This is a genomic window from Lyngbya confervoides BDU141951, assembly GCF_000817775.3.
GTDB lineage: Bacteria > Cyanobacteriota > Cyanobacteriia > Thermosynechococcales > Thermosynechococcaceae > Lyngbya > Lyngbya confervoides.
In genome coordinates this window covers 56,423-113,358 of sequence record NZ_JTHE03000088.1, presented here as the reverse complement: position 1 = coordinate 113,358, position 56,936 = coordinate 56,423, and the positions used below count along the sequence as shown (strand labels likewise).

General features: G+C 54.8%; 55 protein-coding genes (2 of these 55 running past the window's edge). 21 read left to right on the top strand and 34 right to left on the bottom strand.

Annotated features, from left to right (window positions below):
* Window positions 1-179 carry the final stretch of a phosphoribulokinase gene (locus QQ91_RS15255; RefSeq protein ID WP_166275854.1) on the top strand. It extends 730 nt beyond the left edge of the window, so 179 of the gene's 909 nt are visible here — the last part of the coding sequence; the start codon falls outside the window, past its left edge; it ends in the stop codon at window positions 177-179.
* Window positions 180-370: 191 nt separating this feature from the next.
* Here QQ91_RS15255 and QQ91_RS15250 read toward each other — a convergent pair whose 3' ends face one another.
* From QQ91_RS15250 to chlP, 3 genes are all read right to left on the bottom strand, one after another.
* Window positions 371-2,638 (bottom strand): peroxidase family protein, encoded by a 2,268-nt coding sequence (locus QQ91_RS15250; protein ID WP_166275852.1) that lies wholly within the window; start codon window positions 2,636-2,638, stop codon window positions 371-373.
* 236 nt (window positions 2,639-2,874) lie between these two features.
* Entirely contained in the window at window positions 2,875-3,243 is a 369-nt protein-coding gene (locus QQ91_RS15245; RefSeq protein WP_201277129.1) for a DUF4870 domain-containing protein, read from the bottom strand.
* Window positions 3,244-3,466: 223 nt separating this feature from the next.
* Window positions 3,467-4,690 (bottom strand): geranylgeranyl reductase, encoded by a 1,224-nt coding sequence (gene chlP, locus QQ91_RS15240; RefSeq protein WP_166275850.1) that lies wholly within the window; start codon window positions 4,688-4,690, stop codon window positions 3,467-3,469.
* A gap of 303 nt (window positions 4,691-4,993) precedes the next feature.
* Here chlP and cpcD/petH point away from each other — a divergent pair, with 303 nt between their 5' ends.
* Window positions 4,994-6,169, top strand: coding sequence for a bifunctional rod-capping linker CpcD/ferredoxin--NADP reductase PetH (gene cpcD/petH / locus QQ91_RS15235; protein WP_166275848.1), 1,176 nt, complete (start codon window positions 4,994-4,996; stop codon window positions 6,167-6,169).
* A 168-nt stretch (window positions 6,170-6,337) separates the two neighbouring features.
* Here the strand turns inward: cpcD/petH and opcA are convergent, their stop codons facing one another.
* The 4 genes from opcA to fbp form a co-directional block, all read right to left on the bottom strand.
* Window positions 6,338-7,714 carry a glucose-6-phosphate dehydrogenase assembly protein OpcA gene (opcA, locus tag QQ91_RS15230; protein WP_166275846.1) on the bottom strand — a complete coding sequence of 459 codons (1,377 nt, stop codon included), beginning with the start codon at window positions 7,712-7,714 and terminating at the stop codon, window positions 6,338-6,340.
* 136 nt (window positions 7,715-7,850) lie between these two features.
* A complete protein-coding gene (zwf, locus tag QQ91_RS15225) occupies window positions 7,851-9,380 on the bottom strand; it encodes a glucose-6-phosphate dehydrogenase (RefSeq protein WP_166275844.1) in 1,530 nt (509 codons plus the stop codon).
* A 143-nt stretch (window positions 9,381-9,523) separates the two neighbouring features.
* Window positions 9,524-10,672, bottom strand: a complete 1,149-nt coding sequence (tal, locus tag QQ91_RS15220) for a transaldolase (RefSeq protein WP_166275842.1) — start codon at window positions 10,670-10,672, stop codon at window positions 9,524-9,526.
* Between the two features lie 83 nt (window positions 10,673-10,755).
* On the bottom strand, window positions 10,756-11,826 hold the full coding sequence (gene fbp, locus QQ91_RS15215; RefSeq protein WP_166275840.1) for a class 1 fructose-bisphosphatase: 1,071 nt from the start codon (window positions 11,824-11,826) through the stop codon (window positions 10,756-10,758).
* A gap of 132 nt (window positions 11,827-11,958) precedes the next feature.
* Here fbp and QQ91_RS15210 point away from each other — a divergent pair, with 132 nt between their 5' ends.
* A complete protein-coding gene (locus QQ91_RS15210; protein ID WP_166275838.1) occupies window positions 11,959-12,831 on the top strand; it encodes an MBL fold metallo-hydrolase in 873 nt (290 codons plus the stop codon).
* 62 nt (window positions 12,832-12,893) lie between these two features.
* On the opposite strand, the gene QQ91_RS15205 is transcribed toward QQ91_RS15210, so the two are convergent.
* From QQ91_RS15205 to QQ91_RS15175, 7 genes are all read right to left on the bottom strand, one after another.
* Window positions 12,894-13,805 (bottom strand): histone deacetylase family protein, encoded by a 912-nt coding sequence (locus QQ91_RS15205; RefSeq protein ID WP_250833372.1) that lies wholly within the window; start codon window positions 13,803-13,805, stop codon window positions 12,894-12,896.
* Window positions 13,805-15,103 (bottom strand): FHA domain-containing protein, encoded by a 1,299-nt coding sequence (locus QQ91_RS15200; RefSeq protein ID WP_250833371.1) that lies wholly within the window; start codon window positions 15,101-15,103, stop codon window positions 13,805-13,807. Before QQ91_RS15200 ends, QQ91_RS15205 begins: the two co-directional genes overlap by 1 nt.
* A gap of 4 nt (window positions 15,104-15,107) precedes the next feature.
* Entirely contained in the window at window positions 15,108-15,800 is a 693-nt protein-coding gene (locus QQ91_RS15195; protein WP_166275834.1) for an FHA domain-containing protein, read from the bottom strand.
* 200 nt (window positions 15,801-16,000) lie between these two features.
* The gene (pgl, locus tag QQ91_RS15190) at window positions 16,001-16,741 is read right to left on the bottom strand and encodes a 6-phosphogluconolactonase (RefSeq protein WP_166275832.1); all 741 of its coding nucleotides are present in this window, start codon (window positions 16,739-16,741) and stop codon (window positions 16,001-16,003) included.
* Between the two features lie 32 nt (window positions 16,742-16,773).
* Window positions 16,774-18,606 carry a DUF3370 domain-containing protein gene (locus QQ91_RS15185; RefSeq protein WP_236095905.1) on the bottom strand — a complete coding sequence of 611 codons (1,833 nt, stop codon included), beginning with the start codon at window positions 18,604-18,606 and terminating at the stop codon, window positions 16,774-16,776.
* 73 nt (window positions 18,607-18,679) lie between these two features.
* Window positions 18,680-19,285, bottom strand: a complete 606-nt coding sequence (cbiT, locus tag QQ91_RS15180) for a precorrin-6Y C5,15-methyltransferase subunit CbiT (RefSeq protein WP_166275957.1) — start codon at window positions 19,283-19,285, stop codon at window positions 18,680-18,682.
* 68 nt (window positions 19,286-19,353) lie between these two features.
* Window positions 19,354-20,877, bottom strand: a complete 1,524-nt coding sequence (locus QQ91_RS15175; RefSeq protein WP_166275830.1) for an aminotransferase class I/II-fold pyridoxal phosphate-dependent enzyme — start codon at window positions 20,875-20,877, stop codon at window positions 19,354-19,356.
* Between the two features lie 134 nt (window positions 20,878-21,011).
* Here QQ91_RS15175 and ychF point away from each other — a divergent pair, with 134 nt between their 5' ends.
* Window positions 21,012-22,103 (top strand): redox-regulated ATPase YchF, encoded by a 1,092-nt coding sequence (gene ychF, locus QQ91_RS15170; RefSeq protein WP_166275828.1) that lies wholly within the window; start codon window positions 21,012-21,014, stop codon window positions 22,101-22,103.
* A gap of 29 nt (window positions 22,104-22,132) precedes the next feature.
* On the opposite strand, the gene QQ91_RS15165 is transcribed toward ychF, so the two are convergent.
* Window positions 22,133-22,549, bottom strand: coding sequence for a hypothetical protein (locus tag QQ91_RS15165; RefSeq protein ID WP_166275826.1), 417 nt, complete (start codon window positions 22,547-22,549; stop codon window positions 22,133-22,135).
* Window positions 22,550-22,755: 206 nt separating this feature from the next.
* Here QQ91_RS15165 and QQ91_RS15160 point away from each other — a divergent pair, with 206 nt between their 5' ends.
* The 4 genes from QQ91_RS15160 (at window position 22,756) to QQ91_RS15145 (ending at window position 26,582) form a co-directional block, all read left to right on the top strand.
* On the top strand, window positions 22,756-23,436 hold the full coding sequence (locus QQ91_RS15160; protein ID WP_166275824.1) for a response regulator transcription factor: 681 nt from the start codon (window positions 22,756-22,758) through the stop codon (window positions 23,434-23,436).
* Between the two features lie 111 nt (window positions 23,437-23,547).
* On the top strand, window positions 23,548-24,969 hold the full coding sequence (locus tag QQ91_RS15155; RefSeq protein WP_166275822.1) for an IctB family putative bicarbonate transporter: 1,422 nt from the start codon (window positions 23,548-23,550) through the stop codon (window positions 24,967-24,969).
* Between the two features lie 111 nt (window positions 24,970-25,080).
* Window positions 25,081-26,070: a metallophosphoesterase family protein gene (locus QQ91_RS15150; RefSeq protein ID WP_201277127.1), complete on the top strand. Its 990-nt coding sequence runs from the start codon at window positions 25,081-25,083 to the stop codon at window positions 26,068-26,070.
* Window positions 26,071-26,306: 236 nt separating this feature from the next.
* A complete protein-coding gene (locus QQ91_RS15145) occupies window positions 26,307-26,582 on the top strand; it encodes an HU family DNA-binding protein (RefSeq protein ID WP_166275820.1) in 276 nt (91 codons plus the stop codon).
* 36 nt (window positions 26,583-26,618) lie between these two features.
* On the opposite strand, the gene larE is transcribed toward QQ91_RS15145, so the two are convergent.
* Together larE and QQ91_RS15135 are read right to left on the bottom strand one after the other, a co-directional pair.
* On the bottom strand, window positions 26,619-27,425 hold the full coding sequence (gene larE / locus QQ91_RS15140) for an ATP-dependent sacrificial sulfur transferase LarE (RefSeq protein WP_166275818.1): 807 nt from the start codon (window positions 27,423-27,425) through the stop codon (window positions 26,619-26,621).
* A 139-nt stretch (window positions 27,426-27,564) separates the two neighbouring features.
* Complete coding sequence (locus QQ91_RS15135) at window positions 27,565-28,236, bottom strand: Fe2+-dependent dioxygenase (protein ID WP_166275816.1); 672 nt, start codon at window positions 28,234-28,236, stop codon at window positions 27,565-27,567.
* Between the two features lie 160 nt (window positions 28,237-28,396).
* On the opposite strand from QQ91_RS15135, the gene QQ91_RS15130 reads away from it, so the two are divergent.
* A complete protein-coding gene (locus QQ91_RS15130) occupies window positions 28,397-28,633 on the top strand; it encodes a hypothetical protein (RefSeq protein ID WP_166275814.1) in 237 nt (78 codons plus the stop codon).
* Window positions 28,634-28,928: 295 nt separating this feature from the next.
* Here the strand turns inward: QQ91_RS15130 and QQ91_RS15125 are convergent, their stop codons facing one another.
* From QQ91_RS15125 to QQ91_RS15090, 8 genes are all read right to left on the bottom strand, one after another.
* Window positions 28,929-29,795 carry a fructosamine kinase family protein gene (locus tag QQ91_RS15125; RefSeq protein ID WP_166275812.1) on the bottom strand — a complete coding sequence of 289 codons (867 nt, stop codon included), beginning with the start codon at window positions 29,793-29,795 and terminating at the stop codon, window positions 28,929-28,931.
* Between the two features lie 120 nt (window positions 29,796-29,915).
* On the bottom strand, window positions 29,916-31,148 hold the full coding sequence (purT, locus tag QQ91_RS15120; RefSeq protein ID WP_166275810.1) for a formate-dependent phosphoribosylglycinamide formyltransferase: 1,233 nt from the start codon (window positions 31,146-31,148) through the stop codon (window positions 29,916-29,918).
* A gap of 106 nt (window positions 31,149-31,254) precedes the next feature.
* Entirely contained in the window at window positions 31,255-31,815 is a 561-nt protein-coding gene (locus QQ91_RS15115) for an Npun_F5749 family FMN-dependent PPOX-type flavoprotein (RefSeq protein ID WP_166275808.1), read from the bottom strand.
* Window positions 31,812-32,216, bottom strand: a complete 405-nt coding sequence (locus QQ91_RS15110) for a pre-16S rRNA-processing nuclease YqgF (protein ID WP_166275953.1) — start codon at window positions 32,214-32,216, stop codon at window positions 31,812-31,814. Before QQ91_RS15110 ends, QQ91_RS15115 begins: the two co-directional genes overlap by 4 nt.
* A gap of 150 nt (window positions 32,217-32,366) precedes the next feature.
* Window positions 32,367-33,731, bottom strand: coding sequence for a cobyrinic acid a,c-diamide synthase CobB (locus QQ91_RS15105; RefSeq protein ID WP_166275806.1), 1,365 nt, complete (start codon window positions 33,729-33,731; stop codon window positions 32,367-32,369).
* On the bottom strand, window positions 33,728-34,384 hold the full coding sequence (locus tag QQ91_RS15100; RefSeq protein ID WP_166275951.1) for a DUF2834 domain-containing protein: 657 nt from the start codon (window positions 34,382-34,384) through the stop codon (window positions 33,728-33,730). Before QQ91_RS15100 ends, QQ91_RS15105 begins: the two co-directional genes overlap by 4 nt.
* Window positions 34,385-34,501: 117 nt before the next feature.
* Entirely contained in the window at window positions 34,502-35,368 is an 867-nt protein-coding gene (locus QQ91_RS15095; RefSeq protein ID WP_166275804.1) for an ion transporter, read from the bottom strand.
* Between the two features lie 81 nt (window positions 35,369-35,449).
* Complete coding sequence (locus tag QQ91_RS15090) at window positions 35,450-36,511, bottom strand: phytoene/squalene synthase family protein (RefSeq protein WP_166275802.1); 1,062 nt, start codon at window positions 36,509-36,511, stop codon at window positions 35,450-35,452.
* A 202-nt stretch (window positions 36,512-36,713) separates the two neighbouring features.
* On the opposite strand from QQ91_RS15090, the gene QQ91_RS15085 reads away from it, so the two are divergent.
* Complete coding sequence (locus tag QQ91_RS15085) at window positions 36,714-37,457, top strand: 5'-methylthioadenosine/S-adenosylhomocysteine nucleosidase family protein (RefSeq protein ID WP_166275800.1); 744 nt, start codon at window positions 36,714-36,716, stop codon at window positions 37,455-37,457.
* 111 nt (window positions 37,458-37,568) lie between these two features.
* Here QQ91_RS15085 and QQ91_RS15080 read toward each other — a convergent pair whose 3' ends face one another.
* Window positions 37,569-37,802: a hypothetical protein gene (locus QQ91_RS15080; protein WP_166275798.1), complete on the bottom strand. Its 234-nt coding sequence runs from the start codon at window positions 37,800-37,802 to the stop codon at window positions 37,569-37,571.
* 184 nt (window positions 37,803-37,986) lie between these two features.
* Between QQ91_RS15080 and QQ91_RS15075 the strand changes: the two genes are divergently transcribed.
* The 5 genes from QQ91_RS15075 (at window position 37,987) to QQ91_RS15055 (ending at window position 42,961) form a co-directional block, all read left to right on the top strand.
* The gene (locus QQ91_RS15075) at window positions 37,987-38,982 is read left to right on the top strand and encodes a zinc-dependent alcohol dehydrogenase family protein (RefSeq protein WP_166275796.1); all 996 of its coding nucleotides are present in this window, start codon (window positions 37,987-37,989) and stop codon (window positions 38,980-38,982) included.
* A 71-nt stretch (window positions 38,983-39,053) separates the two neighbouring features.
* Window positions 39,054-40,571 carry a Ycf46 family AAA ATPase gene (locus QQ91_RS15070; RefSeq protein WP_166275794.1) on the top strand — a complete coding sequence of 506 codons (1,518 nt, stop codon included), beginning with the start codon at window positions 39,054-39,056 and terminating at the stop codon, window positions 40,569-40,571.
* Between the two features lie 8 nt (window positions 40,572-40,579).
* Window positions 40,580-40,987, top strand: a complete 408-nt coding sequence (locus QQ91_RS15065; protein ID WP_166275792.1) for an SH3 domain-containing protein — start codon at window positions 40,580-40,582, stop codon at window positions 40,985-40,987.
* 110 nt (window positions 40,988-41,097) lie between these two features.
* Window positions 41,098-41,769, top strand: a complete 672-nt coding sequence (locus tag QQ91_RS15060) for a PHP domain-containing protein (RefSeq protein ID WP_166275790.1) — start codon at window positions 41,098-41,100, stop codon at window positions 41,767-41,769.
* Between the two features lie 109 nt (window positions 41,770-41,878).
* On the top strand, window positions 41,879-42,961 hold the full coding sequence (locus tag QQ91_RS15055) for a nucleotidyltransferase domain-containing protein (RefSeq protein WP_166275788.1): 1,083 nt from the start codon (window positions 41,879-41,881) through the stop codon (window positions 42,959-42,961).
* 34 nt (window positions 42,962-42,995) lie between these two features.
* On the opposite strand, the gene QQ91_RS15050 is transcribed toward QQ91_RS15055, so the two are convergent.
* Window positions 42,996-43,541, bottom strand: a complete 546-nt coding sequence (locus QQ91_RS15050) for a shikimate kinase (protein WP_236095903.1) — start codon at window positions 43,539-43,541, stop codon at window positions 42,996-42,998.
* Between the two features lie 245 nt (window positions 43,542-43,786).
* Here QQ91_RS15050 and QQ91_RS15045 point away from each other — a divergent pair, with 245 nt between their 5' ends.
* The 4 genes from QQ91_RS15045 to cutA all read left to right on the top strand — a co-directional run bounded on the left by QQ91_RS15045 (window position 43,787) and on the right by cutA (window position 47,262).
* Window positions 43,787-44,959, top strand: a complete 1,173-nt coding sequence (locus QQ91_RS15045; RefSeq protein ID WP_166275786.1) for an efflux RND transporter periplasmic adaptor subunit — start codon at window positions 43,787-43,789, stop codon at window positions 44,957-44,959.
* A gap of 6 nt (window positions 44,960-44,965) precedes the next feature.
* Window positions 44,966-46,120: an ABC transporter permease DevC gene (gene devC, locus QQ91_RS15040; protein ID WP_166275784.1), complete on the top strand. Its 1,155-nt coding sequence runs from the start codon at window positions 44,966-44,968 to the stop codon at window positions 46,118-46,120.
* A gap of 88 nt (window positions 46,121-46,208) precedes the next feature.
* A complete protein-coding gene (locus tag QQ91_RS15035; protein WP_166275782.1) occupies window positions 46,209-46,901 on the top strand; it encodes a DevA family ABC transporter ATP-binding protein in 693 nt (230 codons plus the stop codon).
* 13 nt (window positions 46,902-46,914) lie between these two features.
* A complete protein-coding gene (cutA, locus tag QQ91_RS15030; protein WP_166275780.1) occupies window positions 46,915-47,262 on the top strand; it encodes a divalent-cation tolerance protein CutA in 348 nt (115 codons plus the stop codon).
* Window positions 47,263-47,271: 9 nt separating this feature from the next.
* On the opposite strand, the gene QQ91_RS15025 is transcribed toward cutA, so the two are convergent.
* A complete protein-coding gene (locus QQ91_RS15025) occupies window positions 47,272-49,038 on the bottom strand; it encodes an S-layer homology domain-containing protein (protein ID WP_166275778.1) in 1,767 nt (588 codons plus the stop codon).
* A gap of 217 nt (window positions 49,039-49,255) precedes the next feature.
* On the opposite strand from QQ91_RS15025, the gene QQ91_RS15020 reads away from it, so the two are divergent.
* Window positions 49,256-49,687, top strand: a complete 432-nt coding sequence (locus QQ91_RS15020) for a DUF6918 family protein (RefSeq protein ID WP_166275776.1) — start codon at window positions 49,256-49,258, stop codon at window positions 49,685-49,687.
* A 129-nt stretch (window positions 49,688-49,816) separates the two neighbouring features.
* Here the strand turns inward: QQ91_RS15020 and QQ91_RS15015 are convergent, their stop codons facing one another.
* From QQ91_RS15015 to QQ91_RS15000, 4 genes are all read right to left on the bottom strand, one after another.
* Window positions 49,817-50,428, bottom strand: a complete 612-nt coding sequence (locus tag QQ91_RS15015) for a hypothetical protein (RefSeq protein ID WP_166275774.1) — start codon at window positions 50,426-50,428, stop codon at window positions 49,817-49,819.
* Window positions 50,429-50,604: 176 nt separating this feature from the next.
* Window positions 50,605-51,843: a DUF790 family protein gene (locus tag QQ91_RS15010; RefSeq protein ID WP_166275772.1), complete on the bottom strand. Its 1,239-nt coding sequence runs from the start codon at window positions 51,841-51,843 to the stop codon at window positions 50,605-50,607.
* A 12-nt stretch (window positions 51,844-51,855) separates the two neighbouring features.
* Window positions 51,856-52,752, bottom strand: coding sequence for a S66 peptidase family protein (locus QQ91_RS15005; protein ID WP_166275770.1), 897 nt, complete (start codon window positions 52,750-52,752; stop codon window positions 51,856-51,858).
* A gap of 77 nt (window positions 52,753-52,829) precedes the next feature.
* Window positions 52,830-54,521, bottom strand: coding sequence for an iron uptake porin (locus tag QQ91_RS15000; RefSeq protein WP_166275768.1), 1,692 nt, complete (start codon window positions 54,519-54,521; stop codon window positions 52,830-52,832).
* Window positions 54,522-54,815: 294 nt separating this feature from the next.
* Here QQ91_RS15000 and QQ91_RS14995 point away from each other — a divergent pair, with 294 nt between their 5' ends.
* Window positions 54,816-55,103 (top strand): 4a-hydroxytetrahydrobiopterin dehydratase, encoded by a 288-nt coding sequence (locus QQ91_RS14995; protein ID WP_166275766.1) that lies wholly within the window; start codon window positions 54,816-54,818, stop codon window positions 55,101-55,103.
* Between the two features lie 6 nt (window positions 55,104-55,109).
* Here the strand turns inward: QQ91_RS14995 and prmA are convergent, their stop codons facing one another.
* The gene (prmA, locus tag QQ91_RS14990; RefSeq protein ID WP_166275764.1) at window positions 55,110-56,042 is read right to left on the bottom strand and encodes a 50S ribosomal protein L11 methyltransferase; all 933 of its coding nucleotides are present in this window, start codon (window positions 56,040-56,042) and stop codon (window positions 55,110-55,112) included.
* Window positions 56,043-56,206: 164 nt separating this feature from the next.
* On the bottom strand, window positions 56,207-56,936 hold the final stretch of the coding sequence (serA, locus tag QQ91_RS14985) for a phosphoglycerate dehydrogenase (RefSeq protein WP_166275762.1). It continues 851 nt past the right edge of the window; only the last 730 of its 1,581 coding nucleotides appear in the window; its start codon lies beyond the right edge, outside the window; it ends in the stop codon at window positions 56,207-56,209.

The following is a 56,936-nucleotide window of genomic DNA, read 5'->3' as shown; positions in this document are numbered from 1 at the left end:
TTCGAGATCGCTTTCATATCGACTTTCCCTACCTGCTTAGTATGATTTCAGGGTCCTTCATGTCCCGTCACACAACGCTGGTTGTTCCGGGCGGCAAGATGGGGTTTGCCATGGAAATTATCCTCTCGCCCCTGATTGAGCAGATGGTGGAGGAAGCGAGGAATCTCAAGTCGGCCTGATCAGTTGCGATTTTCTGAGCAGCATCCTTTCTCTTTTGGGGCAGCAGGGATGCTGCGACCTGCTACCCCTGAAGGCCAGAGGGAAAGAACCTGGGGCAGGGGCATGCATGGCACAGGATTTGAGATGAGGGCCGTGCTGCCCGAATCTCTGGGGTTTGAGGATGCACCGTGATCGGGGCTGCGGGGGTGCCCTAGCGAAACAGGGCAGTGGTGCTGTTAATGGAGATCCCCGTATTCACCATGGCGATCAACTCCGATTGTCCCCTGTGTTCCCAGTAAATCAGTGTGGTGGTGGAGTCCTGTTCCGTCCGATAGTCTGCTGCTGTTCCATGGAGCACAAGCTTATCTTCGCCGACCTGAAAATCTAAGATGGCGGCAAAATCCTGAGGACCATTGGCGGCGTAGAAGGCGGTGTGGGGATTACCTAACATAAATTTGTCCTTGCCGCCCTGACCAATGAGAACATCGTGCTCAAAGCGGCCGGCTTTGGAGTGGCTGGTCCCCAGAATCCTATCGTTTCCGCCGCCGCCGTTGAGCCAATCATCGTCGGCACCTCCCACGAGTTGATCGTTCCCCGCTTGCCCCATCAGTGAATCTCTGCCCATGCCCCCCTTCAAGATATCGTTTCCAGATCCCGCCACGAGGCTATCGTTGCCTTGATTTCCCGCCAGGTAGTCATTGCCTGAACCTCCTATTAAGCGGTCGTTTCCGGGGCCACCCATGAGAGTGTCGTCGCCTTCCTCTCCTTTAATTAGATCAGATCCACCATGGCCGTAGAGCCTATCGTTGCCAAAATATCCCCGCAGGCTATCATCGCCTTGATAGCCGAGGATTACGTCATCCCCAAGGCCACCGCGCAGCTCGTCATTGCTCTGGGTTCCCGACTGTTGCAGGGTAAACACATTCTCCTGCACAATGGGGGAGTTGGTATTCCGGCGGATAATATCCGCAAAACTTGTGCCCTCAATGACTTTAATTTCTGCTGGAGTGAGACTATTTTTGTAGTAGAAGCGATCGCCATTGCGCAGTCGCGTAAACTGATCTTGCAAAACCGTGGCAATGGTTTCTCCCACACTGCCTCCTGGCACTGGATCTTCGGCAAATAGACCGACAACGGCATCGATGTTGTCCACGCTTCCGTAGATCTGTGCTAATTTTTCCTGTTGATTGAGGTCTTGGGTCATTTGCGCAAAGTTTGCGACTCGATTCAGGCCAAAGGCCGCGCGCACCGAGTTGTAGTCCGCAAGGCCATGATCACGCCCCCGCTGAATATTGAGTGCCATTAAGTCCTGGGCCGCGAGTTGGCCGCCAAAGCTAAAGAGTAAGTTACGCAGCTCATGGATGACCTGATTGTCTACCGCCTGGGCCAGGGTGGAAACGCTACCCCGTAAGACGGGTTCAATTCCAGTGGTTTGTAAGACCTCCGCGTTGGGAAAGAAGGCCGCTGCCAGGTTGACATTGCCTTCGGGAATGACGGCCCCTTGGCCATCTAGGCGGGCAATCTCTGGACTGACCATGGTGTGACCAAAGCGAAAAGCGGCGGTGGAAAAGGTGCGGCTAATTCCGGGATGAACGCTGGGATCGTAACCCCGATACTCCGGTAAGGGACGTCCTAGGAGCAGAGGAATATAGTCGTCAAAGACAATCTTTTGCAGCTGTGCAATGTTGATCTGCCGAGCCCGCTGAAAAAGCTGTTCCTCGGACCAGTCGCTGTGGATGTCCTGGAGCTCAGCGGCAAGGCGATTGTGCTCTCTCACCAGCAGCGTATGCATAGAGGAGAGCACTATGTTCTCATTGGCTCGCACATCCCCCGCTAAAAACAATTGGGTGGAGGGACCGGGGTTATCGTTATTCTGGCCTAGATCAAGGGGGAGCAAATTCCCGGCGCTGACCTTCATCTGGCCATCGCGGAAACTGCGCAGGAGGGCCAAACGCTCTGGCGATGAACCGTAGATGTTTGAGCCGTCTATCCAGGCCGTGACTCGATTCGGGATCTGGCGAGGATTGCCTAGGTCGGTGCTGGTGCCGGCCAAAAACTCGGAGCGATGGAAGCGAATCCATTGGTTGCCCTGCCCCTGGGGGTCGAGGTAAGGATCTCCCACGGGCACCCTGATATCAAAGGTTTCAGCCCCGCCTTCTGCGTTACTTTGCCCTGGCGTCAGGTCCAGGTCGTGGTCTAGAAACTGCCCCATAGCCCACACCAGATTGGTGAGGCCCCGCGGGTCGGGACGCGGCTGGTCTTGCTGCGCGACCTGGTTGCTAATGTCCCTGGCTCCAGGGCGATCGCTGCCGGCTGGCGTCGCAATGCCATCCCCATAGTCGAGAGGCGCAAGATTGAGGATCTGGCTATCTCGACTGCCCCATTGCGGCTGTTCAAGATTATTGTTCTGGCCATCGAGGGAATGGCTGAGCAGGGGGCCTTCCGCGAAGGGGTCGAAGGCTAGCAAACGATTAGGCATACTTGTGACCGGGTCCTTGATATCTAACGATGCTTCCCCCGCATCTGTTGAGATATCAGCAGGCAACCCTTCCCCGCGAACCTATCGGGTAGGCGTGATCTCCTGCATAGAAAAATCTCGCATCAGTAAACCAAGCATAGCCTGCCTCCTGATTCCAATGGCAAGCCTCTGAAACAGTTTTTTATTTTAGAACAAGCCAGTCGCAAAAGAATAGATTGCGACAGCTGGGCGCAGGCTTACAAAAACCTGAAAATATATCGATAGCGGTAGCTTTGATCGGGATGGGTAATGCAGCTCACAATGGCAAAGAGAGGAAATACCCAGGTCAGAATGAAGACAAAGGCAGCTAAAGCCCAGATTAACGGCAGCAAAATGAGGGTAAACCAGAAGAAGCTGATAAACCCTGCGATTGCTCCGTAAATCCAAACGTTGATGTGAAAATTAATCGCCTCCTTTGCATTGTCTCGAATGACGGGGTCATCAGACACGGTGAGCAACACGATGGGAATGCCAACGGTCAGCAGCAGGGGACTAAAAAAAATGGAGCCGTGACTCACTGCTGAAAGGAGCTTCCGCTTATCGGTATCAAACACTTTACTCGTCATGGTTCTATCGTGTCCCGTTAAAAACAGCAGGGATTTGTCTCCTGGACATCCCCCCAGCTAGATGCCATCTATTGTGGCCACACCTATCTGGTTGATTCAAGTACGGCTACCTTCCCAGACCAAAAGCAGCGAACCTTGGCTCGCTGCTTGCTTGGATTTAAAGACGGATGGGCTTAGAATTCATCACTCTGCGCAGGTCTGCGCAGGATGACGCTCAAGGGACCTAGGGGGCCAGGGCATGCCCTCGCATTAAGCTGCCCAGGGTTTTGGCCGTAATCTTGAGCTGGGTAATGGGATTAGCCGGTACGACGGTCTTGTAAAGGTAGCTATCGAAGGTGAGCTTTTGCACATCGATATCAGCGCACATTTCCACAAAGGCCTCGCGGGTGGCATCGGATCGATAAAACACGCGCTGAAGTAGATCTAGAACCTTATAGGTCATGCCGTACTTCCTATCCCAGCGCTTCAAGTAGAGCTTGAGATCTGCTTCCGTAGGAATGCGTTGCCCCTGATTGGAGGTTTCCACGATGGTTTCTGCGCACATCCGAGCGGATTTTGCGGCAAAGTAAATGCCTTCTCCTGAGGATTTGGTCACGGTGCCGGCGGCATCCCCTACCAGGGCAACCCGACCCACTACTCGGCGAGGACGGGGATGCTCAGGAATTGGATGGGCCTCAATTTTAATGATTTCGCCCCCTTCCAGGCGGTGGGCCGCTCGCTTGCGAATTCCGGCCTGAAGCTGCTTGATCTTGGCCTTATTGACCTGCATGGTGCCAGTGCCCACGGCCACATGATCGTATTTGGGAAAGACCCAGGCGTAGAAATCTGGCGACACGTCATCGCCAACGTACATTTCTGCTAAATCTTCGTAGTAGGCCATCATCTTTTCAGGCAGCCGAATTCGCTCCTGGAAGGCGATGGCGTAGTTATAGTCCCCTGCATCAATGGCCTTAGCAATGCGCGAGTTGGCTCCATCGGCGCCAATGACCACATCCACCGCCAGAGACTTCATCACGCCCTCGGGATTGCCATCGGACAAGTCGGCATAGTGGAGAATATAGGGATCGCCTTCTCGACTGGGGATTTCCAGCTTGTTGACCGTGCCGTTGATTAACTTGGCGCCGAGCCGAGCAGCGCGATCGCGCATGAAGCCGTCCAGGACTTCACGACGGCACATGCCGATATACTCATCCTTGTTCAGGGTCTGACCAATATTGACCTCGATATTAGACGGTGAGATCATTTTCATCTTCCTCACCTGTCGGTCGATGATTTCTAGGGGTAAATCGAACTCATCCACCATGCACAGCGGAATGGCACCGCCACAAGGCTTGGCATTGTCCAGCTTTCGCTCAAATAAGTAAGTCTCAATTCCTGCTTTAGCAAGCGTTTCAGCCGCAGATGACCCCGATGGCCCGCCTCCGACTACAGCAACCCTAAGTCCCAAAGCAATCCTCCAAAATCACTGGCTAACAATAAACCCGCTCAGAACGTGCGGCTGATAGGTCAGAACTTGAACCTGAACTACTATCTAACAAGACCCTCTCCCTAAAATCGCAAGATGCAACAGAGCTTAACAATCAAGCTGAGAAATTTAAGGAAACGCTGCGCCCCTGATTTGGCCCCGTAGGATACCGTTTGGCAGCGGAGGAAGCTGGTATAATACGTCTGCATCACTTGATCGATGCAGCATTTTATTGCGAAATTTTAATTAGCAAAAGCAGCTTAGATTCGGAGATATTTGTTCATAATGTTCAGTACTGGTTCTGGCAGTTCTACGTCCCTGGGTCGACTATTTATTTTTGAGGTAACGGGGCTTCGTCGCAATGGTGGAGAGGTCTCCTCCCCCCTTCGTCAGAGTGGTCCTTCCTCCATCAAGGTCCCCTACGACCGCATGTCCCAGATGATGCGGCAGATACAGCAAATGGGCGGAAAAATTCTAAGCATTAAGCCTGTAGGGGACGCTGTTGCAGCGATGAGTGCTGATAGTTCTGCGCCCCAAGCGACTGCCCAGGCCGCTGCTGCTCCGAAAAGCAAGAAGGCAGAGAGCAAGGTTCCGGTTAATATCTATCGCCCCAAGGATCCCTTTGTGGGTAAATGTCTCTCCAATGAAGAACTGGTTCGCGAGGGGGGGACAGGAACCGTCAAACATCTGAAGTTTGATTTGTCCGGTGGCGACTTGCACTATCTTGAAGGCCAAAGCATTGGGATTATTCCCGACGGCACCGATAAAGACGGCAAGCCCCATAAATTACGTCTCTATTCCATTGCCTCAACCCGGCATGGTGATGACCTCAACGATAAGACGGTTTCTCTGTGCGTGCGTAAGCTGGAGTACAACCATCCTGAAACAGGTGAGTTGGTGGAGGGGGTTTGCTCCACATTTTTATGTAACCTTGAGCCTGGCGCAGGGGTGAAAATTACTGGCCCAGTGGGCAAGGAAATGCTTCTCCCGGATGACCCTGAGGCAAACATTGTTATGATGGCCACTGGAACCGGAATCGCTCCCTTCCGGGCCTTTCTGTGGCGTATGTTTAAGGAAAATAATCCAGATTACCAGTTCAAGGGACTAGCCTGGTTATTTTTCGGTTGCGCCTACACCGGTAATATCCTCTACAAAGAGGACCTTGAGGCCATGCAATCTCAGTATCCTGAAAACTTCAAGCTAACCTACGCCATCAGTCGCGAACAGCAAAATGCGGCGGGTGGCAAGATGTATATTCAGGATCGAATTGCTGAAAACGCTGATGAACTTTGGAAGCTAGTTCAGCAGGAGAATACCCACACCTACATTTGTGGACTCAAGGGAATGGAGGGCGGCATTGACGAAGGTATGTCCAAGGCCGCTGCGAAAAATGGCGTGGACTGGTCTTCCTACGTTCGAGATCTCAAGAAAGCCCATCGTTGGCACGTTGAAACCTACTAGGGATACCATCAGCGCTTCATCGTCTATCCGCTGACTCTCCTGATAAATAAACGCCCCCGTTTCATCTGAGATGGGGGCGTTATTGTGGGGGGGGGAGTAGGCTGGGGGGCCTTAGTTTATGCTCAGGCCACCTTTTCCCTAAAACGCTCTACCTGTTTGGGTGAAGGCCTAGGCCAAGGCAATGAGCTGCAAAATTGCACAGCTGACCGCAAGCCCTTCTTCAAACAGAACATCCCGGCTCCACCGCTGGAGATGCTGGCTGAGCAGCACTTCTGACTTCTGGTCCGTCAGGGGCGTCACCTGTTGAACACGACAGGACTGTGCCCCGCCACCGGCCTCCATCCGCATACAGCCTGTGGTTTGAGAACACAGCACCGTGCAGCAGTCCGCCTCTAGATTGGTTGAGGCCAGTTTGAGATCAATGAGATCCCCGGCAATTTCGCCCACATCCGCCACAGGAAGTGCGGCTAGCTCCGCCTGTATCTGACGCTGTTGAGGGTTTTGAAAAGTCACCGTGAGCAGATTGTAGGGGCCTTCTTCCTGGACAACGGCCGTAGGATGCCATTGCAGTCGGCTGGCAAGCCATCCGAGGAACAGTAGGGCTTGGGCTGGGTTCCCCGCCTCATAGTCAATCGTGACTCGATCCACTTCCAGGAGGGCGCTGCGGCGAGAGGGCGGGTCAAAGGCTTCCGCGGTGAGTTCTTGCCAGGCTGCAAGACGTTTCCAGTTCAGGTCGGCCACATTAAGACCCTGCTCAACCATTTGAGACATTTTAATTAATCCCTCCTGGGTCTGGGAGAAGGAGCTAGAGTCAAAAATGACGCCGTTACAAGAGCGAGCAAGCTTTTGAAAGAATTCCTCCGACTGATCGGGATCAGATTTCCACCACAGAAACCGGGGTAAGTCGTTCATCAACAGCGACTGGATCAAGGTGGTGATATTCTCCAGCGATCGCCGCGTCCCGCTCAGGGTAATATATTCGCAGCAAATCAAGCTATTTCGCTGTTTTTGGACTGGGCAGTAAGCCGCTACCTCCGCTCGCAGATCTGCGCCCTCCTCATCCATTGCATCATTCACTGGAAAGAGCGAGACCACTCGACAGGGGTTCTGATTCGCAATTAAATCCGCAATGCCTGACCCGTCGGAATCTTGGCTAAACACAGGTAAGGTTTGGGGATCCGACGAGGTCTGGACAGGTTGCTGTTGTGCCTTTTGCCGCAGGCGCTGTAGGAGTTCTGCGGTGGCATGATTGGTTTGGGGAAGTCCAAAATCCTTCTGGGCAGCATGGAGCGCCACCTTCATGCGCGGACCAAAGATGCCATCCACGGGACCGGAATAATAGCCCAGTTGAGCTAGCAGTCTCTGGGTTTGGGCAGGTTCATACACGAGCAGACTAAAGGTGGTTGCTCGTACCGCTGCTGGTCCGCTACCGTTGGCTTTAGCGGTTTGCTCTGCCCAGATTCGATTCAGCTCGGTCTGAATTTGATTAATCGAGACTTCCTTGGGCGTTAACAGGGGGACAACCGGGGAAGTTTGTTGAGACATGACTTAGATGGTGACCTCATAGGGTGGGGACGCAGAGAAAGGAGATAGCGCGCAAACCAATATTGATAATTTAGCGAAAACTTACCGCAGCCTGGGTGCGCCCGATGGGTTGAGGGGTTGCTCCCCTTCGCTGGCCTTAAAGCCGTCGCCAGCGGCGACCATCTAGATTAATCAGTCGCTCTGCGGCTTCGGGTTCCCAGGTGCCCGCTTCGTAGGTGGGAATTGCGTTTGGATCCGAGGGCTGATCCCAAGCCGCGAGCGCTGGGGTCACGACCCGCCAGGCCGCTTCCACCTCGTCCGCCCTGGTAAACAGGGTTTGGTCCCCCAGCATACAGTCCAGCAGGAGTCGGTCGTAGGCATCGGAAGAGGATTCTCCGAAGGTGGATCCGTAGCTGAAATCCATTTCTACCGGGCGTGTGCGCAGACTTGACCCCGGCATCTTGACTTCAAAGCGCATCGCAATGCCTTCATTGGGCTGAATCCGCATGGCTAACACGTTGGGATTGGCCTGTCGAGCCGCCGATTGAAAAATAAGATGGGGCACCTCTCGAAACTGAATGGCAATCTCGGTTACTTTTTTGGGCAAGCGCTTGCCCGTTCTTAAATAAAACGGAACCCCTTGCCATCGCCAATTATCAATCAGCAGTTTCATCGCCACGTAGGTGGGCGTGGTTGAGGTATCGCTGACCCCAGGCTCCTCACGATAGCCTGGAATGGGTTTTCCCTTCATCCAGCCGCTGCTGTACTGGCCACGAATGGCGGAGGATTCCAGGGTGTCAAGGTTGGCCAGGCGCGTCGCCTGCAGCACCTTGACCTTCTCATTGCGAATGCTATCGGCATCCAGGCTATTGGGCGCTTCCATGGCCGTGAGGCAGAGCAGTTGCAAGATGTGATTTTGAACCATATCCCGCAGAGCCCCGGAGGTTTCGTAGTAGCCCGCCCGATCTTCCACCCCGACGGTTTCTGCGACCGTAATTTGCACATGGTCTACAAACTGACGATTCCATAAGGGCTCAAAAATTGCGTTCGAGAAGCGAAACACTAGTAGATTCTGCACCGTCTCTTTGCCCAGATAGTGGTCAATGCGGTAAATCTGCTCCTCGCGGCAAACCTGGCCCACGACCTGATTTAAGGCCTGGGCCGTTTGTAAATCACGACCAAACGGTTTTTCGATGACCAGTCGCGTCTTTATGGGATCAGCTAGCATTCCAGCTGCCCCGAGCTGGCGAATGGCGGGTTCAAAAAATTTAGGAGACACGGACAGGTAAAAGACTCGATTGCCAAAGGTGCCCCGTCGACCATCCAGGTCGCTCAGCAATTCATTGAGCCTTTCATAGGCAGCAGGATCATCCATATTGCCGGAGCAATAATACAGGCCTGCGGCAAAATCCTCCCACAGATCTTCAGATTGAATGCCATCGGAGAATTCTTCGATGCCCTGGCGCAAATGATCGCGGAAGTATTGGTGGCTCCAGTCTCGACGGGCCACACCCACAATGGTCAGCTCGGCCGGTAAACGGCGATCGCACTTGAGATGATAGATAGCCGGGATCAGCTTCCGCTGAGTCAAATCGCCGGATGCCCCAAAAATCACCATAATCTGGGGTTCAGGAATCCGCTCTTGTTGAAGACCAACACGCAGTGGATTTTCACTTAACGAAACCATAATGTTACGAATGGAGGTTTAGGGGTGGACGGACAAAGTTGGCCTAAACGGAAATCCTTCACCCGGGTCAAAACCCCTGCCCATCAGGATGTTTGGGTGCAGGAGTCTTGACCAACCATGAGGACGGAACTGGGTGAGGGCAACTAGGTGGTGACCAGGGATTGTGCTTTTTGCTCTAGGGAATTGAGCAGTGATTCAAAGGGCTGAACAAATTTATCGATTCCTTCCTCAAGCAGTTCGGCCATCACCCGGTCAAGATCAATCTCCACCGGCGGCGATTTTAGCTGATCTATGACCTCGTGCGCTGCTTCTAGGTTGCTCTCCACCCGACTTTCGACGGCGCAGTGGTCTTCGCAGGCTGCGATGGTGTCGGGGGGAAGGGTATTGACGGTATCAGGCCCCACCAGCTCATCTACATACATCACATCGCTGTAGCTGGGGTCCTTGGTGCTGGTGCTGGCCCATAGCAGGCGCTGCACCTTTGCCCCATCCTGGGCCAGGGATTGCCAGCGATCGGTTTGGAGAATCTCCTTGTAGGCCTGATAGGCAAGCTTTGCATTCGCGATCGCCACCTTTCCCTTTAGCTGAGCTAGGACGGATTGATGCTGGGGATCGTCGCTGGCGGCGATCTTGTTCTCTAGCTGCTGATCAATTTTGGTATCAATGCGGCTCAGGAAAAAACTGGCCACGGAAGCGACCTGGGAAATATCGTTGCCGTCCTCCCGGCGACCTTCCAACCCCCGGATATAGGCCCAAAAGGTCTCAATGTAGCTCTGCAAAGAGAACAGAAGAGTGACATTGACATTGATTCCCTCCCGAATGACTTGCTCCACAGCAGGTAGCCCTTCCTGCGTTCCAGGAATTTTAATCATGACGTTGGGGCGATTGATTTCTGCCGCATAGCGGCGTGCCTCTCCAATCGTTGAGTCGGTATCCTTGGCAATGGTGGGTGGAACCTCGATGCTGACGAAGCCATCGCTGCCCTGACTTTCCTGATAAAGGGGGAGAAAAATATCGCAGGCCTGGCGAATATCGGCAAAGGTCAGAGATTCATAAATTTCCAGCACAGATTTTCCAGCCCGGATGCCGGCTTCGATATCGCCGTCATAGATGGCATTACCGGCGATCGCCTTCTCAAAAATGGCAGGATTCGAGGTGATCCCGCGAATCCCATCGGCGGAGATCATCCGTTTGAGATCGCCTGACTCAATTAGATCTCGGCTCAGATTATCCATCCAAATACTTTGTCCAAGAGCCGTGATCCCAAAAATGGGATTGGTTGCGCTAGTCATGGTTACATCCTTTCTCTAACAATTACGGCAAATGATGCTTGCTGTTTCCGTTCTAATGCTTTTTTTCGAATCTAAACCCGGTGTTACCCAAGTCCGATCCGATCCTGCTCTAGGCGGGTCCGTTCCTGGATAAAAGATTCTACAAGGGCTACATTCTCGCGACTGCCAATAATCAGCGGGGTCCGCTGGTGGAGTTCGGTGGGAACTACCTCCAGCAGTGGCTGGTATCCTGTACTTGCGGCCCCGTTGGCTTGCTCAGCCAAAAAGGCAAGGGGGGCAGATTCATAGAGCAATCGCAGCTTTCCTTCCGGCTGTTTACGAGTGCCGGGATAGAGGAAGACTCCCCCTTGAAACAAAATGCGATGGATATCTCCCACTAGGGCCCCACTGTAGCGAGCCGTATAGCCTTCGTGGCGATGAACATAGCGCGTGAAGTCGCGCATCGATTCATCCCATTGCCAAAAGTTACCCTCATTTACGCTGTAGGTCGGCCCATGATCAGGAATTCTTAAGTTTTCGGTGGCCAGGATAAATTCTCCCAGACTGGGATCGAGGTTAAATACGTGGACGCCCCGCCCAATGGAGTAAACCAGGACCGTGCTGGGACCGTAGAGAATATAGCCCGCCGCAATCTGCTGGTGGCCATCTTGTAAGAGATCCTGACCATTGTGCTGGGGATCATCTCCTTGCTGTTGGCGAATCGAAAAAATAGAGCCAACGTTGAGATTGACATCCACGTTGGAAGATCCATCAATGGGATCGTAGAGCAGGCTATAGCGGCCAATGGGGCAGTTTTCAGGAATGTAATAGGGGGTGTCCATTTCCTCGGAGGCCAGTCGGCAGACCAGCCCGCTCTGCTTGAACACGGAGATGAACACCTCGTTGGCGTACAGGTCCATTTTTTTTACGGCTTCACCCTGGACGTTGATATCCCCAGTGAACCCCAGGGCCCCTTCCACTAGTCCTGCCCGGCTGAGCCGCCGGGCAATGAGTTTACCAGCGAGGGCGATGCGCGTCATGATTGCGCTGAGGTCCTGGGCTTCAGGACCAAAACTCTGGAGCTGTTCTAGAACGTGACGCGAGAGTGTGGTGCAATCGCGATCTAAGGTATGGATATCCTCCTTGAGAGCAGTGGGATGGTTGAAATCAGGCATATTCAGCACCTTTGGCGAGTGGGAAGGATGCTAGGTGGCGGCCAATCAGGCTCGTTACTGTTCCATCTTAGGCAGTGAAAATAAGAATGGGGTTAAGCTTTAACTGAACTACAACAATTCGGGGAAGATACCATGGCGCATCTTCAGCACCGCAGACCGCAAAATGTTTCTGGAGCGTTTTATGTAGATACCAGCTGCATTGACTGCGATACTTGCCGCTGGATGGCCCCGGAGGTGTTCCACCGAGAGGCGGGTCAATCCGCAGTATATCAGCAGCCCACCGGTCAGAAAGCCCATGAAAAGGCGCTACAGGCCCTGCTTTCCTGCCCCACGGCTTCCATTGGAACCCAGGATCGTGATCCCCGGATTAAGGCTGTGCAGCAGCAGTTTCCACTGCCGATTGCGGGATCGGTTTATCACTGTGGCTATCATTCTGAACAATCCTATGGGGCTGCCAGCTATCTCATTCAGCGCCCTGAGGGAAATGTCCTTGTGGACTCTCCCCGCTTTGCACCCCCCTTAGTGCGGCAACTGGAGCAGCGGGGCGGGGTCCGCTATCTTTACTTGACCCATCGAGATGATGTGGCCGATCATCAAAAATTTCACGATCATTTTGGCTGCGATCGCATCCTGCACCAGGCCGATCTGACTCCGAGCACCCAAGGGATTGAGCGGCCTCTCCAGGGAGATCAGCCCTGGCTGCTAAGCCCGGATTTGCTGATCATTCCAGTGCCGGGCCATACGCAAGGTCACACGGTATTGCTGTACCAAGATCGCTACCTGTTCACCGGGGATCACCTGGCTTGGTCCGATTCCCTGAATAAAATCATTGCCTTTAAAAATCACTGCTGGTACTCCTGGGAAAAGCTCAAATCCTCTACCCAAAAGCTTCTCAACTATTCCTTTGAATGGCTGCTGCCAGGGCACGGTCGACGCCACTACGCGCCTGCGGAGACGATGCATCAGGATCTGCAAGCGTGTATCCATTGGATGTATCAACCTTGAGTTGATTTATCGGATTAAATATCCATCAGGGCTCCATCCATCCCCGATCCATGGGATTTCACTCAGGGTGTCTGAAACACATGGTGAGCAGCCCAAAATAAGAGCGCATGCCGATTCACCAGCCGCTGAAGATCCCGGTCGTATCCGCCGCCAATCACGCAGGCCACCGGTAGCTTGGCCTGACGACAGGTATCAAGCACCAGGCAATCGCGTTGTAACAGCCCGGTGTCCGTGAGGGCTAGCTTGCCCAGGCGATCGTCCCGATGGGGATCAGCGCCGGCGTTATAGAGCATTAGATCGGGCTGACTGAGGGTCAAAATTGTCGGTAAATTGGCGCGTAAGGTCTTGAGATAGCGCTGGTCACTGGTGCCCTCTGGAAGGGCCAAGTCCAGATCGCTGGGCTGTTTGCGATGGGGAAAGTTTTTCTCACAGTGAATTGAGACGGTAAAGACCCTTGGATCCTGGGCAAAAATATAGGCTGTTCCATCCCCTTGATGCACATCTAGATCCAGAATGAGGACCCGTTGAATTTTTCCCTCCTCCAGCAGGACCCGCGCTGCGATCGCAAAGTCATTAAAGATGCAAAATCCCGATCCGAAGGTGGGATAGGCATGGTGCGTTCCGCCTGCGGTGTTCAGGGCAATCCCATGGGTGAGGGCCAAACGAGCGGTGAGCAGGGTGCCCCCCACGGCCGTCAAGGTTCGCTTGACCAAGGCTTCGCTCCAAGGTAACCCGATGCGTCGCTGCTCCTGGGCTCCTAACGTGCCAAGGCAATAGTCCTGAATAAAGTTAGGATCATGAACCAGCTCCAGGCTTGTTTGCAGGGGAAGGTGCGGTGTAAACGCCCTAAACTGTCCCGGTAGCTGCAAGGAGAGGGTTTCGTAGAGACGCTGAAACTTGGCCATGGGGAAGCGATGTCCCTCCGGCAATGGCACCCCGTAATCTGGATGATAGACCAGGGGGAGGGGCGCCACTAGACCAGCTGTTGAAGTTGGTAGGTGACCTCGGCGGGACTGGAAAACCCTTCCTCCAGAGTGATCAGCTTCTGGATGAGGTCTTTGACCTTGCCTGGCAGGTGCGCCAGGCCTTCTCCGCTCAGCTCACTGCCGCTATCTCCCACCCGAAAAAAGGCATCCGGGCTCTTAGCGGTGAGCAGCTGCATCAGAGTCAGTCCTAAGCCAAACATATCCAAGTGCGGCGACGGTTCAACCTGGTCTGTCAGGCCAGGGTAGCCGAAATCACAGGCGCAGCGACCAAAGTTCACCAAAATCAGGTGGTGAGCGCCATGGGGGATGGTGGGTCGAATGATATTGGCTGGATTAATGGCGCCATGAACAACCACCGGGTTTCGCTGGGAAAGATAATCCAAGATATGAGCCAGTTCACAGCCCCAGGCGATGGCTTGGGGAACAGAAATGGGTCCGCGCTCCGATAGCCACTGCTCCAGGCTTTGACCATAGACCATTTCGTAGACCAGGTAGGGCAGCCCATCTTGGTCAAACGCCTCCACCATCCGGGGAATACCCCCGTGATTGAGCCCTAAAATTGCGGCCAGTTGCGCCTTAAACTCCGCGCGTCGGGAAGGACTCTCTTGGCGATTACGGGGCAGAGTCTTTAAGATAAAGGTTTTTTTGTCTTTCCAGGCTTGGAAGGTTTGTTCCCCCGGACCGAGCACCTTCAAAATTTTGTACTCACCCACGGTGGAGAGGACCTGCAGAGGTTCTCCGCAATCAATGCAGATGAGTGAGGTTGGTGGCGTGCGGCTGTGATCACAGGCTGGAACGCTGACAGGGGCAGAGCGATCGCTATCGGTTGTCTGTGCTGACTGAGGGGGACTAGATCGCGAACCTTCACCCGCTGCGGCCTCCCCATTGTTTTTCGAAGATAATTCAATTTGCGTGCGCTTGGGTGACTCCGGCAACGGAGATCCTTGCTGCTGGGACGGGGTGGCCGAGGCCAGGGGCGGGAGACTCTGGTTAATCTGAATTTTAATATTCGGTCCAGAGCGGGCCAGCCGAATAATGTCGTTGTTTTGGAGCCGCTTGGTCTCGACCTTCTTGCCGTCAATGAAGGTGCCGTTGCTTCCCAGGTTGTGCAGATGCCACCCCCCCTGTTCAAACCGCAGTTCCACATGGTGCCTAGAGACCACTGCGCTGTAGAGCACCACGTTGTTGTCCACGGCCCGACCAATTCGCACGGTCTGATCTCGCTCAAAGGACCAACTTTGAACGGGGGTGGATTGAACTGGATGAAGCAAAGTAATTGTAATCACTGAATCAGGATAACTCAAAAATGAGGGTAACCAAATTGCCTCGCCCTAGGGAAATTTTGTCACCGGCTTGCAGGGGATGTTTGTCGCCGCAGGAAATCCGCTGATTATTGAGATAGGTTCCATTGGCGCTGCCGACATCTTCAATATAAAAACGGTTATCCTTGCGAAAAATATTGGCGTGGTGGCGGGAAATTACCTCTGAATGGCTCAAATGTCCCAGGTTGATGTCCGGCGTCGATTTTTTGCTGCGTTTACCCAGTTTAAATACGGACTGTTCCCCATTGAGATGGAGCTTTGATTTTGACTGCCAGTGATAAAGGTAGGCGACTTGGGGGATCTCTAATTTGGGAATGTCCGACAGCACAATATTATCCATGATCAAGGTCTCACGGCAGTTTCGCGGATTATTTTCCGGAACAACCTTTAGACTCAACTCTGGCGTAGGCGGTATCGTGGTTGACTGCCCAGAGGCCGTCGTCACGGGTGTGAGGGTCGATGAGGCGCTGTCTTCCAAGGGAGGGGGTGCTGTGTCAACGGGGGCTAGCACGAAACCACAGCAGCCACAAAAAAACGCATCGACTAAACAGGACTGCCCGCATTGAGGGCAGCTGACGGCATTGGGCAGTTTAGCGCAGCACGCTTCGCAGTGCTGGCGACCGTTGGGATTTTGGTACAGGCAGTTAGGGCAGACAATCATACAGGGAGACGTCGAATCCTTGGCTCTCAGGATACCTTGGCGATGATCCGTAGGCAGTGGTAGCGGATCTAAAACTATTGTGAACAAAAACTGCGCCAGAAAGCTCATGGGGGAGCGAATTAGGCAAGGTGAAACCTTCTGTTTCTTTGAACCATTGTTGCAGTCAGGATTGCGCTTTTTCTCATCGCAAGGAACGCCCGTCAGTTCAGTCCATTCTGTCCTAGCCCTGCCCCAGCCTCGCCATCGAGCATCCAAAGGAGTTCTCCTTCCGGCTGAATAATCGCAGCCGGATAGGAGGCCGCCACAGCCGAGGAGTCAGCAAATATCTCCTGCAGAATTGGATTTTTATCGGCACCGGCGACCACAAACAGGACGCATCTGGCCTGGTTTAAAACCGGGATGGTCAAGGTGAGCCGCGGTTGGTCGGCCTTTTGCCCCACCGTAACCCAGCGATCGCATACCTGAAGTGCTGCGGTCTTCGGAAATAGCGAGGCGGTGTGGCCGTCTTCGCCCATCCCCAACAACATCAGATCAAAGCGGGGCCATTCCTGCGGTGAAGCGGCAGCAAAAAACTCGCGCAAATGGGCCTCGTTGGCCGCTGCAGCCGCTGCGGGGGTCGCAGCCTCAGTCTCCAGGGGATGAATATTCTCAGCGGGAATCTGGATTTGGTTGAGCCAGGCGTCGCGAGCCATGCCCTGATTGCTATCGGGATGATCCGCCGGGACAAAGCGCTCATCGCCCCAAAAAATATGCCACCGTTCCCAAGGCTGCGATTCTTGAGCCAAGGCTTCATAGAGGGGTTTAGGGGTGTTTCCCCCCGACAGCGCCAGGGTGAACCGTCCCCGCTGCTGAATCGCAGCCTCCGCTTTATCCAAAATGAGCTGTCGCGCTCGATCAATAACCTCTTCACGGGATGGGTAAATGTGCAGCCGTGCAGCCATAGGTCAGGGAGGTCTCCAAAACGAAGGGAAGATTAGGGCTGGGTTTGAATTGTGAGCACCTGGGGGGGAGTGGCATCGGGAGGATATAAAAAGTCAACCGTGACTAGGCGAGATTCCTCTGCTTTAAGATTCAGCGTCAGAAGTGGCTGTCCGGCTTCGCCCCGCCGATGCACCAGATGAAGATATCGAAGCGCAGGTGCTCCATCATCCCCTTTATATCGCAATCGCACCGTTCCCCGAAAGAAAATGGACGGGGGGGGGTTGTGATAAAACAGCAAAGCCTGCTGAGAGTCATCTTGCTTAACCGGCGTTTGCAGCATCAGATTGACCTGTTGGGGGCGATCGCTGGGGTTATACAGCGGCAACGTCAGCTGATAATGGACCCCGTAGTTGCCATGGGCTAAGTAGGCCGTATCAGGATAGCGAACCAGCATGGGCGCGCTTTGAATCTGGCCTGTGCCGAAGGTGCCGCGCTGGAGGGTGCTAATTCCATAGGAAAAGGATTTTCCGGGGGCGGGGATGGTGAGCTTTTTCTGCTTGCGAGAGTCGGTAATCTGGGTTTCCCAGTTGGATCCTCGGCTTACCCCTGCCACTCGACCGTAGTAAAACTTTTCGGCCTGACTGTTGAGATCCGAGGGGGGATGGTCTCGGGGCCTTAGGACATCGCTCCGGCGCAGAAGGTCTTCCCAGTCCGCCTTGGTGGGGATCAGTTCCCGGCCGTCTGCGGCCACCGGCGCCAGCATGGCCATACTGGCCACATACACTTTCCCCTCAGACTTGAGCCGAATCAGGGCTGAGCGGGCGTTGGAGGAGGGGGTGGCCACGCGCTTTCGGGGGGGCTTCCCGGCTGCTTGGGCTTGGATGATCCGTCGCTGCGGTCCGTCTGAACCGTTCTTGATCGGGCGTCCCAGGGTCGGCAGGGGCAGGGGCAGGTTCATGAGCATAATGGTTTCATCGGGGGCCAGGGAGATCCTGGCGGGCCAGTTGCTCTGACGGACGCCCCGGAGAATCACGTTACTCACGCGATCGCCCGGACCTGAATAGACTCGTCCCAGATTGTTGGGCGTTCGACTGGGTAAGTCGATGTAGGGGGCATCGGGCGTGCCCAAATAGCTGGCCGCCTGCAGAATATCCACCACGGTGGAGCGCCGGGAGCTGCCGTTTTTTACCAAAATGCCCAGATAAGGGGTTGGAGTGTCCTCTGGATAATCGCTGCGGGCAATATGGTGGGCGAAGATATCAAACCGACCCTTGAAGGCAAAATCCAGGTGGGCATCCGGGTACTGCATCTCGTCTGGCGGAAATGTGGAGAGCAGGATGCCTGAACCCCGGACCACTTCTGGACTATTGCTGTTAAACACAGGAACCTCATCGAGTTCTCCAGGCAGGGGACGAATTTCCTGAGGAACCGAATACAGCGTGGGTTTAGGCGGAGGCGGCGTTTTTGTTCCCTTTGCCAGTTCCAGGACTGGATCATGGGCCTGGGAGACCGTGGAGGGATCCGAGATCTGGCGGTTAGAGAGGAGGACTGGGGAGGGACAGTTCTGTTGGGGTCCGGTTGCTTCTGGCCCTAGCGCTTTTGGTCCTAGTCCTGCTGGCCCGCCCTTCCCGTCAGAGGCGGGGGCCATCGGGGGGCAGAGCCCTGAGGGGAGAGGCGGTTGATGGACCGATGGGGAAATCTCCTGCGGGGTCGCCAAGGAGGAAGGAAGGCGCTGCGCTAATTCTGGGGAGAGGTCTGATTCTGGGGAGAGGTCTGAAGGGTCTACCTCCGGAGTTGGGATCTGCCAGGTTTCTTGGGAAGGAGTTGGAGGAAGATCAGGCGCAAGAGCCGGAACCGAAGCCAGAATCGCGAGCAATGAAATCATGCAGAACCGTTTATGTTACCCTTGAAAAATTGGCTGGAGCACAGTATACCCTAAGGAATGCAGCCTTCTGGCGCTAGGGTTCCATTTTTTCTCCACTCAGAATAAAAATCGGGTCAACGGCAGAGAAGGTTTGCCGAATGCCCCGATTCTCCAGGCGATTGATGACGGACTGAACCACCTCAATGTTTCGGGCCTGGAGTTGAGCAAAGGTTTCCGAGATGTTGTATAGATGCTCCAGACTAGAGGCGGTGGCCACAACCCGGCCTCCGGGTCGAAGAAAGCGCCAAACCTCCGTCATCATCTCCTTGAAGGATCGCCCCCCCTCAATACAGACACGATGCGGGGGCGCCTTGAGCTGGGCCAGACATTGGGGCGCGCTCGCGCCAATGACCTCCACGTTACTGACCTGAAAGCGATCGCAATTTTTCTGAATTAAGGCGGCCACCTCCTCATCGCGCTCGATGGCCACGATGTGGCTTTGAGGACACAGTCGTCCCACTTCTACTGGGATGGTCCCGGTGCCCGCGCCGATGTCCCAGATGATGGATTGGGGGTCCAGTCGCAGTTGGGAAAGGATCAGCAGGCGAGTTTCGCGGGTGGTGAGGGGAATACCCGGAAGTCTTTCAAAAAGCTGATCAGGAATACCTGGGCTGGCATAGGGCCAAATGGTGTAGCGCATACTTAAAGAAGCACAATGAGCAAGCATGAAAACAGGACGTTATCAGGAAATCTAGCGGGAGGGTGTCTCTAGGGCTGGGCTTCATCAAAGCCTATCACTTGAAGTGAGGTGGCCGGGGCATCAGCGGCGCCGACAATGAAGCCCCCTGCTTCTCGGGTTTGGCAAAGCTGGGCGATCGCCTCCGCCGTGATGGTCTCTCCGGGAAACAAAATTGGGATGCCGGGAGGGTAGGGACAAACTAGCGCTTGACTGATCCGACCCACCGCCCTCTCTAAGGGAACGGTTTGGGAGGTCGCGTTAAAGGCTGCTTGAGGGGTGAGGGTGGATCGCCTGGGAGTCAGCGGATCCTGGAAGGAGGCTTTCTGGACTTGCAGAGGGGATCGCGAGATCTGTTGGGTGTGATTTTGCTGTTCGGCCCAATCGCTGCAAAGGGTTTGAACGGCTTGAACCAACTGATCTAGATCGGCAGCGCTATTTCCCAGTCCCAAGGTAAAGGTCAGGTGGTTCTGAGCTGGTAGCTCTGCCAGAATCTGAAACCGGCTGGCGAGCTGATCATCGAAGTGAAAGCCGTCTATTCCCAGCCCCTGGGTCTTGATGGTGAGGCGAAGCGGATCCAGGGCCACAAAGCCCGATTGTTCTGGATCGCCGACATCCGGAGCCGGGGCTAACAGATCCAGGTTGGGAATGGCCTGGATCTGCCGGCGCGCCTGCCGGACCATGGTCAGGGCCGCCTCCAGGATGGGTTCACCTTGGGTAGCCCACTGCTGCCGGGCGGCATCTAAGGAGGCCAGCAGTAATGCGCTGGGGCTGCTGGTTTGGATCATGCGGAGACTGGCCTGGAGGCGATGGCGGTCGATGCGATGGCCCCGACAGTGCAGCATGGAAGCTTGGGAAAAGGCACTGAGCACCTTATGGGTTGACTGCACCACCAGGTCAGCGCCCTGGGAGAGGGCTGAAGCTGGATAGGCCGGATGAAACCCCAGGTGGGGACCGTGGGCTTCATCCACAATCAGGGGAATACCGCCCTGGTGAGCTACCCGCGCCAATCCCGCTACATTGCCGCAGACGCCTTCGTAGGACGGGGAGATGGCGATCGCGGCCTTTGCTTGGGGGTAGGCAGAGATGGCCGCTGCCAGGGCGGCTGGGGTCAGGCAGTGGGCAATATCCTCCTCCCTGCTGGGCCACATCCAGATGGGCCTAGCTCCGGCTAGAATCAGCCCATGCAGGATTGATTGATGACTGTTGCGTGGCACAATCACCTCCTCTCCCGGCCGACATACGCTGAGCAGCGCAGCCATTAATCCTCCAGAGGAGCCATTTACGAGAAAATAGGTGTGGTCAGCGCCAAAGGCCGCCGCCGCTAGTTCCTGCGCGGCTTGAATGGAGGCCTGAGGTGCAAAGAGATTGTCAAAGCCTGGCAGCTCCGGGAGATCCGCGCGGCATACCGCCGCCCCAAAGGCCGCTAACATCTGGGCGCTACTGCCGGGGCCCCCCTTGTGACCCGGGGTATAAAAGCGCAGATGGGGTGCTGTTGCCTGCTGTAGCAGCGCGGTGAGTAATGGCGTTCGACTTTGATCAACAGTTGATATCATGGATGAATTCAAGCTTTTGGGGATAAGCGCCTTTGTGCAAACGGTCTATGCAGCCTGATGGAGGCACAGAGGCGTTGGTGACAGAGGCGTTGGTTTGTGAACCCATGGGTTAAATTCATCAGAAGATTGTTTCTATGCTGAGAGCCGGAATTGTAGGGTTGCCAAACGTCGGAAAATCAACCCTGTTTAATGCCTTAGTGGCCAATGCTAAGGCTGACGCCGCCAACTTCCCCTTCTGTACCATCGAGCCCAATGTGGGCGTGGTGGCTGTCCCCGATGAGCGACTGGGGGTGCTCTCCCATCTTTCTAGCTCCAAGGAGACAGTGCCCACGCGGGTTGAATTTGTCGATATTGCCGGTTTGGTGGCGGGGGCGAGCCGGGGAGAGGGCCTAGGCAATCAATTTTTGGCCAATATTCGGGAAGTGGATGCCATTGTCCATGTGGTGCGCTGCTTTGATGATGAAAATATTATTCATGTTTCGGGGTCGGTGGATCCACAGCGCGATATTGAGGTGATTAACCTAGAGCTGGCCCTGGCCGATCTCGCCCAAGTGGATCGACGCATTGATCGCGTCAAAAAGCTGGCGCGCACCAGCCAGGATGCTCAGGCGGAGTTGGCGGTCCTTCAAAGACTCCAAACCCTCCTGAACGACGGGAAGTCAGCCCGACAGGCTGGCCTGGAGGCTGAGGATCAGGACTTGATTCGTTCCCTGGGGCTGTTGTCCCTCAAGCCCATTATCTATGCGGCCAATGTGTCGGAAGAGGATCTGGCGGGGGGCAACGATTGGGTGGATCAGGTCAGGGCGATCGCCCAGCCGGATCAGGCCCAGGTGGTGGTGGTCTCGGCTCAGGTGGAATCCGAGCTTGTAGATCTGCCCGCGGAGGATCGGGCGGACTTTTTGGCTTCCCTGGGAGTGGAAGAAGGGGGATTGCAATCTCTGATTCACGCCACCTATGAACTGTTAGGATTGCAAACCTATTTCACCACCGGCCCTCAAGAAACCCGCGCCTGGACCATTCGTCTGGGTACCAAAGCTCCCCAGGCTGCGGGCGTCATTCACACCGACTTTGAGCGGGGCTTTATCCGAGCCGAAACCGTGGCCTACCAAGATTTAGTCGACTGCGGTTCCATGACTGCTGCCAAGGATAGGGGGCTGGTGCGCAGTGAAGGAAAGGACTACGTGGTGCAAGAGGGAGATGTTATGCTCTTTCGGTTTAATGTATAGCCCTTGTGAAGGGATAGCCCCTGCCCGGATTAAGTTTGGGACTGGAGACCTTGATCTGCGGTGAGCGGCAGTCCCAGTTCGGAGGTCAGATGCTGTTTAAGGGCCTGGCAGAAGCTGCCGCGCTGCTCGAACTGATCGGTTCGCACGGGCTTGCGATCGCCATTGAGCTGCCAGCCAAAATCACTGCTCAGCCGCACCTTGCCCTGCCAATCTGAGACCGATGCAATCCAGGGATTGGACGTCTCGCGGTCGGCACCATGCACTCGAAACGTATAGTTAAACGTATTTTGCTTGGCTGCCGCCACGGTAGAGGACTGGCCGTAGCGCTGGGCTAGAATGACCTGCACCTGGGCTGCCAGGTCAGGGGTGCCAAACTCTTCTAGGGTTTTACAGCATAGGGTTAGGGCAAAGTAAAATTCTTCGACGGGAATAAATTCAAGCTGCATGAACAAATTCTTCAGTTCAAAATTCTGTAGAAAGCAAAGTGGAGAAAACTGGGGGGATTGCTGATCCCCTGCTGATTCTATCTGCATTCGCGCGGGCTTGGGATCTGTTCGGACACGACTCCAGCGGATCGGCGATAGTGGAAGGCCGATCAAAATTCTGTAAAATCACCATAGGTCAGGACTCTAGCGATTTGGGAGGGTAGCACATGTCGGCTCACTTGCTGCTTGTAGATGATGAACCTGGGCTGCGAGAAGCGGTCCAAGCCTATCTGGAAGATAGTGGCTTTACCGTTGATGTCGCCAGCAATGCCAAAATGGGCTGGGAAATGCTTGAGCGTCGCACCCCAGATTTAGTTATCTCCGATATCATGATGCCTCAGGTGGACGGGTACGAATTTCTCCAGCAAATGCGCGAAGACCCGCGATTTAAAAAACTGCCCGTGGTTTTTTTGACAGCTCGGGGGATGACCAAGGATCGCATTGAGGGCTACCAGGCCAGTGTGGATGCCTATTTATCCAAGCCCTTTGACCCAGACGAGCTGGTGGCGGTGGTCAGCAATTTGATTCAGCGACATTCCCAGCTCACGGAGGGGTCAACCACAGATATTGAAGAGTTAGCCAATCAGGTGGCTGAAATTCGTGCAATTCTTAAAAATCAGCCCCAGTTATCTCGTCAAAAAACCGAACTTCAGATTGACTTTACACCTCGAGAACAGAGCGTTCTGGAGTTGGTCTCCCAGGGCTTGATGAATAAGGAAATTGCCAGTCAGCTTAATACCAGCGTTCGCAACGTCGAGAAGTACGTCAGCCGTTTGTTTAGTAAAACCGAAACCAACAGCCGCACAGAATTGGTCCGCTTTGCCCTGGAAAATGGCCTGGCCAAGTAGGTCAGCGCCGAGCCAGACCGGGCACCTGTTGAGGATGGTAATTCTGCTGCAGTGGCAAAACGTGGCATGCTTGACGATGTGGATGATTGAATCGGCTCAATAGTTGTCTTAATGAATCTCTGGCAATCCATTACCCTGGCCCAGTTTCCAGCTCAAACTTGGGCCAAACATAGCTTTCTCCTTCGCGGGATTGGTCTGCTCAACGCCTGGCGATCCCAAAGCTTGCTGGTTCCCTGGCTGGAGCCGATGGCGCTGTTGGTGGTTAGCGCAATGTTTATTGTTGCTCCTCTGGTGAGCAATACCTACACGGGGCTGCTGGCCCTTGGCTGCGGTGCTCTCTGGCTGGTGCTGACCCTGGCCGATGATCGGCCTATGGGTCAGCGTTTCATTCCGGCGCACCTGCTGTTGATGGCCTATTGGTTTGTGGCATGTCTGGCGACGGCTCAATCCCCGGTCAAGGGAGCGGCGGCGGTGGGACTGGTGAAGTTGACCCTGTATCTGTTGGCGTTTTTGCTCATGGAGCGGCTCATGCGATTTCCCCAGTGGCGATCGGTCCTGACCACGGTATATCTGCTCACAGCCTTGTTTGTGACCGTTTACGGCATTCGCCAGTATCTGTTTGGCGCAGAAGCCCTGGCTACCTGGGTTGATCCCACCTCCCCCACGGCTGATCAAACTCGCGTTTACAGCTATTTGGGGAATCCAAACCTGCTGGCCGGCTATCTCTTACCGACGATTCCCTTGGGGCTGGCTGTTTTGGTTCGCTGGCGCGGTTGGCTGCCCAAGTTGTTGGCGGCCACCATGACCGCTCTCAATCTGATTTGTTTGTATGGAACGGGAAGTCGAGGGGGGTGGATCGGAGCGGCCCTGGCGGTGTTTGTCATGGGAATTTTAATTCTTTACTGGTATTTGCCGCTTCTCCCACCACTGTGGCGTGTCTCAGTCTTTCCCATGTTTATTGGGACTCTGGTGACAATGATTGTTCTGGGGCTGCTTTTTTCCTCGGCTTTTCGGGACCGAGCCTTGAGCGTTTTTGCGGGGCGAGAAGACAGTAGCAATAACTTTCGGATCAATGTCTGGAATTCCGTGGGGGAAATGATTCGCGATCGCCCCTGGTTAGGCATTGGGCCGGGAAATTCTGCATTTAACCGGATCTATCCCCTTTATCAACGGCCCAACTACAGCGCCCTCGGGGCCTATTCCGTCTACCTGGAGCTGATGGTGGAGGTAGGACTGATTGGGTTTTCCCTCTTTTTCTGGTTTCTCCTGACCCTGGTTAGCCGTGCCCTGACGCGACTGCACCAGATTCGCGAGCAGCAAGATTCCTCGGTGTTTTTGCTCGTGGGCGCCCTTGCCGCCATGGCGGGGATGCTAGTCCATGGATTTGTCGATACGGTCTGGTATCGCCCTGAGGTGGCCACGGTCTGGTGGCTATTGGTGGCTGTGGTGTTTAGCTATGGGACCCAGGGAAGTCAGCAGGCGGCTCAGGTCCCGAACTCCGGGGGCCTCCAAGATGTCTCAGAGGCAAGTTGAATCAGGGATGGGGAGGCTTGTGTGATTTCAAGGCGATCGCTACTGCGAGGGATGGGGGCCTGCCTTCTGGGATATGGGGGGGCTAGGTGGGGCAACCTGGCCCAGGATCGTTTGCGTGCGCTCTTCGCCTCTAAGCCGGTTCAAGCCGAGGGGGGAATAGCCCGCTTGCCCCATGGTCAGATCAATCCCCGGCGGGGCGATGTGCGTATCGTGGTGATTAGCGATCTAAATAGTCAGTACGGGTCCACCACCTATGCCCCTGAGGTTCACCGCGCCCTCGCGATCATTCCAGACTGGCAGCCGCAACTGGTGTTGTGCGGGGGAGATATGATTGCGGCCCAGTCGAAGGCCCTCTCAACGGATCAGGTGCAGCAGATGTGGGCGGCCTTTGATCGCACCGTCGCCACTCCCCTGCGGCAGGCCCAGATTCCCTTTGGCTTTACCCTGGGTAACCACGACGCCTCTGGGTTTCAAACCGCCAGCGGGCAATACACCTTTGCCCGCGATCGCGATCTGGCTCGATCTTACTGGCAGCGATCGCGGCAGGCCTGTGGCTTAAACTTTGTGGATGCCGCCCATTTTCCCTTCTACTACACCTTTCAGCTCAAGCACCTGTTTTGTCTGGTCTGGGACGCTTCAACGGCTCAAATTTCTCGCAATCAGCTTGACTGGGTGGAATCTAGCCTGGCGCAAGCCCCCCCCGAATCGGTGCGGCTAGTCATTGGGCATCTTCCTCTCTACGCTGTGGCTGAGCAAAAAAATAAGCCCGGTGAGGTGCTTCACCATGCGGAAGCGCTCCGCTCCCTGCTGGAGCGCCACGGTGTTCACACCTACATCAGTGGTCATCACCATGCCTACTACCCCGCAGAAAAGGGGAAACTGCACCTTCTCTATGCGGGCGCGTTAGGAGGAGGGCCGCGATCGCTGATGGGCAGCACCCTAGCACCCTATAAATCCATGAGCGTGGTGGATATTTATTTAGCCCTGCGGCGCACCCGCACAACGACCTACAACCTGGCCACGCTGGAGATTGTGGATCACCGGACTTTGCCCAGCCAAATTACAGGTCTGAACGGCACCATTTACCGACAGGCTGATTGACCTGAGTGCGGAGGATTCACTGAAATCGAGATGCAAGGGGACTCTCCGCTGGCTGAGGAGGATGGGGCTCAAGCGTACAAGGCCGAGACATGCAGGAGGGAATGTCAGCAGTTCTTAACCGGTCTCTGGGGGCCGATAGCCGCTAAATTGACCTCTGAGAATAGAATAGGTTCGATTTGCCCTTGATTTTTTGTTGACATGGGATAAAATCCTCTGGACACATGTGAGGAGTAGCTATGAATAAAGCAGATCTGGTCAATGCAATTGCGGATAAATCTGGCGTGACGAAGAAGCAGGCTGACCTGGTACTGACCGTGGCCCTGGACACCATTATGGATACCGTGAGCGAAGGAGAAAAGGTGACCCTGGTAGGGTTTGGCAGTTTTGAACCAAGAGAGCGCAAAGCCAGAAACGGACGCAATCCTCAGACTGGTAAGGCCTTAACGATTCCTGCAACCACGGTGCCCGCCTTCAGCGCCGGAAAATTATTTAAAGATCAAGTTGCGAACTAAGGGATCGTTCATGGGCAACGGAAACCGGCTCTGGTCTCAGGGCGAGAGCCCTTGATTTAACTTGCCGCTTCGAAATCCCTCCAGGTCTAGGGTGACATAGAGAAATCCCAGAGCCTTAAAGGTTGCCACCAACTCCGTCCGGGAGATTGTGCTTAAAAAGTGGGGGATGTCCTGGGGCGGTAACTCGATCCGGGCCGTCCCTCCATCGGATCGCACGCGCAAAATTGAGTAGCCCCTCTGTTTGAGGTAGCGTTCTGCCTGGGCCACCTGCTGCAGTTTTTCTGGGGTAATGGACTCGCCATAGGGAAAGCGAGAGCTGAGACAGGGTTGGGCTGGCTTATTCCACCAGGGAAGTCCCAAACTTTGGGACAGGGCGCGCACCTCCAGTTTGGTCATGCCCACTTCCGCCAGCGGCGATCGCGTTCCCCGCTCCTTTGCGGCTTGAATGCCGGGGCGATAGTCTTGAAGATCGTCGGCATTGACCCCATCAATGACGTAGGGATACCCCCAGTCTAGGCCAAGGGGCTTGAGGGTATCGTATAGTTCGCTCTTGCAAAAGTAACAGCGATTTACCGGGTTCGTGCTGTAGCTTGGGTTTTCTAGCTCATGGGTCTGTACAATGCGGTGGGCAATGCCAATGTGCTGGGCCTGAACCTTGGCCGCTTCCAAGTCCTCCGCAGGCAGGGAAGGAGATTCGGCCGTTACCGCTAGGGCGCGATCGCCCAGCACATCATAGGCAACCTTGGCAACCAAAGCGCTATCAACACCACCGGAATAGGCAATTAAGGCCCGATCCAGTTCCCGAAGCACAGACCGAAGTTGTTGAAGTTGACTTGACAGCATCGATTCCATCATTGCCCATTGATCGTCATGATTGGGAACGTTCCCCTTGAATTTTATCCCGTTCCTAGGGTGGCCTGAGATAGAAGGTTGCCTGGGATAGAGGGCTCAAGTTCCTCGCCAGATCCAAGGCAAGGAAAAATTAATCAGACCATTCCCTTAACAGATTGGCGTGGCTTTTTGAGATTAAATCAAACTCCAGAGTCTTGCCTTGACTTTGAAAGATAGATCGTCGCGCCGTGTCCAGGTCAAATAAGAGTTCTCGATGGGCGGGATTACGCACTAAGCTTTGCACCCATCCCACACTGGCCCAGCGGATTCCAGATTGGACCGGTGCCACCTGATGCAATGTGGAAGAGGGATAGACAATCGCAGACCCGGCGTCGAGCTTATAGGGGCGATCGCCATCGGACTGCTCCAAAATCAGCTCGCCTCCCTGATAGGACTCTCGATGACTCAGGAAAATCGTGAAGGAGACATCGGCGCGCCTTCGTTGCTCTCCCTGACCCATAAATGCATTGTCCACGTGACTACCGTAGGTCATTCCCGAATCGTAGTAGCTAAAGAGGAGCGTATGGATGGCCCGAGGCTGAACAGCGCACTGAAAGAGGGGATTAGACCAGAGGGCAGTTTGCACGATGTCTTTGATCTTTTGACCATAGGGCGCTTTTGGACTCAACTGGCGGTTGGCCTTGACCTGCTTGGCATGCCAGCCTGCGGTGGTTCGACCATCTATTAAGTCCTCTGGGTTTAGGACATCATGGATGTCCTCAAGCGCGCCTGGGGACAGGACATTGGGAATGACAATCAACACGTTTAGCCTGCACCCTTATTCGGGTCCGTGAATCCAAAAAGTTGATTCCCATTTTGGCAGAAAAACTGCACTTTCGAAGTCCCAGATTTAGGCAGGAGGATGTAGAATAAATCGTTATTCTCGCCTCTTACGAGGCTGAGCTAATTGAGGAGCATGACTTATGAAATTCACATCTAAAACCGTTCAATTATTTTTGGCCTTGGGTCTAGCCGCGACGATAACTGCCTGTGATTCGGCCTCTGAAACCGATGGTACAGAGGGAACAGACACCACCACACCCACGGAGGAGGTGACCCCCGAAACGCCGACCACCGAAGAGTCTCCTGCGACCGAAGAATCTCCTGCGACCGAAGAATCCCCCGCCACCGAGGAGGGCGGCGAAGGTGGTGAGGGTTAAATTGGCCGCAAGGCCCTTCACCTTAGCCTTTTAAGCTAGCCTTTTAAGCTGAAAAATGAGTGGACGCCAGGGTCTGCGGGGGGGATGAAAAGTCTCCTTGCAGACCTTGGTGGTTTGGATCTTAATAGATGGATCCATGCCGGTTCGATGGCCCTCAGGCCCAATCATTGGAATGCCGTCCAGGGAATCACCCTTGGCTTTATTGGTTGCCACAGGGTTGAAGGTCTTCAGCCTTGAAAGCCTGAATCTGGAAAGCATTTAAGATCGGTCACGGTTGCGCAAGGCAACTTTGAAACTAGAGCGCGCTGACGAGGGTCTGAATCATTTGCCGAGCTTGGGCCTGATAGCTCCCGCCAAACAGATTAAAGTGATTGAGCACATGGTAAAGGTTATAAATGGGCCTTCGCTGTGCATACCCCTCACCGACAGGATCTTCCGCTTGATATCCCTGGTAAAATGCCGCAGGAAATCCCCCAAATAGTTCGGTCATTGCCAGATCCACTTCTCGATCGCCGTAGTAGGGGGCTGGGTCAAAAATCAAGGGATCTCCTTCCTGGCTAAAGCCCGCATTCCCAGACCAGAGATCTCCATGCACCAGGGAGGGCTGGGGATCGTGGTTGAGCAAGCTGTCTAAGGCGGCGAGTAGTGCCTCTGCACCTGGGAAATTAGCTCCCCGTTTTTGAGCCAGCCTCAGTTGGTATCCAAGCCGCTCCCGGCGAAAAAAATCCACCCAGCGATCTGTCCAAGGATTTTTCTGGGGGGTTTCTCCAATGGTATTGTCTCGACACCAGCCGAATCCCCGCGCGCTAGAAACCCGGTGCAGTTTTGCCAGGTTTTGACCCAGTTGATACCATCCCTGTTGATTGCCCGATCCCAGGGGAATCCACTCTAGAGCGATGTAGCTGTGGGGAGGGGCATTGCCCCAGCAAAGGGGCTGCGGCACCCGAATTGTGGAAGTCTGAAGGATTTCCTGCAGGCCCAAGGCTTCCGCTTCAAACATGGCTCCCTTCGCGGCATCGTTGAGTTTGATAAAAAACTCCTGGTGGTCTGCTTTGACCCAATAGGCCTGGTTGATACTGCCACCGCCGACGCTCCGCCAGGTCTCAATTTGAATGGGTTGGCCCAGGACAGAACTAAGCTGGGCTGAGATCTCTTGCCACATGGCTGTAGAAATTATTGCTGTAGAAGTTATTGCTGTAGAAATTATAGGGATCCTGACCACCCTGCCTGGCTGGCCCCTCAAGGGCAAGATGCCTGGGGCGATTTGGGTCCGCTTGGCGTTCTATTGCGCTGATCCGGGGTGAACTGTGACCGCTGCTGCTGCCATCTTGGCGCGATCGCGGGCCTCTTGCACGGATTGCCCCAAGGCCAGTGCCACACCCATGCGACGATTGTTGCGACAGGTAGGCTTTCCAAAAAGTCGCAGCTTACTGGTGGGCACCTGAAGGGCCTGGGAAATCCCGCTATAGCAGGGTGACATCCCTGGGCCAGGGGCCAGAATCACTGCGGAGGCTCCTGGCTGCAACAGCTCAATTTGTCCCACGGGTAGGCCTAACATTGCCCGCACGTGAAGCTCAAACTCCGACATGTTTTGGCTCACCATGGTCACCATGCCGGTATCGTGGGGTCGGGGGCTCACTTCGCTAAAGTACACCGTGGGCTCTCCTGGGCCGTGGTTTTGGATGAACAGCTCCACGCCAAACAGGCCCCAGCCCCCCAGGGCAGCCGTGATGGTTTCGGCGATCGCCTCACAGGTCTGCCGGGTCGATTCAGATAGATTGCAGGGCTGCCAGGATTCACGATAGTCTCCTGCCACCTGTACATGGCCCACCGGTGGGCAAAAGTGGGTGCCATCAACGGCCCGAACGGTCAGCAGGGTGATTTCACAGTCAAAGGCGACAAAGCCCTCTACGATGACCGGCTGATTTTGGGCCCGTCCTCCGCACTGGGCGTAATCCCAAGCGGCTTGGATCTCCGCTGGGCAGCGAACGGTGCTTTGACCCTTTCCTGAGGAACTCATGATGGGCTTCACTACGCAGGGAAATCCAACTGCAGCGATGGCCCGTTGGTAGTCCGCCAGGGTGGAGGCAAATCGGTAGGGAGACGTTTTAAGGCCCAAATCCTCCGCTGCAAGCCGACGAATGCCTTCCCGATTCATGGTCAGACGGGTTGCCTGGGCCGTAGGCACCACCCGCCAGCCCTCAGATTCCAGCTGTAGAAGCATGTTCGTATCGATCGCTTCCACCTCCGGCACAATATAATCTGGCTTTTCCTCCAGGACGACCCTGCGTAGCGCCTGTCCCTCCAACATGGGGATCACATGGGCACGATGGGCAATTTGCATAGCTGGCGCCTCAGCATAGGCATCCACAGCAATGACCTCAACGCCTAACCGCATGGCTTCCAGTGCCACTTCCCGGCCGAGTTCGCCAGATCCCAGGAGCAGGATTCGCTTGGCTTGAGGTTGCAGGGGCGTCCCCCATAGGGGGGAGCAGCGGGGTGAAATGAGGTCCATGGGTTGCCACCAATCTATCGCAGGCCGTGAGCAGGGCTAAAAGACATTGCCGCTCCCTATCCTACCGGGGTTCGGGATCACAAGATCGGCTCAGATTTCTTGGGGTCTAGGGATTGACAGCCTGAGTTTGCCACTGTCCGGCCACCTGGTGATGAATCCAGCGATTCTGTGGCTCTCCGCGCAGCTCCAGGTGGTCCACTTGCTCAACGCTCAGCAGCAGCAGACAAAAGGTGTCCGGGGGGTGCGGCAGGATAGGGGGGGCTTCAAGGGAAGAATCCGGCGATCGCAGCGCTCCAGGTGCAGGCCAGCAAAATTGTGCCTTGGCCTGGGGAGAAAGACGTTCCCAGGCCGTCTGCCGGAGGGCTGAGGCGATCTGGATGATCTGCATGGTCCCTCGAAAGCGGATCTGTTCGCGGGTCTTGGTAAAATACCAGCACACCTCTACCCAGGGGTTGTGGAGCAGATGATCAATTTTTTCGCTCCGCCGGTCCGTGACAAACTGCATCTGGTGGGTCTCCTCCACTAGTCCTCGGTAGACCACGGTCCGATTGTGGGGACGCCCCTGGAAATCTACGGTTGCCAATTGCACAAACCGCAGGTGGGGCAAAGATCGGTTGCGATGCAGTGCTCTGGCCAGCGGCGATCGCCAGGGGGGCAGCGGAGTCACGGTGACACCAGTTGGTTAAAGTAACGTTCGATTAAAATAACAGCAACGATATCGTCAATGGGGCGCGGAGGGAGACGCATGCCCTGGGGGATCAGGCGCTGCAGACCTTTGGGCGGGTAGAGGTCCCAATAGCGATCGCGGGCTTCCACAGTGCTGTTGCGCTCATCAATGGTCAGCACCTTCAAGTCCTGGGGACAGGTTTGGCGAAGCTGTTGCTGCCACTGTTTGGAAGTTGTTTGATTGCCAATGACCAGCGCAGAAATGGGAAAGCGATTGCACAGATCCACAAGGGTTTGGGACACTTGGTCAGCCGCAATCACCTCTTGAAACCGAATTTGACGATCCACGCCCATGACGGCGACCCCGCACTTGTCACGGCCGGGATCAAACCCTAGGATCATGGGCTGCTGAGTAGTTTGAACGGTCGGACGGGACATGAAGGATCAGCGGTAAAAGGGTAGAAAACCAAAATGGCAAAAAATCTGAGGGCCAGCGGCTCTATTAGCCAGCAACTCTATCGTTCCGGATTCTTGTTCTACAGTGTAAAGAATTTAGTCACGGGAATCTCGCCATTGGCAACACCTGTGCACAAATCGCGCTGCAATTTCAGGATGTGCGCCCCAGTGAAGATGAACGTAGGAGGCCTGAAGGTTTGCATCGCCCCAGCCCTCTCCCCAGGACTCTAAATAGGGTTGGCTGACGCTCCAAACCTGGTAGAGGGGCTGCGAATGCTGGATCAGCATTTGAGAGTGGTGAAACTCGTGTCCAATGAGGGTGTCCCCAGGTTGAACCAGCCAGGCCTGGGCCGTGGGCTGAATTTGCCGGTAGCCTAGGCTCAGCTTTTTTTGCATCTGGACCTCATTGGGAATGGCCCCCACCATGGGGAAGGACTCACCTTCAAAGGGGGTCAAGGCATGACAAAGATACATCAGCCCGCCACATTCGGCATAGGTGGGCACTCCCCGGCGGATGGCGGCAAGCACCCCACTGCGGGCCAATTGATTGGCCGCGAGCGGCGCTGCAAACAGCTCCGGAAAGCCGCCGCCAAAGACTAAACCATGGATTTGATCGGGGAGGGGATCGCTCAGGGGACTCCAAAATATCAGCTCGGCGCCCGCTGCCTGTAGCGCCTCAAGATTCTCCGGGTAGTAAAAATTAAAGGCCGAATCGCGGGCAATCGCAATGCGAACATGCCCCTTGGCTGCTTTAGGCGGCGGGCTGATCTTGACGGGGCAGGGGTTCGTCTTGAGCAGGGGCAAAAGCTGCAACCAGTCTAGGCAGCGGTCGCCGAGGTCAGCAAGCTGAGACTGAATTGCGGCAAACTGTTGGAGTTCTTCTGTCGGGACCAATCCCAGATAGCGATCGGGGATCTGCACCGGTTCATGGCGACCCAGTATCCCCAGGATAGGAACTCCCAGAGGGGCAAGGGCCTGCTTGAGCAATTCCTGATGGCGATGACTGCTGACGTGATTGAGAATCACCCCTGCCAGGGTTAACTCCGGATCAAAGGTTCGGTATCCATGCACCAGGGCTGCCACCGACCGCGATAGCTTACCGCAATCGATGACCAGCACCACTGGCAGGTTGAGCAACTTCGCAATCTGGGCTGTACTGGCCCAGTCGCGATCGCCCAGTGCCCCATCAAACAGCCCCATCACCCCCTCGATCAGGCCATAGGAACAATCGGCAAGGTGCCGAGCCACGCAGTCCTGAACGTAGGCCTCAGAGGTCAGTACCGGATCTAGGGTGCGGCAGGGACGTTGGGTGACCGCAGTGTGAAACATGGGGTCAATATAGTCGGGGCCAACCTTAAAGGATTGCACCCTCAGGCCGCGGCGCTCTAGGCCAGCCAATAGGGCCAGCGTGATGGTGGTTTTGCCTACGCCGCTGCGTTCCCCTGCAATGATAACCGTCATGGCGCTTTTTCCTCCAAACCCGAGGTGGGTAAGGGAGGCCGCCAGCAAAGATAGAGTAACGGCCCCAACCCTGGTAAAAAGGCTAGCCAGAATAAGGCAGATTGGGCGGTGGTCCGTCTGGCCAAATCCTCGGTGATGAGGACCGGACTACAAAGACTGAGCAGGCAAAAGTCCAGCCCCATCACGTGAATAAAGCGATCGCTCTCAAACCGAGCCACAAACCCAGGCCAATCCCCGGTGGTCACGGCTATCCCCAGCAGCAAAATCATCCCCAGAAGTAGCGTCCCCCCGAGCCAGCGGGACTCCCAGAACCGTAGTGGCCCCCTCACCTCTCCGGAAAAACTGGGATTGGACTGCCTGATCCCCAGGTAGGGAAGAATCGCAAAGGCCCCCACGCCAAAGGACGCCACCACAAACGGCCAGGCCGGGATTTTTTGCCCCCGTCCATCCACGATCATGAGTGCCCCGTAGACCAGGGGCCAAAGCCCCATGGCATTAAACAGACAGAGGATCCAGGGATTAACCCGATCCCAGTGGCCGGTGGCGAGGGCCTGAATTAAAGCCAGGGTATCGGGCTGCATGGATGGGGCCAATACAAAGGCATAGACCAGAAAAAACAGCCAGAATGCCAGAAAAATAGCCTTAGGTTGCATCACAAACGATTCACTCCGGCACCCTACATCTCAAAATCCTAGCGTTTCTTTCCGCATCAACAAAACTTATCTGCGCCCTAGGCGATCTGTGCCTCGGGCGATCTGTGCCTCGGGCGATCAGTTGCGAGCCTGCACGGGGCTTGAATCCCGCTCCCGCGTGGTTTGCTCCTGGATTCTCAGGGCTGTGCCACAGCGCTTGCAGTAGCGAGCATCCCCATCATGCCTGATTTTGGGACCGCACTGCGGACACAGGGCTGCGCTAGGGGGCGGCGAACGAAAAAGCTGGCGAATCAGTTCCCCTAGCTGCCAGGGAACCAGGGCAACCCCCGTTAAAATCATCAACACCGTAAACAATCGCCCCGCCTGCGAGATGGGGGTGATATCCCCAAATCCGACGGTGGTCATGGTCACCACCGAAAAGTAAAAGCTGTCTAGAAAGGTTGCAAACTGTTCTGGATTGAGCAAGTGCTCTGCCTGGTAGATAAACCCAGCGTAAATAAAAATAATTGAAAAGAGTGTGAACAAGGTCCGGGCAAAAAGCACCGTATTGGGCGAGAAAAAACGGGTCAGCCGCTGTTTTTTCTGAAGAAATCGAGCAAACCGCAGCAGGCGAAACCAGCGAAAGATACGAATCAGTCGTCCATCGAGGACCCCTAACCAGAGGGGTAAAATGGCCATTAAATCAATCAGTGCAAAGGGACTGAATAAGTAGCGCAGTCGGTTTTCTGCGCTCCATAGCCTCAGGCCGTATTCCAGGGTGAACAAGCAAAGAATGGCGCCATTGAGCCAGTCTAATCCCTGTTGCCATGGAGAAGGCAAAGAAAATGTGTTCAGCACGAAGGACAGGCTGAACAACAAAATTAAACCCAAGATGCCCAGGTCAATCCCAAGCCCAATCGGGCTATTGTCCACCTCTAGGTAAAAGGCGACTTTCTCTCGCAGGCTTTGACCCTCTGGCGAAGGCGGGGAGGAAAGGTCTGACATCTTGGAAATTCACTTGCCCTATCAGCGCTTTTAGGAGGAAAGCTTGTGAATGGCGCCAGGAGGAGGGATCTGAGAGACTACTCAGGTCGCGGGCTTTCCCAATAGAAAGGGATGGGTGCGAACGCGATCGACTAACCAGCGAATGCTGTGGTTACTGACCACCGTAAGTGGTGCAAACAGGATCAGCGATTTCACCTCTGCGCGGGAGATTTTGACATTCCCTCCTTCCCGCAGCATGGCGTCGGTTTCGGTAATATCGCGCAGGGTGGCGTAGGCAAAAATCAAGGGCAGAATGCAGAATAGCCGAATGGCAACCGCAGATTTTGGAATGGCCTCCAGATACTGGGTGGCCAGTTCCAGGTCGGTCCAGGCTAGCTTGACCAGGGACTGAATAGCTCGGTGGTTCTGCTGCAGGTAGTCGGCGTTGAGCAACTGTGCCTGGCTGCTCCCCTCCTCTCTCAGGGATGCTTCTGGGATGTAAATGGCATTTTCCTCCCTAGCATCCCAGGCAATATCTTTGAGGATATTCACCGTTTGCAGGGCTTCTCCAAACTCTGCACAGGTTTTACGGAGCTTCAGATAGAGTTCTTCATCCACGCTGGGAGAATGTTCGTACCACAGATCTGTTAACAGGAAACCGACAGTGCCGGCAACGTAGTAACAGTATTCTTTGTACTCCTCCAGGGTTTGGACACGCAGACCCTTGGGATAGAGGGCGACGAACTTTTGCATCCCCCGGATCATTTCAAAGAGCCAATGGCGCAGGGTCTTTTGAGATTGGGGTGTCAAGCTTCGGTAAAGGGCAAAAACTTGGTCGGTATTGTGTACGAGCTTGAGGTGGGCCTGTTCCCCAGAAACCCCCGTTGCCAGCTGAGCATAGCGATCGGCAAGCACCGGGTCATCAAAGCAATGTAAAAATTCTTCAAGCAGATGGGTTTTGGCCTGAATTGAGGCTAGCGGATCGTCTTCGATGGTATCGGCAATTCGAGCCAATAAATAGCCGCAAAGCACGGCTTTCCCCAAGTTTCCAGGCAAAAATCGGATGCTCAGGGCAAAGGTTCGGGAGACTTGCGGCAGAATGTCCTGGCAAAACTGTTCAATTTGTCTTGGGGTTCGCTGCGTTTCTAACGCAATCTGTACCATCTTTTTTCTCTCCTGCTCAACACCACACAGAATGCTCCACGACATCTAGCCAAGGACGGTGAATCTGTCATAATCCTTCGAAGAAAAGACCAAAACTCACGGCATTCCCCGTCCAATCATAGGGTGTGGGTGCTGTTCTGCTGGCTTGGAATATGTCACTTTAGAAAGTGTTTTGTGATCGATGTGTCAGTCATCAACGGGAATGTGCCAACCAATCGATGTGATTCTGGTTCCCAAGGGGGAAGAGTTTAAGGCTGTTCAACGGGGAGTGGAACGTGCCCTGGCAACTTTCTCTGACTCTCAAGCAATCAAAATAGTTGCCTTGCCGGTGGGACCTGGTCCAGTGGGGCGATTTATGCAAACGTGGATGGCATCCATGTCTGTGAACTGCGATGATCATCGTCCAACTGTGATTCTGATGGGGCTGTGTGGAGGTTTGCAATCTTCATTGCCAGTTGGACAAGCGGTTCTGTATGAACATTGTCTCGACGGAACGCGATCGCAGATTTCAGCCGAGATCCCCTGCTCCACGCAGCTCTTCTCTACTCTAAGCAATATTCTGGGCGATCGTGTGACGATCGTCACGGGGGTGACCTGCGATCGCGTAATTTCCCGGGCCGCGCAAAAGCAGCAGCTTGCTCAAACCCATGCTGCCGATGTGGTGGATATGGAGGGGGTCGTTGCCCTCACTTGCTTACGGGATCAGGGATATGAAGTGGGTATGGTTCGCGTTGTCAGTGATAATGCCAGGGGGGATGTGCCGGACTTGAACCATGCGTTTGATGCCCAAGGCAACCTGCGCCCTTCAAAGCTCGCCGGACAATTTCTAAAGCAGCCCTTAGGAGCCCTCCGCCTCATCCGTGGATCTCTCAAGGCTCTTGCTGTCCTGGAGGTCATGGCATTTCAGCTACAGTCTGCTAACGTGCGTTCCTCTCTTGGAGCCTAGGGGAGACAAACAGCCGTTGATCCTAACCTGTGGAATCCAGGGTCTAATTCTCACTGGTAATCATGAAAGCGCTGAAAATTTGGATCAGCGCTCCCTGATCACCCAGGGGAATTAGAACACGGGGGACATTGAATAATCCGCAAGCTCTCTAATCAGCAGCAGGTGATTTTGGATATAGTGGCGAAGCGCTTGGTCGTCCATGGAGATCGCGTCAAGGGTCTGCGTTCGAGATTCCATTTGAGAAACCAACCAGTTTTCAAGATGCTGATCATCAAGATCCTGGAGCCATTCAGACTGGGATGAGTCCACGAGCGACCAGAGCTGACGCATCAAGCTTGGCGTCACGGATTACCTCCTTAAGATTTTTTTTAGATTTGCTTTTTGCCTAGTGTATCCCTAGCAATTTTTGCGTGGACACTGTTGATACAAAAGTTACAGAAAAGCAAGATTAGTCCGTGAAAGCGCAGGATTACTACAGCATTGAGCTATTCTCAGAAAGTCACAACTTCCATGACTATGACAGCGGTTAATGAAAGCAGTTCTCCTTCAGCGTCCGGGGGATCCAACGACTCTGAGCTACCAGTCTTACCCGGATCCTCAGATCCAACAGCCCCATCAGCTGAAAATCCAGATTAAGGCGGCGGGCGTCAATCCGATTGATACCAAACTGCGATCGCGGGGCACCTTTTACCCGGATCAAATGCCGGCGATTCTGGGCTGTGACGGGTCTGGAGTGGTGGTTGAATTGGGCTCTGAGGTCACTCACTTTCAGATCGGGGACGAGGTGTACTTTTGCAGAGGGGGGCTTGGGGACATTCCTGGCACCTACTGTGACTTGACGGTTTTGGAGGCCCAGTACGTGGCGCCCAAACCCCAAAATTTAGACTTTGTCCAGGCTGCTGCTGCTCCGCTGGTTTTGATTACGGCCTGGGAGGCGCTCTACGACCGCGCCCAAATTCAGCCTGACCACACGGTTTTTGTGCAGGGGGGGAGTGGGGGCGTGGGCCATGTGGCCATTCAACTAGCCAAACAGCGCGGGGCGCGGGTTTGCACCACGGTCAGCACCCCGCAAAAGGCGCGACTCGCGCGGGAATGGGGTGCGGATCAGGTAATCCAATATCCCATCGAGTCGGTGGAGGAGGCAGTGCGGGATTGGACCGAGGGGGTCGGGGTGGATGTGGCCTTGGATACCCTTGGGGGCGCCTCGCTCTCCCAATGCTTTGAATTGGCGCGTCCCTACGGCCGAGTGGTTACCCTGCTGGCTCCGGCTAGCGATACCGCCTGGTCCACGGCAAGAACGAAAAATTTAACCTTGAGCTATGAGTTAATGCTTACGCCCATGCTGCAGGGCATGGCTGCTGCCCAGCAGCATCAAGTGGAAATTCTCAAGCGCTGTAAAACGTGGTTTGAAGACCAGGTGCTGCAGGTTCATGTCCACAAAACCTTTCCCCTGGCAGCGGCTGCAGACGCCCATGAATTCTTAGAGCGCGGGGGCATGACCGGTAAAGTGGTGCTGATTCCCTGAGGCGCCAGCGGGGCGTTCTGTGTCAATGGGGTTAACCTGCAATACATTAAACGAAATAGCAGACCAAAATCATGGGTTTTAATCAAGAGTTTAATCTTCTGCTCCGGGCGCGCTACCCCTTGATTTATATTCCCACCCAGGAAGAGGAGCGGGTGGAGCAGGCGATCGCAGTTTGCGCCCAGCACCTGAACAACCGCCTGGTCTACTACTGGGATTTTGTCGACGGCTACCAGGGCAATCCCAATGACCTGGGGGTGGGCAAACGCAATCCTCTCCAGGCCCTGGAGTTTTTAGACCGAGTGTCTGGGGCGGCGATTTTTGTGCTGCGGGATTTCCACCGATTTTTAGACGATGTGGCGGTGGCTCGTAAGCTCCGTAACTTGGGACGAGCACTCAAGGCGAAACCGCAAAATATTGTGATTCTTGCCCCCGATCTTCATATTCCTGCCGGCCTATCCGAAGTCATCCACGTGGTTGATTTTCCCCTCCCTGGCTATGAGGATATTCAGGCAGAGCTGACCCGGCTGCAGCAGTCCACGGGCAGTTCCCTGACGCCCCAAGCTCTCAATGAACTGGTGCGCGCTTGCCAGGGACTTTCCTTGGAGCGAATTCGTCGGGTGTTGGCTCGGGCGATCGCCACCCAGGGCCAAGTGAGCGCCGAGGATGTCGATCTCATCCTGGAGGAAAAGCAACAGTCTATTCGCCAAACTCAAATTTTGGACTTTTTTCCGACCCAGGAGAACATGTCTGATATTGGGGGTCTAGATCAGCTCAAGGACTGGCTGCTGCGACGCGGCGGAGCCTTTTCAGAGCAGGCTAGGCAGTACGGCTTGCCCCATCCCCGGGGGCTGTTGCTGGTCGGCATTCAGGGCACCGGAAAATCCTTGACGGCCAAGGCCATTGCCCACCACTGGCATCTTCCCCTGCTCCGGCTGGATGTGGGCCGTTTGTTTGCTGGCTTGGTGGGGGAGTCGGAATCTCGAACCCGACAGATGATCCAGCTTGCGGAAGCGCTAGCACCCTGCGTACTCTGGATTGATGAGATTGACAAAGCCTTTGCTGGATTTGAAGGTCGTGGTGATGCCGGCACCAGCAGCCGCGTCTTTGGAACCTTCATTACCTGGCTTGCGGAAAAAACATCCCCCGTTTTCGTTGTGGCGACGGCCAATAATATTCAGCGCTTGCCCCCGGAAATTTTGCGCAAGGGCCGCTTTGACGAGATTTTCTTTGTGGGACTGCCAACCCAGCAAGAGCGCCAGGAAATTTTTGAGGTGCAGATCCAGCGACTGCGGCCCCACAACCTCCAGGCCTACGATATTGAGCGTCTAGCGGCTGAAACCCCTGATTTTTCAGGAGCTGAAATTGAGCAAAGCCTGATTGAGGCCATGCATCTGGGCTTTAGTCAAAATCGGGATTTCACCACCGATGACATCCTTGAATCAGCCAGTCAGATTATCCCCTTAGCCCGCACTGCCCAGGACCAGGTGCAAATGCTGCAGGATTGGGCTAATTCCGGCAAAGCTCGTTTAGCGTCTCGGCATAGTACACTGAGTTGGCGAATTCAGCGCCAAATGCAACAGCCGGACTAAGTCCTTAAATGAAGCGAAAAGTCACCTTTACCCAGTTCTCCATTGGACTTGTTCTTGGACTCTTAGTGGTTCTGAGCGTCATTGTTGGAGTTGGCTATCTCTACTTCCTCAGGCTTTCTACGTCTCCGCCGAAACCAGAGTTTCCAGAGGTCAAACCTCCGGACAACAGCATTACGGCACCGGGAGAGGTGACGGGATCATCTGATTCAAGCTATGTGGCCCTGGTGATCTACCCGGATGGGTTGATTTTGCGAGAGTTGCCCGAGGCCTCAGCCCCAGCAATTACCACCATTCAATTTGAAGAAACGGTGCGGGTGCTTGAGCGGTCTGAGGATGAGCAGTGGGAAAAGGTGCTTATTGAAGCCACTGGGCAGCAGGGCTGGGTGGCCCGAGGTAACACCCAAAAAGTGCAGTAGTCCCTTGTCAGAAGGAGGGGCCGGTTGGCCCTGGGCGATGGAGATGAATGAGATATATTGGGTGGGATGTCTCTGTGTCAGATCTCGCTCGGCCCTAAACGGATTGATCCATGGAATTATTGTCAATCACTCAGACGAAACAGGACTTATTTAGGGTTTTCCAGCAGCTAGATGGGCAAAGCTGTCCCAGTTTTTACAACTTTCACCTGCATACCCTCCACTCCGATGGCCAGTGCGATCCGCTCAGGCTCTATGAACAGGCTATCCACCTTGGGTTGAAGGGGCTTGCCATTACAGACCATCATTCCGTAGAGGCTTACTTGAGAGTTGTGGAATGGCAGCAAGCGCACAGGTGCCTGCCTTCCTATCCGCAGATCTGGTCCGGGGTGGAAATTACGGCCGACTTATTGGCTGTGGACGTACATATTTTGGGCTATGCCTTTGACCCTGCCCATGGGGATCTGCGGCCCTATCTCCAGGGAGACGCTGTTCAGGGGGCGTTGCGATCGGCAGAGGCCGTGATCCAAGCTATCCATAGTGCCGGCGGCATTGCCGTCCTGGCTCATCCGGCTCGCTACAAAAAAAGTGCAGCGGTCTTGGTGGCGGCGGCGGCGGATCTGAGGATCGATGGCGTGGAAACTTACTACTGCTATGGGAGCGATCACCCCTGGGAACCCAGCCCAAAACAAACCAAGGCGGTCAAGGCCCTGGGCGATCGCTACAGCCTGCTGAACACCTGCGGGACCGATACCCATGGCTTGGATATTACCCGGCGTCGTTGACCCGGCGCGATTTCGGCGCCTTTGGAGGGGCGCCTTTGGAGGAGATCCTGATAGATGGATTCCGCTGGCCGGTTAGATAACGAAGACCTGAATACCTTCTGAATCAACGGTGAATGCTTTTCCGATTACAGTTCCAGAGCTGACGTTGCTCATTGCGCTCTGTCGGGCTGACCTGAGTCCCGCGCAGGTTCAGCAGATCACCCCTTTGGTGGAGGGGAATCTGGACTGGGACTTTTTGGTCACTATTGCCAAAACGCGCAAGCTGGTGCCGCTGATCCTGGAAAATCTCCGCCGATATTTTAAGGCCCAGATTCCGCCACCGCTCCTGGATTCGCTCCATGATTCTCTGCAGCGCTCGATGCGATCTAACCTGCTGCTGACCCAATCCATGGTTGAACTGGTGCAGTATATGCAGCGCCAGGGATTGCAAATGGTGCCATTTAAGGGCCCGATTCTGGCCCAGGTGGCCTACTCCAATCCCACAAGGCGCTATTTTGCGGATTTGGACTTCTTGGTGTTAGAGACGGACTTCGCGGCTGTTTCCGCCCACCTGACCCGCATTGGCATGGTGGCCAACTACCTCAATGATCCCAGCTACTATCGTCAATCTCAGTTTGCTGCCCCCCAGACCCGTCTGGTGATTGATTTGCACTATGCCCTCACTCCTGCAGCCTGCTTCATCGAGGTTCCGACCCCCGATCTGTTGGATTCTTTGCAGCCGGTCGGCATTTTAGGTCAGTCTATTCTGACCCTCTCTCCTGAATGTCATCTGCTGGCTCTGTGTGTCGATGCGGCGAAGGACTATTGGCGATCGCTGGTTCGACTCATGGACATTGCCCAACTCGTAGGCCAGCCCTCCTTAGAGTGGCCCAGGGTTTTAGCCCATGCTCAGGCCTGGGGCTGCCAACGGACGCTGCTTCAGAGTCTCTACCTGGCCCATCGCCTGCTCGATGCATCATTCCCGCAGTCAGTGCAGGCGCTCATTGCCTCTGGAATAACCTATGAGGTGGATGACGATACCCTGGTCAAGCAGGTGCTCGAACTCAAGGTGGACTTGAAGGCCTCCCTTCGCTGGCATCGCTTTAACATGCAGGCCCTGGAGTCCTTCTCCAACTGTGCCCGATATCTGTATCGAATCGGAAAATTTACCGCTCGAGATCGGTTGGCCCTGAATCAGCGGATCCGAACGTGACGGGGGGCGGTCAGCCCTTAACAAGGGCATCCTCTCAATCTCTACGCAGCACTGGAGCGATGGCGGCAAACACCCGCTCGGCCACCTGCTCCGGTGAAGCCTCGCCCGGCACTGCCACCCGCACATCGGCTTGGGCATAAAGCGATCGCCGCGCCTCCAGTAAGGCTGCTAAGGTGGCCCGCGGATCGGGGGTTTTTAGGAGGGGACGAGATTGATCCTGGTTGAGGCGCGTCCAAAGGGTGGGTAGATCCACATCCAGCCACACCACGAGACCATGGCGCAGATGGCTCCAGTTTTGGGGGGTGAGCACAATGCCGCCGCCAGTGGCAATCACCAGGTTCCGATAGCTTGCCAGTTCCGCAAGAACGCTGGTCTCGATCTTGCGGAAGCCGGATTCCCCATGGGTTTGAAAAATGGCGTCCACGGACTGGCCCGTGGCTTGTACGATCAGGGCATCGGTATCAAAGAAGTGATAGGCAAGCCGCTGAGCGAGGACCTGCCCCGTGGTGGATTTACCCGCGCCCATCATCCCCACTAAAAAGAGGTTGACATTGCGAAGATCAGGAGCAAGATTAGTCAAAATCAATTAAACCCAGCTGAAATGATAAAAATGTACGGCTAACAAGGTACGGCTTGGAGTCGAACCAGTCCCGAGTTGGTTTCTTGTCATTGTCTCATGGGGGGTCAGGGTTCCATCTCCCGGAATCTCCCAAAAAAATTGGAAAATTTTCCGTTTTGTCAGCCAATGGTCATGATCTTCAATTATCTTTACAATTGAACTACTCCCTTAGAGGTTAATTTCATGGCCCGTAGGCCTTAACGGTTATGTTTTCCATTAAGTGGGGCATTGGAGTGGGAATCGGGGTGGCCATTGCTGGGGCTGGTACCTTTGCCGCCAGTCAGCTCAGCCAAAATTCCCCTGCCCCCTCTCCCACAACTTCAGTGGAACCGCAGGATGCTCAAGGTGTTTCAGCCCTGGGGCGTATTGCGCCAGAGGGCGAAATTTTTCGCGTGGGCGGTCCGAGCGGCGCCAGGATTCAGCGTCTCATGGTGCGCGAGGGACAGCAGGTGGCGCCAGGAGACACCGTTGCGATTTTAGATAGTTTTGAGGAACGCAAGGCCGAGCGAGACTTGGCGGCCAACCGCGTTCTAGAGGCCCAGGCCTTGCTGCAAACGGAGGAGATCCTGGGGAAAATGCAAACTCAGGAGGCTGAGACCCGACTGCTTCAGGCTCAGACCCCGAAATTGCGTGCGATTCAAGCTCAAGGTGCTGTTGTACAGCGAATTGATGCGGAACTGGCCCAGGCCCAAGCGGATCTGAACCGCTACCAATCCTTGGTGACTCAGGGGGCCGTTTCGCAGCAAGCCTTTGAAAATCGTCAGCTGGCCTTTCATCAGAAACAGGAAGAACTAAGGGCAGCGCAGGCTCTGTTGGAGGAGCTAATAGCCGATCAACGGGCCAGTGAGCGGAATGCTCAGGCCCAAGTGGAATCGACAAAGGCTGCCTCCTTGCGGGCTCAAGCTCAGGTGCAGCTCAACTCTGCGGTAAGTAATCTGAAGCTGGCTGAGGCTAAGCTTAGTCAGTCAATTATTCGAGTTCCCGTGGCCGGTCAGGTGGTGAAGGTCTTGCTTCGAGATGGGGAAGCCATTGAGCCCCCCATGGGGGAAGGATCTAGCGGCCAGGCCATCGTGGAAATTGCCCGCACCCAGCAGATGTACGCGATCGCCGAGGTTTACGAGACGGATATTGCCAATGTTGAGCGCGGGATGCTGGCCACGATCACCAGTCCTGCCATTGGGGGAGAACTGGTCGGAGTGGTGGATCAAATTGGCCTCAAGGTGGGCAAAAAGGATGTGCTGAGTACGGACCCTGCGGCCAGTACGGACGCGCGGGTGGTGGAGGTCAAAATTCGACTTCGAGATGGTCAACGGGTGGCGGGACTAACCAATCTTCAGGTCGATGTGATGATTGATACCCGATCGGGTCCGCAAACTTAGGGGGGCATGATGTTGGCGATTCCCCTGGCCTGGTTGCAGCTGATCCGAGAGCGCGTGCGTTTGCTGGTAGCTGTTGCGGGGATTACCTTTGCGGTTGTCCTGATGATGATTCAGCTTGGATTTCGAGATGCCCTGTTTGAGGCGGCAGTGATGCTGCATCGCAATCTCAACTGCGATGTGGTGATGATCAGCCCCCAGTCCACCAACCTCTTTGCCCTGAAAAGCTTTTCGCGGCGTCGGCTCTATCAGGTGGGAGGGATTGAGGGGGTTGAGTCCTTTACCCCGGTCTACCTACGCCTTGCCCTGTGGCGAAATCCTGAAACTCGGGGCACCCGCCAGATTTTAATTGCTGGGATTGAACCTGAATCTCATCCCTTTACCCTGGAGGGTGTTAAGGCGCAGCAGGATCTCCTTAAGAAGTCCGACGTTGTCCTCTTTGATCGCCTGTCTCGTCCTGAGTTTGGTCCTGTGCCAGCCTGGTTTGATCAAGGGCGTGTGGTGGAAACCGAACTGGAAGATCGCAGACTGACGGTGAAAGGGTTGTTTAGTCTAGGCGCCTCCTTCGCTGCGGACGGAAATTTAATCACCAGCGATCTCAACTTTCTGCGCTTTACCCCGTCGCGATCGCCGGGATTGATTGACTTGGGGTTGATTACCGCTGAGGCGGGCCTGTCCCCTGAGATCTTAGCCGCACGGATTGATGCGGCCCTGCCCGACGATGTGATGATTTTTACCAAGGCTGGATTTGTGCAGTTTGAGCAACGCTACTGGCAAACCAGCACCGCCATTGGGTTTATTTTTAGCCTGGGGAGTGCCATGGGCTTCATTGTTGGCACGGTCATTGTCTACCAAATTCTCTATACCGACGTTTCGGATCACCTGGCCGAATATGCGACCTTGAAGGCCATGGGCTATCGTAACCGGTATTTATTCGGCGTGGTTATTCAAGAAGCCATAATTCTCTCGGTTTTAGGCTATATTCCGGGGCTACTTGGCAGTATGGGCCTGTACAGCATGACACGCAAGGCTACGGCGCTGCCCCTCTCCATGACGGTGGAGCGGGGAATGGTCGTCTTTTCCCTCACGGCCCTCATGTGTCTAATTTCAGGGGCGATCGCCATGCGGAAAGTACAGGCCGCTGATCCAGCGGATATCTTTTAGCAGCTAGCTTTGAGTAGAGCGATCTTAACAATTGAGGATTTTGGGCCAGGACGAAGGAGTTTCATTTCTGAAGGATAGAACAGACGAGATGGGCCAGGAACCAGTCATTGCGATTGACCACGTGAGCCACTACTTTGGTCGCGGACGCTTGCGCAAGCAAATTTTATTTCAGGTGTGTGAGACCATCTATCCCGGTGAAATTGTGATTATGACCGGTCCCTCCGGCTCTGGAAAAACCACATTGCTGACCCTCATTGGGGCCTTGCGATCCACCCAAGAGGGTAGCCTGCAAGTGCTCGGACAACAGCTCTACCGCGCCTCCCGCAATCAGCTTGTGCCAGTGCGCCGTAATATTGGCTATATTTTTCAAGCCCACAATTTGCTCCATTCCCTTACGGCCCGTCAAAACGTGCAGATGTCCCTGGATCTGCATTCCAAAATTGAGGCTGGTTCGGCCCGCCAGCGATCGCAACAGATGCTGGAGGCCGTGGGGCTAGGGGAGTGGGTCAACTCCTACCCCCATCATCTCTCGGGGGGACAAAAACAGCGAGTCGCCATCGCGCGAGCCCTGGTTAGCCGTCCTAAAATTGTGCTGGCTGATGAACCTACGGCGGCCCTAGATAAGCATTCTGGCCGCGAAGTGGTGGAGCTAATGCAGTCCCTGGCAAAGCAGCAAGGCTGTACGATTTTGATCGTGACCCATGACAATCGCATCCTAGACGTGGCGGACCGGATTATTCAGATGGAGGATGGCCATCTCTCTTCCAAAGCCCTTAGCTAATGCACGCTAATTCATGAATACTAACCTCCAAGAGTCCCTTGAACCCCTGGTTGTGCTTGTGACAGCCAGCAGCCATCAAGAGGCGAGAGCCATTGCTCAGCAGCTCATTCAACAGAAGCTCGCCGCCTGCGTTAACCTCTTTCCTCTGGAATCGCTTTATCTTTGGGAAGGGCATCTGCAGGAAGCAGCGGAATGGCAGCTCATCATCAAAACCACCGCCCATTGCTTCGATACGCTCCGGACCACGGTGATCGCCCATCATTCCTACGAAGTACCGGAAATTCTGGCCCTTCCCATTGTGGCTGGGAGTCCCCCCTACCTTGACTGGCTCCGAACCCAAACCCCAATTTCCGGGGTCTAGTGCGCCGCCTCAGGGGGTCAGCAGGACCGGGCGATCAAACTCAAGCTGGATTTGGTCAGGGTCAAAGAAGATAATTGAGGAGGCACTCCCCGCGTTGGGATTTTGGCGCAGCGATTGCAGCAGGATTCCAGCATCGGGGGAGGTCACCACATTTCCCTGAAAGTCTGCAAGGGTTAACGTTTGAGTAGACCGGGGCATAATTCCAGGAGTGAAGCCGCTCACCGGATAGGTTTTGCCCCCCACCGTCATCTGCGTTGCTTCAAAGATTGCGCCTGCTTGGCCGTTCACACGGGCAGGGATTAAGCTACCGCGCACTTCGCTTCCCTGGGGAATGAGAACCCGGTTTTGGCTGTCGTACAGGGTTTCCGCAGTCTTCAAAGTGAGGGGAAGGGTTTCATTGGGCAAGCTGACATAGCGAGTATTGGCGGTTCTGGAGGTGAGGGCCAGCTGAGTGCCGGAGCGAACCTCATAGGCGGCTGAATGACTGGGGGAGGTGGGAAGCTGACTGCTTGTCACAGAAAATGGCGCGTTTAGGCGCAGGTCTAACGCTCTCAAATTGACCAAAACCACTTGATCGGACGCTGTGGAGGCACCGCTACTTCCCTGGCTCAGATTCGCCCCGGATCGAATGACGCGGGAGATGAGCGATCCGGTATCGAGTCGTCCACTCAGCAACGTCTGTAACAACGTGGAAGCAGACAGAGTAGAAATGCTGCCCTGAAGATCCTGGGAGGTCACCGCGGATTGAGATTGGGGCGCCACCGCAGTAGAGGTGGCATTCAAGCTGTAGGTTTGGTTCCCAAGGCGAATCTGGCTGGCAATAAACTGGGTGGCTGCGGTGTTCCCCACGCGCAGGGGCTGAAATCTGCCCTGAATGAGGCTACCTTGGGGGATTACTCGCTGACCGTTAGCATCTAGGATATCTGCCGCCACTTCTAAGGATGTTTCCAGAGTTTCCCCCACTGCTAAAAATAAATTAGCGGATTCCTGCGCATCGGGAACCTTCACGGGGAGGGCAGTGCCTGAGGGAAGGGTAACCTGGGCTGAATGGGTCGAGTTGGCACTGGATTGGACAATGTATTGTGCTGCAGGCTGGGTGGAGGCAATGGGGGTCAGACGTCCTTGACTGACCAATGCTTGATAAATATAGGCGGCAATATCGGCACGCGAGGCCTGCTGATTGGGATTGAGGAAGCCAAGATTGGGGTAATTGACGGGGATTCGCTGTTGGGTCGCAGCGGCTACCCCCGGACGAGCGTAGTTAGGAATTTGGGAAGCATCCGCATAGCCGGTCAGGGTCTGCTCCACCGATCCTCTCGGAGTGAGCTTTAAACCACTGGCAAGGGAGACTAGGGCCTGGACCTTGGGAATATTTTGCTCTGGAGAAAAGTCGCCGCTAGTGTATCCCGAGAGAAAACCCGTGGTGTAGGCATAATCAATGGCTGGGGTTGCCCAGTAGCTGGACGCTACGTCTTTAAAGGGCCGCGAGGGGCGAATCGGTTGAATCGAGAAGGCCTGTTTAATGATGGCGGCAAACTGGGCGCGGGTTACGGGCTGGTCTGGCTTAAAGGTGCCGTCGGGAAATCCCTTAATGATATTTTCCTGGGCCAGTGATTCAATAAAGGGCCTGGCCCAGTAGCGATCGCCCACGTCGGTAAACTTACCCTGAGCCACCGCCGGATCTGTTATGGCAAAGGACAAGATGCTGAGCGCCGAAACCCAGGTGATGGTGGCGGGGCCTTGATGGGAATAACGTGTCACAAGATTACAGGTCATAGTATCCTCTTTCTGTTGCCTAGACTAAGCTGCCTGGAGATACAACCGTTAGAATTCCAACGTTCCAGAAATTTTGCTAGAATCCTACCGCCCCCCCCTAAAACAGGACCTGAGACCGGCCCAATCAGTTCCATCGATCATTAACCCGATCAAATCCTGCACTTTCTGGTCATAATAGGGAGCAAATCCTTCTTGTTGTCATTGAGTCCACGTTTCCATGGTGCTTAGCGAGAAATTCCAAGATCCCCAGGTTCAAGCCCAGATTGCCCAAGATTGTGCCCAGCTAATGGATCAACAGGTCGCCCGTAAAACAGGACTGGGGGGACTGGCGATTAAGGCCGCCTACACTGCCCTGAAGGGCATTGGACCCAATTACGTTCCCAGGGCCATCCATGGGCTTTTACCCCAAGCCCTGGTGGCCATGGATCCCATGTGGCAAGTGGGGGTACAGACAGGAGATCCCGTGGCCCACCTGAGCCAAAATCCAGCGCAGACGGCGGAAATTCTCCTCTCCGTTACAGATAATAAAATTAAGAACGCCCAAAATAAGATTGTAATTGCCACCTATAAAAAGGTCAGAAACTCTGTTAAAGGGGATGTGGAACAGGCTGTACCGGGGCTTGCCCAAATTATTGCCCAATACAGCTAACCAACATAGCTAACCAATACAGCTAATTTGATGGCCCATTGGTTTTAGCACCAGGCCATTGCCACGGATGCATCCCGCCTGAGCATCCTGAAATTATGCGCTGGACTCGCCATTCAATTTCCTTCTTTCCTAGGCGGATATTTTGCTGATCCAATCGTTCACCTCACAGGTTTGGGGGGGAGGGTTCATGGTTGCAGCTTCCGGCGGGCCATAGCGATAAAAATTTTTCAAGTCTAACTCAGCCGTCTCAAAGCGCACCAGATCCACTCTTCCAAATCGGTTCATAGCGCTATGACGGATCTGGCCAGATTTTAGGGTCAACGCCTCCCAAATAAAGGGCTTTTCCCTGGCTAAATCCATCCAGGGGGCACCCCCCCAGGAGAGGGCCAGTGCATCTCCAACAATGCGATCGTTTTGCATCTGTCCTTGAACGCAATCGACAAGGGCATCTGATTGCGGCTGGCCATAGTAACCAATAAACTGGGAGCCTCTTTTAGTAAACCAATAACAGACCCCCGCCCCCTGAAGGGTGTGATCTGCTTCAGGAGAAGAGCAGAACTGGTGATTGCCGTCGGGCAGATTGCTTAAATCAGCCACGTCGTCCACTTGTGCGCCAACGGGCAAGGTTCCAGGGTCTGCGGTTACCGCCTGCAGCGAAGCACTCTCGAACCAGAACAGGATCGACATCCCCAGAAGCGTTCGAGCTAGTCCTGAGGTTTGCGGCAAGGAGAAGTGAATCATGGAAGGACGTCCAAAAAATCAAGGACATACTCCGATTCTAAGAGATAGCAAATATACCCATCCGTAGCCTTAATAGAAACTTAGTGTCTGGATCCATCATGATGTTTTTCTACTTGAAAATAATTTTTTGATAGCCGGTTTGGGCCTAATGAAAGGCCGGTGCTGAACCCGGTCCTCTAACCTAAGGCCTCAGGGGAAGCGGCATTAATGTGGTCGAGAATCTGACGGGGGCTGAGCTTTTGCTTAAACCAGACAATGGGGACGTTGACTTGCTTCCAATTGACACCAGCTTTTTCTAAATTTAGCCGATCGGAAACCGCCAGAATTAAATCGGTGCGATTTGCTTTTTGCACCTGGGCAAACTTTTTTTTCAGATAGTCTGGGCGCCAATAGCCCACAATTTCAAGGAGATAGGTTTTACCCGTGGGGTGAACCAGCCTAAAGTCTGGAATCATGACGCTTCCTGGAAGGGGGATTAGATCCACTTCCCGCTCTAAAACCCAATCGGTTTTTTGGCGGGACCAACTTTGATAAAACTGCTCTTCGATTAAGCTGTCAAAGGGTTTGCCGGGAGGATAGTGACTCTGTAGGGCCGTATCAGAATTAAGGCTGTAGCGCAGCCGCTGGGTGGTCTGTGAGCTGGAATCCCTGTGGTTTAAGGTTGCCGTCAATCGCCATTTGGTGACGTGCAACAGGGCAGGAATGAGCTTGGCCAGAGCTAGACCGTACCGCGTGCTGGCCTGGAAAAGGCTCGTGGGACCATCCAGGGTGATTGTAAAGCCATGATCGGCCTGGCCCTCAATGTAGGCCATGAGGGAAAATAGTTTGATATAGCGAAATAGCAGCTTATATTCGCCAGGATCGTTACGATAGGCATCAATGACCACTTGATAGGCGCGATAGAACAGCCCCTGAACCTGCGCCAGATTGTAGCGGTGCAGCAGTGCCTCTGGGGTCGGGGCCTCAAACTGCACCAAAATTTGATTCTCCTTCAGGTCCGCGTAGAGTCCTGACTGGACTTGATGGGGTTCCACCGTGACTCCCAAGGACTGGGTTAGCTGCTGCGCCGCGTGCTCCAGGATCATCGGTGCTTTTTGAGGGGCAGGGGCGCCCTGAGCCGATAGGCTAAACACGAGTTGACGCAGGTCAACGGGGTCCATGGGGCTCACTGTTTCAAAGGTTGAAAAACTGGAGCTTAACAGATGGGCCAGTCCCCGCTTGATTCGGTAGTCGGTTTGATCGCCCTCCAGATCCTGAAGTGTTTGGTCGAGATCGTGACGCGATCGCCCTTGCATCGAGGCAAAGGTGGTGATGAGGGTTTGGGCCATCTGGAGATGGGCGGGAGTTGGGCTCAAGGCTTTGGGAACTAGAGATTCTCCCTGATAGCGATAAATCAGCAAATCGCTGGTGAGCATGCCGGATGGGGACTAGGTCAGCACCTCTAGGGTACCGTGATTGCCATCTAGGCGGGCTCGTTGACCCACCGGCAGCACGGCATTCACTCCATCATGTCCGAAGGGTAAATCGGAAACCACCGGTATCCCTAAATCCGCCAGGCGATCGCGCAGCACCGATTCCACCGTAAAGCTCGCAATCCCCTCTGGAGCCTCACAGCGGCTAAACCGGCCTAGGGCAATTCCCCTGACCTGCTGGAGCCTGCCGCTGGTTCGCCAATGGGTCAGCATGCGATCAATTCGGTAGGGCGCTTCCCCCACATCCTCAAGGGCCAAAATCACATTGGAAAGATCTGGCATCCAAGGCGTTCCCAATAGATGGGTGGCCACCGTTAAGTTACAGGGCAGCAGGAGACCCTCGGCAATACCGCCGCCCCATCCCAAACCTGTCAAGGGAGGTAGGGGCCGACCGGCGAGCAATGTCCAGAGTCGATGCAAGGCCCAGTCCGGTTCCTGGCCCAAGGTGGTGAGCACAGGACCGTGAACCCCAGCGAGGCCCTGGCACGCATAGCTCCAGAGCAAGCTGGTCACATCGGAAAAGCCCAGGATCCACTTGGGTGGATCCTGGGGGGGCCACTGCCACTGCTCCAGAAGGCGCGTTCCGCCATACCCCCCGCGGCCGCACAGGATTCCGCGTATGTCTGGCTGCCGCAACCCCTGATCAAGGGCGGCTCGCCGCTGCGCGTCCGTGCCGGCTAAATACCCCCAGCGCTGATCGTACTCAGCCGAGAGCACCACTCGGTATCCCTGCGATCGCCAGAGGTCAACGCCTTGGTTAAAGCGATCGTGCTCACGCAGGGCCCCGCTGGGCAGGATGACCCACAGGGAATCCCCAGGCTGCAGGGGGGGGGGAAGCTGACAAGGTTGCATAAAACGCGGAGCTGATAAGTATAGGAAGACTTGCAGGAAAGCCTCGCTATTTTAGACCTTATCTAGAACTTAAAAGTTTAGAACTTAAAGGTGGTGCGAATCACGGGAATCACGATATCCGTATTGGCGCTGTTATGTTCGGGGTTGATGAGATAAATTACCCCAGGGGTAATGTGGATATTTTTATTCACGGGAAACTTGTATCCCGCCTCAACATGATAGGTGGTTCCCCCTTGTCCCGTGCCGGCCAGGGCACCATTAAAGTCCACATTGTCAGCACTGATGATCTTTGGAGGCTGACCGAAAATCACAAACCCAAGGGCCCCCTCCATGCCGAGATCTGGAAACTGCGCAGAGACAGCCCAGTTGAGTAGATCCGCCGATTCGTTGTTGGCAGCATCGGCAGTGCGGGCAAAGGTGTAGCCCACCCATCCAGAAAGGTTCAAAAAGTCAGCGGGTTGGAAGGTTGCTTGAAATCCCAGGTGATCGGCCTCTGTATCTTCGGTATTGGAGAAGGGGCGGCGAGTTGAGCGATCGCCAAAAATGGGGGTACTGCCGCCAGTGCTGCTGGTCACATCGACGTTGCCCGCCTCATCAAAGCTCTTAACATAGGTAAAGGCAAATTTTCCCTGCTTAAATGGCTGCACCATCAACTGGGCCAGGGCTGCGTAGCTGCCAAATAAAAGTCCTCCGCGCGAAGCGCCGGCCGGGGGATTGGGATCATCGCCCACCTCACTCACGGCATTTTGGGGTTCATCGGCCAGGTAGCCCAGGGTCAGTCCCACCACATCGTTGATTTTCCAGTTAAGGGTGGCTCCCGCACCGCCACCGCCTTGGCGATAGATGGAGTTAAAGCGACCAAATCGAGACAGGGCGCCGCTGCTGCTGCTGGCCAGGTAAGGATTAATGGTGTCGATGTTATCTTGAAATTCACCGGCATTGGCATCAATCTTGAGCTGGAGGTTTTTTAGGGGCTTGAATTGATAATTTAATTCATCTAGCTGAAACTGATTGTCGTTGGTGCCCCCGAATCCCAGGCGGGCCATACGGGTGCCGGTGGCATCCTCTAAATTCGGAATTGTGCGAGCTTGGAGGCGCACCCGCAGGCGATCGGTGCCAGAAAAGCTGGTATCAAAGGTCAATCGTGTCCGGTTGGCAAAAAAGATCCGATCTTGCCCCGGCTCGGGATTTGGGCCATTGGCCGAAGCGTTGTTTTCGTCGCCAGTGTATCCCACTCCCAACACCACCTCTCCAGTCAGCTTGGTGAGGGTTGAAAACTGTTGAGCCTCCAGGGTGGAAGTTCTAGCTTCTAGTCCGTCTACGCGCCCCCGCAGGGTTGCCAGCTCCATGGCAAATTCTTCCTGAAGCGCCCGTAACTGCTCCAAATCTTCTGAGGTGGCAAACTGGTCGCTAATGTTGTCTAAGCAAGCATTTACCAGAGCCGCTAGCTCATACCGGGAGGCAGCACGATTTCCGCGAAAGCTGCCATCGGGATAACCCGCCACGCATCCATAGCGCTCTACGAGGGATTGCACTGCCTGGAATGCCCAGTCGGTGGGTTGAACATCTGAAAGCTGGTTCACCGAGGTTACCTGACCCATCTCCCTGGGGCGATCGCCCTGTAACTGGACCAAGGGTTGCCAGAGCCCATCAGCTTCGGCGGGGGCCGCCTGGGCTGGCGCTGGAATCATTCCCAGCAGGGACCCAGCCGCGATCGCACTGACGCAGGCTGCAGACCTGGGGGATGGAAAAAATATTGATATGGCCATAACCTTAAACCGTTAGCTCCTCACAGAAAAAGTCCACAAAAGTCCATTCATCAAAATCGCCCTGAGCCTGAAATCTGGCTCAGCGCTCAGGACGTCGCTGAGATTAACTCTTAGCTAGTTGAGAAACTATCCTAGGATAGGATGGTGTCTTATGCAAATCTCTCTCAATAGCTTGGTAGAGGTTTAGCTCTAATGATAGTTATTATCAAATAATTCAAGTCAAACGGAGCGCGGTGTGTTTTAACAGGCCCGGAAGTTTCTTAGGATGGAACGGAAGTTCCCATAGGATTTACCATGAGCACCGATCGTCTGACAGAACAAGAACTCAAGGCCCATTTGACTAAGCTAGAGGACTGGAGTTTGCACGATGGAAAACTCAAGAAAACCTTTCAGTTCCCAGATTTTCTGCGATCTTTTGGATTTATGAGCAGCATGGCCCTAGTTTCTGAGGCCATGGGACATCACCCCGAATGGTTTAATGTCTACAACCGGGTCGAGGTCACCCTGGTAACCCATGATGCAGGAGGCCTCACCATGAAGGATATCAACTGGGCGGAAAAAGCCGACCAGATGGCCCGTTAAACTTGATTAGGGCTGGTAAGTGGCCTGTAAAACGCACCAGTCGCCCCGATGCTTGCTTTGATTGACCTGCCAGCCCTGAGCCTCTAAGGCTATGGCGACGGTCTGGGCCTGCCGCTGCAGAATCCCACTAAAAATGGCCCAGCTTTGGGGTTGAACCAAGGATGTCATCTCTGGAATTAGTCTCAAGATGACCTCTGCAAGGATGTTGCAACAAAGGCCATCCACAGGAGTTCGATTGGCGGCCACGAGTTCAGGAACACTCCCCAACTGCACCGAAAACTGCTGGGGGCTCAGGTGGTTTAATCGGCGGCAGGCCTTTGCGGCCTCTACGGCAAGGGGGTCGGTATCTACGCCGAAGACCTGTTTGGCGCCCAATAGCAGGGCGGCAATGGCTAAAATCCCAGTGCCGCATCCAATGTCCGCCACTCGCTCTTGCCTCCCTTCATGATCTGCGCTGCGGTACTGTTCTTCCAGGGCTTCCAAGCACAGTTGCGTCGTGGCATGGGTGCCGGTGCCAAAGGCCATCCCCGGATCAAGACGGATCAGCAGTCGCTCGGAATGCGGCGGTTCGGGCAGCCATTGGGGATGAATCAAAAACCGTTCACCCACCGGTTGAGTGTGCCAGTAGTCTTTCCAACTGTTGGCCCAGTCCTCCTGCATCACGATGCTCCAGCGGACCGGTGCGGGTGGCAATCCCAGGGCTTGGATGGTTTGGTTCAGTTCCTGGGCGATCGCTTGAATGTCGGCTTCCTGGACCTGAACCCGAGGAAGATACCCACAAATCACGGGGCGACCGTCTCGATGAAAGCTGGCGGTGCCCAGGCATCCTGCGGCCTGCAATTCCCAAAAAATAAGGTCTTCAAGGGTACTCTCTTCAAAGGCACTATCTTCCAGGGCTCGGCTGCCCTGGATCTCAATTTCCCACCATTGATCCTTCACAATTTTTGGCTTGATGAGACCGCACGGCCTTCAATAAAGGTTATCTGTCAATCCCAGACTGGCTTGCCGGGGTCACTAGCCGATCTGGGATTGCGCGAGCCCCAAAACCCGGTTTGTAATGAGGCTCAAGGCTTAGAGGCGCCCTAATCCTTTGCTTTGCTGGACTACAGAGAAACCATATAGGCATCGCGGATTCCTGGTGCCTGAGTAATTTCATCAATGACACCCTCGGGAAGGGGGTCATCAATGCTGAGCACCATTACCGCGTCTCCGCGCACTAACTTGCGTCCCACCTGCATACTGGCAATGTTGACGTTGAATTTCCCAAGGGTAGAGCCAATTTGCCCAATAATCCCCGGCATGTCGCGGTGCAGGGTTAAAAGCATGTGTTGGGTAGGAATCACGCTGATGGGAAAGTCATCAATGCTGGTAATGCGCATTTCCTTATCCGCCAGCAGTGCTCCATTGACCGATCGAGATTCAGAGGCCCCCTTCGCCACCAGGCGAATTGAGCCAGCATAATCGCGAACATCCGAGTCCTTGGTTTCAATAATCCGAATTCCGCGCTCCTTAGCCTCAATGGCCGCGTTTACAAAGTTAACGCGTTCCCGGAGTGCCGGAGTCAGTAACCCCTTTAATGCGGCAATGACAATGGGCTTGCTATCGGTCTTGGCCAGCTCCCCTTGCAGGCGAACATCCAGGGATTCGATCCGTCCCCCGGCCAGCTGACCCACCAAATTCCCAAGGGTTTCCGCCAACATCAAGTAGGGCTTCAGTTTCTCTAGCACCTCAGGCTTCAAGCCAGGAATATTCACTGCTGAGCGGGCGGGCAACCCCAACAAGACATCTCGAATTTGCTCTGCCACATCAATGGCCACATTCACCTGGGCTTCC

Bases quoted from the DNA above. Each gene is read 5' to 3' on its own strand.
- QQ91_RS15210 (WP_166275838.1), top strand. From the start codon at position 11,959: ATGGCGCATCTTCAGCACCGCAGACCGCAAAATGTTTCTGGAGCGTTT.
- tal (WP_166275842.1), bottom strand. From the start codon at position 10,672: ATGACTAGCGCAACCAATCCCATTTTTGGGATCACGGCTCTTGGACAA.
- QQ91_RS15010 (WP_166275772.1), bottom strand. From the start codon at position 51,843: ATGCTCACCAGCGATTTGCTGATTTATCGCTATCAGGGAGAATCTCTA.
- QQ91_RS15070 (WP_166275794.1), top strand. From the start codon at position 39,054: ATGGGTTTTAATCAAGAGTTTAATCTTCTGCTCCGGGCGCGCTACCCC.
- QQ91_RS15090 (WP_166275802.1), bottom strand. From the start codon at position 36,511: ATGGTACAGATTGCGTTAGAAACGCAGCGAACCCCAAGACAAATTGAA.
- cutA (WP_166275780.1), top strand. From the start codon at position 46,915: ATGAATACTAACCTCCAAGAGTCCCTTGAACCCCTGGTTGTGCTTGTG.
- QQ91_RS15085 (WP_166275800.1), top strand. From the start codon at position 36,714: ATGTGCCAACCAATCGATGTGATTCTGGTTCCCAAGGGGGAAGAGTTT.
- QQ91_RS15020 (WP_166275776.1), top strand. From the start codon at position 49,256: ATGGTGCTTAGCGAGAAATTCCAAGATCCCCAGGTTCAAGCCCAGATT.
- QQ91_RS15035 (WP_166275782.1), top strand. From the start codon at position 46,209: ATGGGCCAGGAACCAGTCATTGCGATTGACCACGTGAGCCACTACTTT.
- QQ91_RS15250 (WP_166275852.1), bottom strand. From the start codon at position 2,638: ATGCCTAATCGTTTGCTAGCCTTCGACCCCTTCGCGGAAGGCCCCCTG.
- zwf (WP_166275844.1), bottom strand. From the start codon at position 9,380: ATGGTTTCGTTAAGTGAAAATCCACTGCGTGTTGGTCTTCAACAAGAG.
- QQ91_RS15155 (WP_166275822.1), top strand. From the start codon at position 23,548: ATGAATCTCTGGCAATCCATTACCCTGGCCCAGTTTCCAGCTCAAACT.
- QQ91_RS15160 (WP_166275824.1), top strand. From the start codon at position 22,756: ATGTCGGCTCACTTGCTGCTTGTAGATGATGAACCTGGGCTGCGAGAA.
- QQ91_RS15005 (WP_166275770.1), bottom strand. From the start codon at position 52,752: ATGCAACCTTGTCAGCTTCCCCCCCCCCTGCAGCCTGGGGATTCCCTG.
- QQ91_RS15075 (WP_166275796.1), top strand. From the start codon at position 37,987: ATGAAAGCAGTTCTCCTTCAGCGTCCGGGGGATCCAACGACTCTGAGC.
- QQ91_RS15125 (WP_166275812.1), bottom strand. From the start codon at position 29,795: ATGTGGCAAGAGATCTCAGCCCAGCTTAGTTCTGTCCTGGGCCAACCC.
- fbp (WP_166275840.1), bottom strand. From the start codon at position 11,826: ATGCCTGATTTCAACCATCCCACTGCTCTCAAGGAGGATATCCATACC.
- QQ91_RS15245 (WP_201277129.1), bottom strand. From the start codon at position 3,243: ATGACGAGTAAAGTGTTTGATACCGATAAGCGGAAGCTCCTTTCAGCA.
- QQ91_RS15015 (WP_166275774.1), bottom strand. From the start codon at position 50,428: ATGATTCACTTCTCCTTGCCGCAAACCTCAGGACTAGCTCGAACGCTT.
- QQ91_RS15025 (WP_166275778.1), bottom strand. From the start codon at position 49,038: ATGACCTGTAATCTTGTGACACGTTATTCCCATCAAGGCCCCGCCACC.
- QQ91_RS15060 (WP_166275790.1), top strand. From the start codon at position 41,098: ATGGAATTATTGTCAATCACTCAGACGAAACAGGACTTATTTAGGGTT.
- QQ91_RS15105 (WP_166275806.1), bottom strand. From the start codon at position 33,731: ATGACGGTTATCATTGCAGGGGAACGCAGCGGCGTAGGCAAAACCACC.
- larE (WP_166275818.1), bottom strand. From the start codon at position 27,425: ATGCTGTCAAGTCAACTTCAACAACTTCGGTCTGTGCTTCGGGAACTG.
- cbiT (WP_166275957.1), bottom strand. From the start codon at position 19,285: ATGCGCTACACCATTTGGCCCTATGCCAGCCCAGGTATTCCTGATCAG.
- QQ91_RS15110 (WP_166275953.1), bottom strand. From the start codon at position 32,216: ATGATCCTAGGGTTTGATCCCGGCCGTGACAAGTGCGGGGTCGCCGTC.
- QQ91_RS15175 (WP_166275830.1), bottom strand. From the start codon at position 20,877: ATGATATCAACTGTTGATCAAAGTCGAACGCCATTACTCACCGCGCTG.
- ychF (WP_166275828.1), top strand. From the start codon at position 21,012: ATGCTGAGAGCCGGAATTGTAGGGTTGCCAAACGTCGGAAAATCAACC.
- QQ91_RS15095 (WP_166275804.1), bottom strand. From the start codon at position 35,368: ATGTCAGACCTTTCCTCCCCGCCTTCGCCAGAGGGTCAAAGCCTGCGA.
- QQ91_RS15065 (WP_166275792.1), top strand. From the start codon at position 40,580: ATGAAGCGAAAAGTCACCTTTACCCAGTTCTCCATTGGACTTGTTCTT.
- QQ91_RS15100 (WP_166275951.1), bottom strand. From the start codon at position 34,384: ATGCAACCTAAGGCTATTTTTCTGGCATTCTGGCTGTTTTTTCTGGTC.
- QQ91_RS14995 (WP_166275766.1), top strand. From the start codon at position 54,816: ATGAGCACCGATCGTCTGACAGAACAAGAACTCAAGGCCCATTTGACT.
- opcA (WP_166275846.1), bottom strand. From the start codon at position 7,714: ATGTCTCAACAAACTTCCCCGGTTGTCCCCCTGTTAACGCCCAAGGAA.
- QQ91_RS15130 (WP_166275814.1), top strand. From the start codon at position 28,397: ATGAAATTCACATCTAAAACCGTTCAATTATTTTTGGCCTTGGGTCTA.
- QQ91_RS15000 (WP_166275768.1), bottom strand. From the start codon at position 54,521: ATGGCCATATCAATATTTTTTCCATCCCCCAGGTCTGCAGCCTGCGTC.
- QQ91_RS15185 (WP_236095905.1), bottom strand. From the start codon at position 18,606: ATGATTTCATTGCTCGCGATTCTGGCTTCGGTTCCGGCTCTTGCGCCT.
- QQ91_RS15145 (WP_166275820.1), top strand. From the start codon at position 26,307: ATGAATAAAGCAGATCTGGTCAATGCAATTGCGGATAAATCTGGCGTG.
- QQ91_RS15165 (WP_166275826.1), bottom strand. From the start codon at position 22,549: ATGCAGCTTGAATTTATTCCCGTCGAAGAATTTTACTTTGCCCTAACC.
- QQ91_RS15045 (WP_166275786.1), top strand. From the start codon at position 43,787: ATGTTTTCCATTAAGTGGGGCATTGGAGTGGGAATCGGGGTGGCCATT.
- devC (WP_166275784.1), top strand. From the start codon at position 44,966: ATGATGTTGGCGATTCCCCTGGCCTGGTTGCAGCTGATCCGAGAGCGC.
- pgl (WP_166275832.1), bottom strand. From the start codon at position 16,741: ATGGCTGCACGGCTGCACATTTACCCATCCCGTGAAGAGGTTATTGAT.
- QQ91_RS15195 (WP_166275834.1), bottom strand. From the start codon at position 15,800: ATGATTGTCTGCCCTAACTGCCTGTACCAAAATCCCAACGGTCGCCAG.
- cpcD/petH (WP_166275848.1), top strand. From the start codon at position 4,994: ATGTTCAGTACTGGTTCTGGCAGTTCTACGTCCCTGGGTCGACTATTT.
- purT (WP_166275810.1), bottom strand. From the start codon at position 31,148: ATGGACCTCATTTCACCCCGCTGCTCCCCCCTATGGGGGACGCCCCTG.